50 protein-coding genes, 5 tRNA genes and 1 pseudogene (1 of these 56 running past the window's edge) are annotated in these 57,671 nt (G+C 32.5%); 26 read left to right on the top strand and 30 right to left on the bottom strand.

Features of this window, described 5'->3' with window-relative positions; translation table 11 throughout:
- Nucleotides 1–87, bottom strand: the 5' end (the start) of a protein-coding gene (locus B2217_RS09635; RefSeq protein ID WP_180905717.1) for a DUF3109 family protein. Its footprint begins 492 nt before the window's first position; the window shows 87 of its 579 coding nt (coding positions 1–87); it begins with the start codon at nt 85–87; its stop codon lies off the left edge, out of view.
- Nucleotides 88–158: 71 nt separating this feature from the next.
- Here B2217_RS09635 and B2217_RS09630 point away from each other — a divergent pair, with 71 nt between their 5' ends.
- The 3 genes from B2217_RS09630 to rsmI all read left to right on the top strand — a co-directional run bounded on the left by B2217_RS09630 (nt 159) and on the right by rsmI (nt 3,201).
- Complete coding sequence (locus tag B2217_RS09630; RefSeq protein WP_180905716.1) at nt 159–1,910, top strand: 1-deoxy-D-xylulose-5-phosphate synthase; 1,752 nt, start codon at nt 159–161, stop codon at nt 1,908–1,910.
- A gap of 61 nt (nt 1,911–1,971) precedes the next feature.
- Nucleotides 1,972–2,466, top strand: coding sequence for a DUF4252 domain-containing protein (locus B2217_RS09625; protein ID WP_180905715.1), 495 nt, complete (start codon nt 1,972–1,974; stop codon nt 2,464–2,466).
- Nucleotides 2,467–2,526: 60 nt separating this feature from the next.
- Entirely contained in the window at nt 2,527–3,201 is a 675-nt protein-coding gene (gene rsmI / locus B2217_RS09620) for a 16S rRNA (cytidine(1402)-2'-O)-methyltransferase (RefSeq protein ID WP_180905714.1), read from the top strand.
- On the opposite strand, the gene recJ is transcribed toward rsmI, so the two are convergent.
- Genes recJ through B2217_RS09605 form a run of 3 tightly spaced genes read right to left on the bottom strand, consistent with a single transcriptional unit; the run spans nt 3,198 to nt 6,380 of the window.
- The gene (gene recJ, locus B2217_RS09615) at nt 3,198–4,898 is read right to left on the bottom strand and encodes a single-stranded-DNA-specific exonuclease RecJ (RefSeq protein ID WP_180905713.1); all 1,701 of its coding nucleotides are present in this window, start codon (nt 4,896–4,898) and stop codon (nt 3,198–3,200) included. The genes rsmI and recJ overlap by 4 nt on opposite strands.
- Nucleotides 4,899–4,948: 50 nt before the next feature.
- On the bottom strand, nt 4,949–5,698 hold the full coding sequence (locus tag B2217_RS09610; protein WP_019974792.1) for a uroporphyrinogen-III synthase: 750 nt from the start codon (nt 5,696–5,698) through the stop codon (nt 4,949–4,951).
- A 7-nt stretch (nt 5,699–5,705) separates the two neighbouring features.
- Nucleotides 5,706–6,380: a DUF4271 domain-containing protein gene (locus B2217_RS09605; RefSeq protein ID WP_180905712.1), complete on the bottom strand. Its 675-nt coding sequence runs from the start codon at nt 6,378–6,380 to the stop codon at nt 5,706–5,708.
- A gap of 66 nt (nt 6,381–6,446) precedes the next feature.
- Between B2217_RS09605 and B2217_RS09600 the strand changes: the two genes are divergently transcribed.
- The gene (locus B2217_RS09600; protein WP_180905711.1) at nt 6,447–7,169 is read left to right on the top strand and encodes a polyprenol monophosphomannose synthase; all 723 of its coding nucleotides are present in this window, start codon (nt 6,447–6,449) and stop codon (nt 7,167–7,169) included.
- Nucleotides 7,166–7,564 (top strand): DUF4296 domain-containing protein, encoded by a 399-nt coding sequence (locus B2217_RS09595; RefSeq protein WP_180905710.1) that lies wholly within the window; start codon nt 7,166–7,168, stop codon nt 7,562–7,564. The genes B2217_RS09600 and B2217_RS09595 overlap by 4 nt, the downstream gene beginning before the upstream one ends.
- Nucleotides 7,565–7,985: 421 nt before the next feature.
- On the opposite strand, the gene B2217_RS09590 is transcribed toward B2217_RS09595, so the two are convergent.
- The 11 genes from B2217_RS09590 to B2217_RS09540 all read right to left on the bottom strand — a co-directional run bounded on the left by B2217_RS09590 (nt 7,986) and on the right by B2217_RS09540 (nt 19,389).
- Entirely contained in the window at nt 7,986–9,215 is a 1,230-nt protein-coding gene (locus tag B2217_RS09590) for a 3-phosphoshikimate 1-carboxyvinyltransferase (RefSeq protein ID WP_291122425.1), read from the bottom strand.
- Between the two features lie 2 nt (nt 9,216–9,217).
- On the bottom strand, nt 9,218–9,544 hold the full coding sequence (locus B2217_RS09585; protein WP_038333238.1) for a nucleotide pyrophosphohydrolase: 327 nt from the start codon (nt 9,542–9,544) through the stop codon (nt 9,218–9,220).
- Nucleotides 9,545–9,632: 88 nt separating this feature from the next.
- Nucleotides 9,633–11,651: a DUF3857 domain-containing protein gene (locus B2217_RS09580; protein ID WP_291075529.1), complete on the bottom strand. Its 2,019-nt coding sequence runs from the start codon at nt 11,649–11,651 to the stop codon at nt 9,633–9,635.
- A 7-nt stretch (nt 11,652–11,658) separates the two neighbouring features.
- Complete coding sequence (locus B2217_RS09575) at nt 11,659–13,551, bottom strand: DUF3857 domain-containing protein (protein ID WP_291075531.1); 1,893 nt, start codon at nt 13,549–13,551, stop codon at nt 11,659–11,661.
- 19 nt (nt 13,552–13,570) lie between these two features.
- Nucleotides 13,571–14,020 (bottom strand): D-aminoacyl-tRNA deacylase, encoded by a 450-nt coding sequence (dtd, locus tag B2217_RS09570; protein ID WP_115002146.1) that lies wholly within the window; start codon nt 14,018–14,020, stop codon nt 13,571–13,573.
- Nucleotides 14,021–14,154: 134 nt separating this feature from the next.
- Nucleotides 14,155–14,427, bottom strand: a complete 273-nt coding sequence (locus B2217_RS09565; RefSeq protein ID WP_221854400.1) for a hypothetical protein — start codon at nt 14,425–14,427, stop codon at nt 14,155–14,157.
- A gap of 103 nt (nt 14,428–14,530) precedes the next feature.
- The gene (rsgA, locus tag B2217_RS09560) at nt 14,531–15,451 is read right to left on the bottom strand and encodes a ribosome small subunit-dependent GTPase A (RefSeq protein WP_291075533.1); all 921 of its coding nucleotides are present in this window, start codon (nt 15,449–15,451) and stop codon (nt 14,531–14,533) included.
- 6 nt (nt 15,452–15,457) lie between these two features.
- The gene (locus B2217_RS09555) at nt 15,458–16,537 is read right to left on the bottom strand and encodes a bifunctional 3-deoxy-7-phosphoheptulonate synthase/chorismate mutase type II (protein ID WP_291067863.1); all 1,080 of its coding nucleotides are present in this window, start codon (nt 16,535–16,537) and stop codon (nt 15,458–15,460) included.
- 46 nt (nt 16,538–16,583) lie between these two features.
- Nucleotides 16,584–17,432, bottom strand: a complete 849-nt coding sequence (locus B2217_RS09550; RefSeq protein WP_280061853.1) for a prephenate dehydrogenase — start codon at nt 17,430–17,432, stop codon at nt 16,584–16,586.
- A complete protein-coding gene (locus tag B2217_RS09545; protein WP_291075536.1) occupies nt 17,429–18,571 on the bottom strand; it encodes a pyridoxal phosphate-dependent aminotransferase in 1,143 nt (380 codons plus the stop codon). Before B2217_RS09545 ends, B2217_RS09550 begins: the two co-directional genes overlap by 4 nt.
- Entirely contained in the window at nt 18,568–19,389 is an 822-nt protein-coding gene (locus B2217_RS09540) for a prephenate dehydratase (RefSeq protein WP_219034020.1), read from the bottom strand. Before B2217_RS09540 ends, B2217_RS09545 begins: the two co-directional genes overlap by 4 nt.
- A 243-nt stretch (nt 19,390–19,632) precedes the next feature.
- Between B2217_RS09540 and B2217_RS09535 the strand changes: the two genes are divergently transcribed.
- A complete protein-coding gene (locus B2217_RS09535; RefSeq protein WP_291075537.1) occupies nt 19,633–20,328 on the top strand; it encodes an ABC transporter ATP-binding protein in 696 nt (231 codons plus the stop codon).
- Between the two features lie 34 nt (nt 20,329–20,362).
- On the opposite strand, the gene B2217_RS09530 is transcribed toward B2217_RS09535, so the two are convergent.
- Nucleotides 20,363–20,875 carry a thioredoxin family protein gene (locus B2217_RS09530; protein WP_291122424.1) on the bottom strand — a complete coding sequence of 171 codons (513 nt, stop codon included), beginning with the start codon at nt 20,873–20,875 and terminating at the stop codon, nt 20,363–20,365.
- A gap of 62 nt (nt 20,876–20,937) precedes the next feature.
- Between B2217_RS09530 and B2217_RS09525 the strand changes: the two genes are divergently transcribed.
- Together B2217_RS09525 and ychF are read left to right on the top strand one after the other, a co-directional pair.
- Nucleotides 20,938–21,339, top strand: coding sequence for a hypothetical protein (locus tag B2217_RS09525; protein ID WP_280050663.1), 402 nt, complete (start codon nt 20,938–20,940; stop codon nt 21,337–21,339).
- Between the two features lie 82 nt (nt 21,340–21,421).
- Nucleotides 21,422–22,513, top strand: a complete 1,092-nt coding sequence (gene ychF / locus B2217_RS09520; RefSeq protein ID WP_125348936.1) for a redox-regulated ATPase YchF — start codon at nt 21,422–21,424, stop codon at nt 22,511–22,513.
- A 55-nt stretch (nt 22,514–22,568) separates the two neighbouring features.
- On the opposite strand, the gene B2217_RS09515 is transcribed toward ychF, so the two are convergent.
- Complete coding sequence (locus B2217_RS09515; RefSeq protein WP_114998290.1) at nt 22,569–23,708, bottom strand: methionine aminotransferase; 1,140 nt, start codon at nt 23,706–23,708, stop codon at nt 22,569–22,571.
- A gap of 107 nt (nt 23,709–23,815) precedes the next feature.
- Between B2217_RS09515 and B2217_RS09510 the strand changes: the two genes are divergently transcribed.
- The 4 genes from B2217_RS09510 to B2217_RS09495 all read left to right on the top strand — a co-directional run bounded on the left by B2217_RS09510 (nt 23,816) and on the right by B2217_RS09495 (nt 29,506).
- Nucleotides 23,816–25,666, top strand: coding sequence for a DNA topoisomerase IV subunit B (locus tag B2217_RS09510; RefSeq protein ID WP_125348938.1), 1,851 nt, complete (start codon nt 23,816–23,818; stop codon nt 25,664–25,666).
- 93 nt (nt 25,667–25,759) lie between these two features.
- Entirely contained in the window at nt 25,760–26,227 is a 468-nt protein-coding gene (locus tag B2217_RS09505) for a hypothetical protein (RefSeq protein ID WP_221854409.1), read from the top strand.
- A gap of 4 nt (nt 26,228–26,231) precedes the next feature.
- On the top strand, nt 26,232–28,799 hold the full coding sequence (locus B2217_RS09500; protein ID WP_219034066.1) for a DNA gyrase/topoisomerase IV subunit A: 2,568 nt from the start codon (nt 26,232–26,234) through the stop codon (nt 28,797–28,799).
- Complete coding sequence (locus tag B2217_RS09495) at nt 28,799–29,506, top strand: rhomboid family intramembrane serine protease (protein ID WP_114998285.1); 708 nt, start codon at nt 28,799–28,801, stop codon at nt 29,504–29,506. Before B2217_RS09500 ends, B2217_RS09495 begins: the two co-directional genes overlap by 1 nt.
- A gap of 69 nt (nt 29,507–29,575) precedes the next feature.
- On the opposite strand, the gene B2217_RS09490 is transcribed toward B2217_RS09495, so the two are convergent.
- Complete coding sequence (locus tag B2217_RS09490; protein WP_038334971.1) at nt 29,576–30,208, bottom strand: C40 family peptidase; 633 nt, start codon at nt 30,206–30,208, stop codon at nt 29,576–29,578.
- Nucleotides 30,209–30,426: 218 nt separating this feature from the next.
- On the opposite strand from B2217_RS09490, the gene B2217_RS09485 reads away from it, so the two are divergent.
- The 5 genes from B2217_RS09485 to B2217_RS09465 all read left to right on the top strand — a co-directional run bounded on the left by B2217_RS09485 (nt 30,427) and on the right by B2217_RS09465 (nt 31,459).
- Nucleotides 30,427–30,498, top strand: a tRNA-Glu gene (locus B2217_RS09485).
- A gap of 94 nt (nt 30,499–30,592) precedes the next feature.
- A complete protein-coding gene (gene rpsT, locus B2217_RS09480) occupies nt 30,593–30,847 on the top strand; it encodes a 30S ribosomal protein S20 (protein ID WP_038334974.1) in 255 nt (84 codons plus the stop codon).
- 12 nt (nt 30,848–30,859) lie between these two features.
- A tRNA-Glu gene (locus B2217_RS09475) sits at nt 30,860–30,931 on the top strand.
- 286 nt (nt 30,932–31,217) lie between these two features.
- Nucleotides 31,218–31,289, top strand: a tRNA-Glu gene (locus B2217_RS09470).
- A gap of 98 nt (nt 31,290–31,387) precedes the next feature.
- A tRNA-Glu gene (locus tag B2217_RS09465) sits at nt 31,388–31,459 on the top strand.
- A 131-nt stretch (nt 31,460–31,590) separates the two neighbouring features.
- On the opposite strand, the gene B2217_RS09460 is transcribed toward B2217_RS09465, so the two are convergent.
- Nucleotides 31,591–33,327: an ABC transporter ATP-binding protein gene (locus B2217_RS09460; RefSeq protein ID WP_291122503.1), complete on the bottom strand. Its 1,737-nt coding sequence runs from the start codon at nt 33,325–33,327 to the stop codon at nt 31,591–31,593.
- A gap of 177 nt (nt 33,328–33,504) precedes the next feature.
- On the opposite strand from B2217_RS09460, the gene B2217_RS09455 reads away from it, so the two are divergent.
- A complete protein-coding gene (locus B2217_RS09455; protein ID WP_180905690.1) occupies nt 33,505–34,926 on the top strand; it encodes a hemolysin family protein in 1,422 nt (473 codons plus the stop codon).
- Nucleotides 34,927–34,976: 50 nt separating this feature from the next.
- Here B2217_RS09455 and B2217_RS09450 read toward each other — a convergent pair.
- Together B2217_RS09450 and B2217_RS09445 are read right to left on the bottom strand one after the other, a co-directional pair.
- Nucleotides 34,977–35,684 (bottom strand): annotated as a pseudogene (locus B2217_RS09450) (3'-5' exonuclease).
- Nucleotides 35,659–36,864, bottom strand: a complete 1,206-nt coding sequence (locus B2217_RS09445; RefSeq protein WP_180905688.1) for a serine hydrolase domain-containing protein — start codon at nt 36,862–36,864, stop codon at nt 35,659–35,661. The pseudogene B2217_RS09450 and the gene B2217_RS09445 overlap by 26 nt, the downstream one beginning before the upstream one ends.
- Before the next feature lie 135 nt (nt 36,865–36,999).
- On the opposite strand from B2217_RS09445, the gene B2217_RS09440 reads away from it, so the two are divergent.
- The 3 genes from B2217_RS09440 (at nt 37,000) to B2217_RS09430 (ending at nt 38,152) form a co-directional block, all read left to right on the top strand.
- Nucleotides 37,000–37,602, top strand: a complete 603-nt coding sequence (locus tag B2217_RS09440) for a superoxide dismutase (RefSeq protein ID WP_038334988.1) — start codon at nt 37,000–37,002, stop codon at nt 37,600–37,602.
- Between the two features lie 70 nt (nt 37,603–37,672).
- Nucleotides 37,673–38,029, top strand: coding sequence for a dihydroneopterin aldolase (folB, locus tag B2217_RS09435; protein WP_180905687.1), 357 nt, complete (start codon nt 37,673–37,675; stop codon nt 38,027–38,029).
- Between the two features lie 52 nt (nt 38,030–38,081).
- Nucleotides 38,082–38,152: transfer RNA gene (locus B2217_RS09430), tRNA-Cys, on the top strand.
- A 118-nt stretch (nt 38,153–38,270) separates the two neighbouring features.
- Here B2217_RS09430 and B2217_RS09425 read toward each other — a convergent pair.
- Both B2217_RS09425 and B2217_RS09420 read right to left on the bottom strand, forming a co-directional pair.
- On the bottom strand, nt 38,271–40,535 hold the full coding sequence (locus tag B2217_RS09425; RefSeq protein WP_280045419.1) for an aconitate hydratase: 2,265 nt from the start codon (nt 40,533–40,535) through the stop codon (nt 38,271–38,273).
- Between the two features lie 203 nt (nt 40,536–40,738).
- The gene (locus B2217_RS09420; RefSeq protein ID WP_180905685.1) at nt 40,739–43,501 is read right to left on the bottom strand and encodes a bifunctional aconitate hydratase 2/2-methylisocitrate dehydratase; all 2,763 of its coding nucleotides are present in this window, start codon (nt 43,499–43,501) and stop codon (nt 40,739–40,741) included.
- A gap of 718 nt (nt 43,502–44,219) precedes the next feature.
- On the opposite strand from B2217_RS09420, the gene argH reads away from it, so the two are divergent.
- Together argH and B2217_RS09410 are read left to right on the top strand one after the other, a co-directional pair.
- Nucleotides 44,220–45,521: an argininosuccinate lyase gene (gene argH, locus B2217_RS09415; RefSeq protein ID WP_180905684.1), complete on the top strand. Its 1,302-nt coding sequence runs from the start codon at nt 44,220–44,222 to the stop codon at nt 45,519–45,521.
- Between the two features lie 236 nt (nt 45,522–45,757).
- Nucleotides 45,758–45,976 (top strand): hypothetical protein, encoded by a 219-nt coding sequence (locus tag B2217_RS09410; RefSeq protein WP_180905683.1) that lies wholly within the window; start codon nt 45,758–45,760, stop codon nt 45,974–45,976.
- A gap of 75 nt (nt 45,977–46,051) precedes the next feature.
- On the opposite strand, the gene B2217_RS09405 is transcribed toward B2217_RS09410, so the two are convergent.
- Nucleotides 46,052–47,917, bottom strand: a complete 1,866-nt coding sequence (locus B2217_RS09405; protein ID WP_180905682.1) for a GNAT family N-acyltransferase — start codon at nt 47,915–47,917, stop codon at nt 46,052–46,054.
- Nucleotides 47,918–49,159: an aspartate kinase gene (locus tag B2217_RS09400; protein WP_180905681.1), complete on the bottom strand. Its 1,242-nt coding sequence runs from the start codon at nt 49,157–49,159 to the stop codon at nt 47,918–47,920. It abuts the gene before it with no gap.
- A 193-nt stretch (nt 49,160–49,352) separates the two neighbouring features.
- Here B2217_RS09400 and fbp point away from each other — a divergent pair, with 193 nt between their 5' ends.
- Nucleotides 49,353–50,369, top strand: a complete 1,017-nt coding sequence (fbp, locus tag B2217_RS09395; protein ID WP_125349922.1) for a class 1 fructose-bisphosphatase — start codon at nt 49,353–49,355, stop codon at nt 50,367–50,369.
- A gap of 72 nt (nt 50,370–50,441) precedes the next feature.
- On the opposite strand, the gene B2217_RS09390 is transcribed toward fbp, so the two are convergent.
- The 5 genes from B2217_RS09390 to B2217_RS09370 all read right to left on the bottom strand — a co-directional run bounded on the left by B2217_RS09390 (nt 50,442) and on the right by B2217_RS09370 (nt 56,361).
- Nucleotides 50,442–51,932, bottom strand: a complete 1,491-nt coding sequence (locus B2217_RS09390; RefSeq protein WP_180905680.1) for an SGNH/GDSL hydrolase family protein — start codon at nt 51,930–51,932, stop codon at nt 50,442–50,444.
- A 7-nt stretch (nt 51,933–51,939) separates the two neighbouring features.
- Entirely contained in the window at nt 51,940–53,172 is a 1,233-nt protein-coding gene (locus B2217_RS09385) for an OmpP1/FadL family transporter (protein WP_180905679.1), read from the bottom strand.
- Nucleotides 53,173–53,310: 138 nt separating this feature from the next.
- Entirely contained in the window at nt 53,311–54,522 is a 1,212-nt protein-coding gene (locus B2217_RS09380) for an NAD(P)/FAD-dependent oxidoreductase (protein ID WP_180905678.1), read from the bottom strand.
- 69 nt (nt 54,523–54,591) lie between these two features.
- Nucleotides 54,592–55,428 (bottom strand): universal stress protein, encoded by an 837-nt coding sequence (locus B2217_RS09375; protein WP_180905677.1) that lies wholly within the window; start codon nt 55,426–55,428, stop codon nt 54,592–54,594.
- A gap of 105 nt (nt 55,429–55,533) precedes the next feature.
- A complete protein-coding gene (locus tag B2217_RS09370; RefSeq protein ID WP_180905676.1) occupies nt 55,534–56,361 on the bottom strand; it encodes a universal stress protein in 828 nt (275 codons plus the stop codon).
- 165 nt (nt 56,362–56,526) lie between these two features.
- Here B2217_RS09370 and B2217_RS09365 point away from each other — a divergent pair, with 165 nt between their 5' ends.
- Together B2217_RS09365 and B2217_RS09360 are read left to right on the top strand one after the other, a co-directional pair.
- Nucleotides 56,527–57,033 (top strand): acyl-CoA thioesterase, encoded by a 507-nt coding sequence (locus tag B2217_RS09365; RefSeq protein ID WP_180905675.1) that lies wholly within the window; start codon nt 56,527–56,529, stop codon nt 57,031–57,033.
- A 4-nt stretch (nt 57,034–57,037) separates the two neighbouring features.
- Nucleotides 57,038–57,671: thiamine-phosphate kinase (locus B2217_RS09360; protein WP_291122417.1), on the top strand; the 634-nt coding region annotated here is incomplete at its 3' end.

Below are 57,671 nucleotides of genomic sequence, written 5' to 3'. Positions count from 1 at the left end.
ACAAATCCCTTTACATTTGTTCAGATTACAAACAAAATCTTTATTTAGTAGTTCTTCAGATACAAGGGTTTTTCCTATTTGGAACATGTTACATTAAATTTTGTAACATGCAAAGGTACGGAAAATTCCTCAGAAAAATGTAATTTTGTAAAAGAATAATGGATAATCTACTTTCAAAAATCAATCATCCTAAGGAACTTAGGACTTTTGAAGCGTCTCAATTAACTGCTTTAGCTCACGAGATGCGCGAGTTTATTTTGGATACTTTGAGTGTAAAACCAGGACATTTAGGTGCTAGTTTGGGTGTGATTGAATTAACGATTGCATTACATTATCACTACAATACACCTAAGGATTTGTTAATTTGGGATGTAGGTCATCAATGTTATCCACATAAAATTTTGACAGGTCGTCAAAAAATTTTCGATTCACTTCGTCAAAAAGATGGTATTTCCGGTTTTCCTACACGTATAGAAAGTGAGTTTGATACATTTGGAACGGGACATTCTTCTACCTCTATTTCAGCAATTGTTGGGATGGCAACTGCGGATAAAATTAATCAAATCAATAGAAAACACATTGCAATTATTGGTGATGCATCGATTACTTCTGGAATGAGTTTAGAAGCATTAAATCATCTTGGATCGACAGATTTGGATGTTTTAGTGATTTTGAATGATAATGATATCGGAATTGATCCTTCGGTTGGTGGTTTGAAAAAACATTTTAAATCATTAGAAAATCAATCCGAAAATATCTTTACCAATTTCGGTTTAAATTTTATTGGAACAATTGATGGACACAATTTTGATGAATTATTGAATGCTTTCAATAAAACTGATTCAATCAAAGGTCCGAAAGTTTTACACATCAAAACAATAAAAGGAAAAGGTTACGAACAAGCCGAAATCGATCAAGTAAAATGGCATGCTCCAGGTTTGTTTGATAAAGAAACGGGCGAAATAAAATCGAAGAAAAAAGAAAAATCGTATCAAGATGTTTTTGGTGAAACCATGCATCAATTACTTGAAGAAAATTCACAAATCGTTGCAATAACACCTGCGATGTTAACAGGAAGTAATTTGGTAAAATGTCATCAAGATTTTCCTGAACGTGTTTTTGATGTCGGAATTGCTGAGCAACATGCGGTGACGTTTGCAGCTGGTTTGGCGACGCAAAATACCATTCCGTATTGTGTGATTTATTCGACATTTTTACAACGTGCGTACGACCAAGTCATTCACGATGTAGCGTTACAGAATCTGCCTGTTGTATTTTGTATTGATCGTGCAGGATTCGTTGGTACAGATGGCGCAACGCATCATGGTTATTTTGATATTGCGTATTTGCGCGAAATTCCGAATATGATTGTGTCTTCGCCTCGAAACGAAAAAGATTTCAAAAATTTATTGTACACAGCGCAGTTTACAACTCAACCTTTTGCGATTCGTTATCCAAAAAATAATATCCAAATAAGTGATTCTAAAGTCGAAAAAATAGAAATCGGTCAATCTGAAATTATTTTTGAAGGAAATAAATTAGCGATTCTTTCAACTGGATTAATTAGTTCTCGAATTGAGGAAATTATCATCCAAAATAATCTTCAAGAAAAAGTTGCTTTGATTGATTTTCCATTCATCAAACCTTTGGATGAATCTCGCTTAAAAGCTATTTCACTAAAATATTCTACCATTCTAACTTTTGAAGATGGAATAAAAAAAGGAGGTTTTGGAAGTGGAATTTTAGAATTTTTAAATTCTATTCATTACAAAGGGAATATCACAATTAATGGATATCCAGACGAATTTATCGAACATGCTTCGATTTCTGAATTAGAACAAATGATTGGTTTAGATGATTCTTCAATATTGGAAATAATTTTTTCTTACCTAAAAATTCAACAATCCTAAAAATTAATAATTTTCGGTACGAGAGTTGTTATTCTTTCTCTAATTTATAAACACAACAACAATGAAAAAAATAATCGGTTTATCTTTTATAGCAGTATTGTTAACATTGCAATCTTGCGGTACAACAAAAAATATGCAAGAATTCTACACAAAATATCACAATCAATCTACTGTAATTCCTTTACCTTCTTTTGCGTTGAAATTAGCTGGAAAAGCTGGCGGAACAGATTTATTTAATTATTTAAAATCGGCTAAAGTTTTTGTTGTTTCAGATGCTGGACAAGGAAAACAAAAAAGAATCATGAACGATTTGCAATCGTCTATGCGTGGTGAAAAATACGAAAACTTAGTAAAATTCAAAGCGAAAGATAGCCGTTTGAACATTTCATTACAAGAAGATGGCGGACGAGTTAAGAAAATGATTTTTGGAATTAACGGTTTGCGAAATGTATTGGTTATCGATTCTAAATTAGATATTCCAAGAACAGATTTAGACAAAATTTTAGACAAAGTTTCGGCTGAAGATATTGCAGATTTAGCAGATATTTTGAAATAATATATGAAGCCAGCTAATTTGCTGGCTTTTTCTTTTGAAATTACTTTGTAACTTTGTCGCATGAGTGGAAAATTATATTTGGTTCCGACGCCAATCGGAAATTTGGGAGATATGACATTTAGAGCGGTTGATGTGCTAAAAGAATCAGATGTTATTTTGGCAGAAGACACGCGAAATAGTGGTATTTTACTGAAACATTTCGAAATTTCTACTCCAATGCGTAGCTATCATATGCACAATGAGCATCAAGCAACTGAGGATATTATTCGTCAGTTAAAAGATGGACAAATCATTTCAATTATTACAGATGCCGGAACTCCAGGTATTTCTGACCCAGGTTATTTGTTAGCCAAAGAATGTGTGGCAAATAATATTGTAATCGAATGTTTACCAGGCGCAACCGCTTTTGTTCCTGCATTAGTTGTTTCTGGATTACCAAATAACGAATTCACTTTTGTTGGATTTTTACCTGTAAAAAAAGGAAGAAAATCTAAATTAGATTCATTGTTAGAAGAAAAGAAAACGATGATTTTCTACGAATCTCCACATAAAATTGGACGTACTTTAAAAGATTTAGCCGAAGCTTTTGGAACTGAACGCAAAGCAAGTTTATCACGTGAAATCTCGAAAAAATTCGAAGAAACTTTACGCGGAACATTAACTGAATTAGCCGAAATAGCCGAAAAAAGAAATTTGAAAGGTGAAATGGTTTTGATTGTAGAAGGAAATCATTAATCGTTGAAACGAATATCTTTTATATTCAATTGCCAAGTTCCTTTTCCTTGCCAATAATTCATTCCGATTGTGTACACCATATCAAATGATTGTCCTTTCTCTAATTTTGGTCCAAATTTTCCTAATTTGAAGCCAATTGCAGGAAACGTAATACGTGTATCGCGCTGATGTACGTATAAACGCGCATGTTCTTTACCAACTAATCGGAAATCTGTTGCTAATAAATCCTTCGAAATAAAAACAGGATTCATATTATCTGGTCCAAAAGGCGCCATTCGCATCACCGATTCCAAGAAAGAACGCGTCATATCATTAAAAGAAATTTCTTTATCGATCAAAATTGATGGCGTAAAATGTTTTCCATTCGACATTTCTTTCACTGTTTGATCGAATCTAATCTTGAATTCTTCAAAATTTTCTTCTTTCATTGCTAAACCAGCAGCAGCCATATGTCCACCAAACTGTGTTAACAAATCTTTGTTTTTTTCGATTGCCGAATGTATATCGAACTCTTGAATAGAGCGAGCCGAACCTACAATTTCACCTTCATTATTCTTCGTACAAACAATAGTTGGTTTATAATACAAATCGACCAAACGAGAAGCTACAATTCCGATTACACCTTTATTCCAAGACGCATCGTAAACAATGGTCGAATATTTTTCTTTGGTATTGATTTGATCCAATTGAAAAAGTGCATCATGCGTCATATCAAGATCCAAGGTTTTGCGCTCGTTATTTAATGAATTAATATCATTCAAATATTTACGACAATCCTCTTCATCAGTACTCAACATAAAACGAACCGCTTCCGAACCATGTTTTATACGACCTGCAGCATTAATTTTTGGTGCAATAGAAAAAACAACATTCGAAATATTGACATTATTTTTAATATTAGTCGGAATTAATTGCTGAAAAGCCAAACGAGGATCTGAATTTAATCGTTTCAAGCCAGCATAAGCCAGCACACGATTTTCTCCTGTAATCGGAACAATATCAGCCGCAATACTTACTGCAACTAAATCTAAAAGTGGTAAAAGATTTTCTTTTGGAAGATTGAATTTCTCTGTATAAGCTTGCACCAATTTAAACCCAACGCCACAACCGCTCAAATCTTTGTAAGGATAACGACAACCTTTTTGTTTTGGATCTAAAACAGCGTACGCTTTAGGCACAGAACGATCTGGTAAATGGTGATCACAAATAATATAATCGATGCCTTTTGATTGGGCATATTTTATTTCTTCGTGCGCTTTAATTCCACAATCTAAAGCAATTACAAGTGAAATATTATTTTGTACAGCGAATTCTATACTTTGTTGAGAAATTCCATAACCTTCGTTATTTCGGTCAGGAATATAAAAAAAGACTTTCGAGTAGATAGAAGTCAGAAATTCGTAAAACAAAGTTACGGCTGTTGTTCCATCTACATCGTAGTCTCCAAATATTAAGATATTTTCTTCGTCATCAATTGCATTTTTGATACGTGAAACCGCATCACACATTCCTTTCATCAAAAAAGGATCATGCAATTCGTCTAAGGATGGATTAAAATACGATTTGGCTTGCGCAAAATTCGTAATTCCACGTTGGGCTAATAAAATAGCAAGCACCTCAGAAATGTTAAGCGATTCTCTTAAATCCTTAACAACTTCAGTATTGGGCTGTTCTTTTATTTCCCATCTTTTTTCCATCTCTTTAATTTACATAAATTTTTTAATTAGAGAGAAGGGTAAAGCGAATATTATTTTGATTTATTTGCTTCTTTCACGTATTTATCTAACGCCATTGTCATTGAAGGCGTTTGTGGTGTTGGCACCTCAATGTCTACACGTAATCCCATCTCTTTTGCTTGATCTACTGTCGATTTTCCGAAAACGGCAATTCTTGTATTTTCTTGCACGAAATCTGGGAAATTTTCGAATAATGATTTGATTCCTGAAGGTGTAAAAAATACTAAAATATCGTATTTTACATCAGACAAATCAGATAAATCACTCGAAACAGTTCTAAACAAAGTTGCTTTTTGCCAAGTTAATCCTAAACTATCTAGTAAAGTAGGAACATTTGGTTTTAAAACATCAGATGCTGGTAATAAAAAGTTTTCGTCTTTGTGCTTTTTAAATAAAGGCACCATATCCGCAAAAACTTTTTCTCCAATATAAATTTTACGTTTTCTGTAAACAATGTATTTCTGTAAATAGAATGCAATTGCTTCTGATTCGCAAAAATATTTCATAGAGTCAGGAACAGTAAAGCGCATTTCTTCTGCTAAACGGAAAAAATGATCAATAGCGTTTCTACTTGTAAAAATTACAGCAGTCACTTTGCTAAAGTCAATTTTTTGTTGTCTTACTTCTTTAGCGTCTATTCCGACAACTTGGATAAATGGTCTAAAATCAATTTTGATTTTATTTCTTTTTTCAATCTCGTAGTATGGCGAGTTTTCTGCCTGAGGCTTAGGTTGAGATACTAATATTGATTTAACTTTCATAGTAATTTTAGATTACTTTACCTACAATTAATAGTTTTGCTAATACCATTATAGGTAAAATTTCTAGGGTGCAAAGGTACAAAATATTATAATACCAAACTGATTTATTGTCACTTATTTGTTTTGCGTATATATGATAAATTTCGAATATTCTATTCAAAAACAACAAAATAAAGCCAATCACCATCAAGTAATCTTTGTTAATTTGTGTGTAAAAAAACAAAAAACAAATAATAAGTAAGAGTAAAACATTTTTTGCATTGACAAAACTCGAACTTTTCATAAAATATGAAACAGAACTAGATTCGTAGAAAACACGATAAAAAATTACCTCAATCATCAACCTAAAAAGCATTATCAAACTAATTACACCAAAGGTAATTCCGACACGTGAAAGATAATAAAACTTAAAATTTGGAATATGATTATATGTAATATCAAAATACGAAACCAACAACAAACTTATCAGCAAAACCGTCACACCATTAACAATAAAACTAAATAACGTCGTATTATCATCCGTAAAACTCATGTATTCGGTTTTATTATCTAGCGTTTTGAAATTTTTCGCAAACAAGTATTTTGCTGCACAAACCAATAACAAACACACCGTCAAAGCAATAAGAACAGTGTCATTGCCAAGTGTATTTTTTCCTATCGAGATTAAATCGTTTGTTTTCATAATTTTTTCAAAAATACAAAAGACTAACAATCTTATAACTATCTTTATGCCCACAAAATAATATTTATGTCGGACAAATTAGTTATTATCCCGACCTACAACGAAAAAGAAAACATAGAAGCCATTATTCGTGCAGCTTTGGCTGTTGACGGAGCATTTGATGTGCTTATTGTTGACGACAGTTCTCCAGATGGAACGAATGATATTGTAAAACGTTTGATTCCTGAATTTAATGGACGTTTGCATTTAGAAATTCGTACCACAAAAGATGGTTTAGGACGCGCTTATGTACATGGATTTAAATGGGCTTTGGCAAATAATTACGAATATATTTTCGAAATGGATGCCGATTTTTCACACAATCCAAATGATTTACCTCGCTTATACCAAGCCTTAGCAGATGGTGCCGATTTAGCAATTGGCTCACGCTATTCTAACGGTGTAAATGTTGTGAATTGGCCAATGAACAGAGTTTTATTGTCATATTTTGCGTCGAAATATGTGAGCATCATCACGCGATTACCTGTACATGACGCTACAGCAGGTTTTGTTGGTTATAAAGCAAACGTGTTGAAATCTTTGGATTTGGATAAAATACAATTCAAAGGTTATGGTTTTCAGATTGAAATGAAGTATAAAACGTGGATTAAGAAATTTAAGCTAAAAGAAGTTCCTATTATTTTTACAGACAGAACTTTAGGCGAATCAAAAATTAGTTCTGATATTATTGGAGAAGCCGTTTTTGGTGTAATTTCGTTACGATTAAGAAAAATATTTGGTAAATTATGAAAAACATAATCTTTTTATCACTGATTTTTTTGAGTATTTTTAGTTGCGCACCAAAAAATTACGACAAACCAAAAGATCTCATCAATCAATCTGAAATGATTGATATTCTTACAGATTTATACATTAGTCAACAAGGTCTACAGATGTTTCCTACTCAAAACCAAGATCAAAGTATAGATTTAGCAAAAGATGCCGTAGATATTATGAAAAGTTATGATATCACGTTTCATCAATTTTCTGAGAGCTACAAATATTATATGATGCAGCCCGAAAAATTCAAAGATATGCTGAATGATGTGAAAAAGAATCTTGAAGATAAATTATCTGACGAAGAAAAAGAGCGTCAAAAAAATCAAAAGAATAGCTTAAATAATACTATAGAAGCAGAAAAATAAACAAAAAACCTCAAGTGAATCACTTGAGGTTTTTTGTTTGTCATAATTTACCTTATAATTATATTGTAATTTTTACAATTATTTAATTATAAACTTCTTAATCAATTAAATTTATAATCTATATTTGTATCAACTAAAAAATCCTTCTGATGCAATCTAAAAAGATAAGTAAATCAAAGAAAGTTGGATTTGGATCGAAAACAATCAATTATAAAGACGTCGTTATCGTTTCTATTTTAATTATAATAGCTGCTTTAACCATCTTAATATTTTTGAATTCTTAACGAACAAATCCCTGTATTTATCTTAAAGGAAATCATCTTAGTTTCGCAATATTGCATAAGGTAATAACTACTCACAGGTAGTTAATAGTTGATAGATTTAAAAGCCTTTCAATAACTATTGTGAGGCTTTTTAATTGTTATACAGATTTAATTTCAAAACCTAATTGTTTCCAGTCTTCCCAAAATGTTGGATAAGATTTTTCTACGACCATTTCATTCTCAATTCGAATTGGGTAAATTTGCGACAAAGGCGCCATACACATTGCCATTCTGTGGTCGTTATATGTTGCTAAAGTAGGCGTTTTTTCAAAATTATTATAACCTTCTATCGTTAATGAATCGTTTGTAATTGTTATAATTGCTCCAAATTTTTCCAACTCATTTTTAAGTGCGATTAAACGGTCGGTTTCCTTGATTTTTAGTGTTTCTAAACCAGTTAAATGACATTTTGTTTTCAATCCCACACAAGTTGCAGCAATTGTCTGTGCAATATCTGGAGTATTGATTAAATTTAATTCGATGATAGATTTTGGTATGAAATTATCTTCATTTTTCAATGTTAAAACTCCATTTTCAAAAGTTGAAATTACACCAAAATTTTCTGCATAAATATGTTGCAAAGCTGAATCTCCTTGTAAAGAATCTTCGAAATAAGTTGAGATTTTAATTTCAGAATTCTGCGATAAAGCAATCAAACTATAATAATATGAAGCTGAACTCCAATCAGATTCTACTTGTAAAGTTTTAGCTTTGATGTTTTCAGTAAAAGGAATTTTGATTGTATTTCCTTCGAAAATTGCATTAATTCCAACTTTATTCAATAATTGAATTGTCATTTGAATATAAGGAATAGAAATAATTTTTCCATCCAAATTAATCGTTAATCCATTTTCTAATTTCGTTCCAATCAAACATAAAGCAGAGATATATTGAGAACTAATGTTAGAAGGGATTGTAATAGAATCTTTCGTTATTTTTTTTCCAACAATCGATAAAGGTGGATAACCTTCGTTTTCTTGATACGAAATTTCTGCACCCAGCTCATTCAAGGCATCAACCAAAACTTTTATTGGACGTTGTTTCATTCTTTCAGAACCTGTCAACGTTATTTTTCGTCCATCTTGAATAGAAAAATAAGCCGTTAAAAATCGCATGGCAGTTCCCGCGTGGTGAATATCAACTAAATCACTTTTGTTCGCTAACGCTTTTTGCATTAATTGAGAATCTTCTGAATTTGAAACATTTTCTAATGTCAAAACATTCTCAAATAATTGACTTAATAACAACAAACGATTGCTTTCGCTTTTAGAACCTGTGATGGCTAATTGATTGTTTATCGGAGATTTTAGAGCAGAAATTTCAATCATATTTATTTTAATTTATCATTATTTTGATGACGATCGTGGTCACGTTTTGTTTTATAATCTAATTTTTTGTAAAAAGCTGATTCTAAATCAACACCTGTTTGATTTGCCAAACAAAGCGCTACAAAAATAACATCTGCCAATTCTTCGCCAAGATCTTTGTTTTTATCAGATTCTTTCTCCGATTGTTCACCGTAACGACGCGCAATAATACGTGCAACTTCTCCTACCTCTTCAGTTAATTGTGCCATATTTGTTAATTCGTTAAAATAACGAACACCATGTTCTTTTATCCAATTATCAACGTCTGTTTGTGCTTGTTTAAGGCTCATCTTATTTTAAATTTTAAAAGTTAAAGGTACAAAAATAAAAAGCCAACTCGTATTTGGAGTTGGCTTTATTCGATGTTTAGAATATTTTTTATTGTTTTACCAAAATCACTTGCTGACTTTCTGCATTAATAATATTTGTTAAAAATTCTTTCAATGGTTTATAGTATTGTGCAGGTAAAATACTGTATGGAATAACTTTTTGGGCTTGAGCGATAATAAAACCATCTTTTTCAATTACTTTATATGCATATCCACCAGCTTGATCGGGCATTGTAAATTGCTTTTCAGTTGGTAAAGATTCGACTTTGTAACCTTCTGGAATTTTAATTTTAACTGTATTTGTATTCGTAGTTGGTGCACCAAACTCAATATTGTAATTACGTTGATCTAGATTTAAATTATGTTTTGTATTCGCAACAAATAAAAATGGATTGAATAATATTTTATTTCCAGCCACATCTACTTTTACATCATCAAATTTGAATTGATGACGAATTACATTTTGTTTGTTATCTTGTGTTTTAAATTCTGAAATTTCAAAATTATAATCTTCTACAAATTCTTTTTCGAACGCTTTTGGATCATCTGCGATTTCACTTTTATCAAACATATAAAAATAATTATCGCGAACATTCGAAAAAATTCCAGTTAATGTTCCGTCTGCTTTTAAATCTGCCGTAATTGATATTTTATCATTGGTCATAACCGAATTACGAAGAGGAACTTCTTTTATTCCTTTGTCATTTACCATAAATCCACGATCGTTAATTGCTCGAATTGGTAATAAATTAATTTGAGCATTTTTATCAGTTGCATCCATTAAATAAAATTCATTATCTATTGTTGCTCCAACAATTACATAATTCAATTTGCTACGTGAAGGAAACGAATAATTGATTAAACCATTTTGCAACGTACTCAAAACAATTGGATTTGCGTCTAATCCGGCTTTACGCAACATAGCTGTTAACATAAGATTGATATCCGCTGAATTTCCAGATTTTTCGTTAAATGCTTTTCGGATTCCTTTATCTGTATATTGACCTAAATAATCATTCCAAGCCATGTTGTTTTTTACATAATTGTAAATTGCTTGAGCTTTTTCAATATTTGTAGATTTTCCAACAATTGTAGCGTTTACAGTTTCATCTAAAAAATTATTCCCATTTAATTGTCGACCAAACTCTTCATGATCCATCAAATCTTTACCAATACGTTCCCATGTTGTAGAAAAATTTTCTGAAGTTCTACCAGGAGCAACAAAAGAAGCCAACTCAAACTGAATACTTGCTAGCATATTTCTTGGATTAAGCACATAAGCTTCGCGAGAATAAGAAGGTAAATTAGTTAATGAATAGGTTTGCGTGTCAATTTTTAATTTGTGGTTACTTGATGTCGCGCCTTGATTTCCCATATTTCCCCCAAAAGATGAAACACCTCTGTTTCCAAAAGAAGTAGTTGAAAAAGTATCATCTTTAGAATTTTTTGTTAATTTTGGAGCAAATGCACCTCTCAAATCTTGTTGATAATTAAAATGTTCTTGATTTTGCATCGTCAAATTACTCGCAACTACAGGAATTGATTGTTGAAAATACCAGGTATCCGTACTTCCATAAAATGGAGAAATAATTTCGTACGTATATTCTAAGATTGATCCATTTTTTACATTTGGAAAAGTAAACGTTTGTTTATCCATAAAACGATGAACTTTATCTAAAAAAATATCTTTTTTCTCGACTTTTTGTTCAACAATTTTTCCGTTTTCAAGGTTATAAGTAACCGCTTTTAAAGTAATCAATTTATCTTGATCTGATCCTGAGCTTTTGTAAAGAGGAATTTCTATTTTTAAAACATCATCAGGTGTTTTATCCTTATCAAAAACAATTACTCTATAAAAAACTTTTTTTGTTTGCTCAACACCGCCTTGATTGGTATTAAAACTAACTTTATAATTTCCGTCAGCATATAAAACTTCTGCTGGAGCATCAGCTTGAATTGTACTTTTTGTTTTCTCGAAATCTTGTTTAGATAGTTTTCCAAATTTTACATCTTGTGCAAAACTCGAAACAGTTGCAACTGTCGCAACAATCGTAAATATTGTTTTCATATTAGTGTTATAATTTTTCTAAAAGTAGTTTTGTGTTGTCGTAACCCGAAATTTGTCTTCTAAATTCTACATATTCGTTGTATTTTTCTTTCGAAAAAGTTCCAGAAAATTGTTTGTAAATACGTTTTATTTCGAATGCATTATTTTCTTTCGGATTGATTTCTAATTGATATTCTCCAAAAGCAGATTTCACGGTTATAGCATCAAATTTTTGTGGTAATTTATAACCAGAAGGAAGTGTCAATGTATACGAAACTTCGTCAACATATCCTGTCTCGATGTTGAAATCAAACTTTCTATCTTTCATTTTTTTGACAGAAGTCTCTTCTTTATTCACTGGAATAATATTCAGAATGATGTTATTTCCTTGAATTTTAGCATAATTTGGTGCTGAAAACTCGAAATTTGAAGTAAAAACAGCATTTTTCCAATCATTATTAAATTCTTTCTTTTTGAATGATATTCCTTGTAAGTAAGAAAATCGATTTTTTAAACGAACATCAAGATCTTTTTCGCTTAATTGATTAAATCTTGCAAAATTCTCATAAATCAAACCTTTGGAAGTTTCAGAAAAATCAAAATTTAATGTTCCATCTGCTAAAAGTGTTGCATTTCCATTGACGAATAATTGATTATCTTCTGTTTTGAATTGTTGCGAAGGAATAATTTTTCCGCCTTTTTCATCAACAATTAATACTTTTCTATTTCCTGCAAAATCACCTAAATAATTATAAGGAGCTGTTTGACTTGTTGCTTCTAACCAAATATCTTTTCCATTTAGAGGTATATAAACAATCATGTGATTTCCTTGTTGATACATCATTTGTTCATCAATATCAATTGGATTTCCAGCAAATAATATGGTGTGATACGATTTGATATTCACTGCATCTAACATTCCAATCATATAATTAGATAAGGCTTTGCAATCGCCATAACTTTTGCTCTCAACATAAGAATTTGGAAAAGGCGAAAGTCCTCCAATTCCCAGTTGTACGCCAATATATCGAACTTTATTTTGCAAATATTTGTACAAAATCTGAACTTTTTCTTCATCCGACTTTGCTTCTTTTACCATATTTTGAAAAACAGATTTTTGAGCTGGAGTAAAATCTAATTTTGTACGAATTAAATTATCAAAAGTCCATTTTCCGTAATCATTCCAATTGTCAAAATTTCCTTTAACACCATCGATATTGATTTGATTTGAAGCTAAAATAGCGCGAGGAAATATTTTTTGACTTCCAACCATTTGATCTTCTTCATTAAATGCCAAAACATTGTTTAATGAATAGCTCAAATTATTGTTATCTCCTGTTTTTGCAATGTCAAAACCTTTAAAATTATCTTCTTTCAATCGAATAGTTGAAGATGTTTTATTTACAAATTGATAAGACGATTTTTCGATTGATAAATTCGCTGCTCGTATAGGTGACCAACGCGGAATCCAAAGTGTATTTTTGTTCGTTGTAACAATTTTATAATGTATCGTGTAAGGATAATTTGTTGGTGTGTAATTCAAATATTTTATACGATCATCCGTGTACATTTGTCCACCTGTTACATAACTTTGGTCACCAAAATCTTTGGTCTTGAATTTTTTAATTTCTTTTCCATTTGCATCATACAAAGTTGCCTCGAATAAGTCAATTTTTGTATTTGCATCATAATTCGCTTGCGCACCAACATAATTATCGCCCGCTTTACTCAAAACCGTTACGACAACGTCTTCCGTATATTTTAATTCATCAACTTTTAGAAGTTCTATTTTTTCTTCATTTTTTCGTACAACAGCATAAGCATCTTTTATCAAATCGGCTGGAATTTGATCGACTGCATAGTTTTGCGCAAAAGAAAATGAACTAATAAAAAAAGTTGAAAAAAGTAGAGTTTGTTTCATTCAATATCTGTTAATCAAGTTATTCTTTATTTTTTGAATCGATAAAAATAGTTACAGGACCATCATTCAATAATTCGACTTTCATATCTGCACCAAAAATTCCTCTTTGTACAGGCTTGAAATTTGATTCTAAAACGTTCAAAAATGTTTCATATTGTACGTTTGCTATGTCCGGTTTTGACGCTTTGATATATGACGGACGATTTCCTTTTTTCGTAGACGCATGCAACGTAAATTGAGACACAACCAAAATATCTCCATTTGTTTGCTGTACATCCAAATTCATCACATCATTTTCATCATTGAAAATTCGGAGTTTAATTATTTTTTTCGAAATCCATTCAAAATCTTCCTTCGTATCATCAGGTTCAAAACCAACCAAGGCCAAAATTCCGCTTTCAATTTTTCCTGTTATTTCTCCATCTACCATTACAGAAGCATGTTGCACACGCTGTAAAATCACTCGCATAATTCTTGTTTTATTGATTTAAAATCGATTTGAATTTAAGAAATTATTAACAAATAAAAAAACGTTACAACTCATCTTTTAAATGTGTTATAACGTTTGTTGTAATTTAAGTTTAGAAAGCAATCGCTATAGGTTTAAGTTAGTTGGTTAAAATAGATTTCCTCATCTGCAATTATCGCATAATATAACTCATAGAGCTTTGACATTTTTTTTGCATTGATGATTTCTTGTTCTATATTTTTTATTCTGTTTTCTTTATTTTCAGAATTATCAAATTCAGCAATCCACAATTTATTTGGATTTAATGGTTTCCAATTTAAATCTTCTAAATGCAATAAAAATCTTTCTTTTTGTTCCTTTGTACATTCCTCAAAATCTAAAGCGATTTTTACGGATAAATTGCTCATTCAATTAATTTTAACAAAAATAAAATGAGAAATTGAATTATTTTTACGTGAAACCGTAATTTGAGAAAATAAAAAAGCCATTTCATAAGAAACGGCTTTTTTATTATTTTTCGGTATAAATATCTTCTTCTAAAAAAGTGAGATAATTTTCGTAGCGAGAAACTGCGATTTCACCAATTTCTACTGCATAACGTACAGCACATTTTGGCTCGTTAACGTGAATACAATTATCAAATTTACAATTGTGTTTCAGTTCTAAAATTTCAGGAAAATAACCTTGTAATTCGGTTTTGTCGATATGAACCAAACCAAATTCTTTAATTCCAGGCGTATCGATAATAAAACCTCCAAAAGGCCATTCGTACATCTGTGCAAAAGTTGTGGTATGTTGTCCTTTGCTATTAAAATCAGAAACTTCGTGCGTTTTTAAGTTTAAATCAGGATTTAAAGTATTCAACAACGTTGATTTTCCAACGCCAGAATGTCCCGAAACCAAACTTACTTTATCTTTCATTCGATCTTTTACAAGATCTAAATTTAGACCAGTTTCAGCCGAAATATCTAGACTTTCGTAACCGATAGAATTGTAAATTGATTTATAAATTTCTAACTCAGCCATTTCATTTTCTGTGTACGAATCCATTTTGTTGAATAAAATTACAACAGGAATATGATAAGCTTCGGCAGTAATCAAAAAACGGTCAATAAAACCAAACGAAGTTTTGGGATTAGAAAGCGTTACAACCAAAAAAGCAACGTCAATGTTAGATGCAATAATGTGCGTTTTTTTGGATAGATTAACAGATTTTCGAATGATGTAATTTTTGCGATCATGAATTTTTGTAATGACAGCAATATCATCTTTGTCAATCTCAAACTCAACCTCATCTCCAACAGCAATTGGATTGGTATGTTTGATATTGGCTATTCTAAATTTTCCCCTAATTCTTGCCTGATAGGTTATACCATCTTCGGTTAAAAGATGATACCAACTACCAGTAGATTTTATGACAATTCCTTTCAATATTGTTTAAATTTTTTCTTCTTTTTTTACCATAATTTGGTTTTGTTGCGCAACAGATTCTTGGTGAATTGCTTGCAATAATTTGTCAACAAAATCTTCAGATAAACCTAAAGAAACTCCTGCTTTTACAGAATTATCTTTGATTTGTTTCCAACGATCTGGCTGAAAAACTGCCACATTATGTTCTTTTTTCAATTCTCCGATAGAGTTTGCAACTTTCATACGTTGAGCAATTGCATCTAAAATAGAGTTATCTAATTCATCAATTTGATGACGTAAATTTTGAATTCCAGTTTTGTAAATTGCATCTGGATCATCAGAAACACGAATTTCTAAATCTTTTAAGATTTCTAATAAACGAGCTGGTGTTACTTGTTGCGCTGCATCAGACCAAGCTTCATCAGGATTGTTATGCGTTTCGATCATCAATCCATTGTATTCGAAGTTGAAGGCTTGTTGCGCAACATCGAACAATCCTGTTCTGTTTCCGCAAATATGTGATGGATCACAAATAATTGGCACATTTGGCAATTTATTTTTGAAATCTAATGCAATTTGCCATTGTGGGTCGTTACGGTATTTCGTCTTTTTGTACGTTGAGAAACCACGGTGAATAGCACCTAAGTTTTTGATTCCTTGACCTTCTAAACGCTCCAAAGCACCAATCCATAAATCTAAATCTGGATTTACAGGATTTTTAACCAAAACAGTTTTATCTGTATCACGTAAAGCTTCTGCAATTTCTTGTACAGTAAAAGGGTTTACTGTAGAACGAGCTCCAATCCATAAAACGTCAACATCATATTCTAACGCTAATTTTGCGTGATTTGCATTGGCGATTTCAGTTGCGATTTTCATTCCGAATTCGTCTTTTACTTTTTTCAACCAGTTTAACCCGATTGCTCCAACTCCTTCAAAACAGTTTGGTTTAGTACGAGGTTTCCAAATTCCCGCACGGAAAACTTGCACATAATCTTTGTCCAAATCTTCGGCGATTGTCATCATTTGTTTTTCACTTTCTGCACTACAAGGTCCAGCGATGATCATTGGTTTGTCGTATTCTTTTATCCAGTTATTGTTTTCCATAACATTTACAAATTTAAGGTTTAATATTTATTTTATTTGAGAGTAATTATTTATTTAATATTCGACGTATGTCGTTTGTGTTTTTTAAATATTGATGAATATCTTCTGCATCTTTTTCTTCGATCATTTTTCTGATTTTAGAAATTTGTGTTTGATAAGCATCAATAGCATTGAGTAAATTTTCTCGATTCTGAATCAAAATTGGCGTCCACATATCTGGTGAACTTTTTGCCAAACGAACTGTAGATTCGAAACCAGATCCAGCCATATCAAAAATTGCATCTTCATTCTTTTCTTCTTCCAAAACTGTTTGTCCTAAAGCGAAAGATGTAATATGTGAAAGATGAGAAACGTACGCAATGTGCGCATCATGCGCATCCGAAGTCATTGTTTTGACATTCATCCAAAGCGATTGATAAATTTTTCTCACTTTTTTTACTGCTTCTTTTTCGCTTTGTTCAACATCACACAAAATCGCAACTTTGTTTAAAAACAATTCAGGAAAAGCTGCTTTTGGCCCAGAATTTTCCGTTCCTGCGATTGGATGTGTAGCAACAAATTGTTTTCTTTTGAGGTGATTTGCTACTTTTTTACAAATTCCAGCTTTTGTCGATCCCATGTCCATTACAATTGTTTTATCATTAATTTGATCTAAAATTTCTGGTAAAACATTTTGAATTGAATTAATTGGAACTGCAATTACCACTAAATCTGATTGAGAAAGCGCTTCATTCAAAGGAGCAATTTCATCTACAATTCCTAATTCTAAAGCTTGTATTTGATGTTCAATATTTTGATCAACACCGATTATTTTTTCGGCAACACCAACTTTTTTTAACGCTAAAGCAAAAGAACCTCCGATTAATCCTAAACCGATTACTGAAATTGTTTTCATGCTTCTAATCTTTTCTTTACTTCAATCAACTTCTCGACGGGTGCGCAAAGTGAGAATCGAATAAATCCTTCACCATTACTTCCGAAAATACTTCCTGGCGTGATAAATACTTTTTTATCGTATAAAATTTCATCAATAAATTCTTTATCATCTTTTCCTTCTGGAAGCTTCGCCCAAATAAACATTCCTGCTGCATTGGGATTATATTTTACATTTAAGAGATCAGCGATTTCCCAAATAATTTTTCGTCTTTCTGCGTAAACTTTTGTCAACTCATCGTACCAAGAATCATCAACTAAAAGAGCTTTTGTAGCGGCTTTTTGTATAGCAAAATTCATTCCCGAATCCATATTTGACTTTACTTTTAGAATAGAATTAATAAAACTTTCTTTTCCAATCACCATTCCTACTCGCCAACCTGCAATGTTAAAGGTTTTGCTTAATGAATTCAGTTCGATACAAACATCTTTTGCACCTTCAATTCCTAAGATGCTTGTCGGTTCATCGTTCAAAATAAAACTATACGGATTATCATTTACGATTAAGATATTGTGACGAGTTGCAAACTCTACTAATTTTCTAAGAACGTCTTTTGGGGCTTTGGCTCCGGTTGGCATATGTGGATAATTGAGCCACATAATTTTTGGTTTTTGCTCGGCTAATTTTTCTAACTGATCAAAATCTGGAAGCCAATCATTTTCATTTTTCAAATCGTAGAATAAAGGTTCTGCTTGCACTAATTCTGTAACAGATGAATAAGTTGGATATCCAGGATTTGGAATTAAAACTTTATCACCTTCATTCAAAAATGCCATCGAAATGTGCATAATTCCTTCTTTAGAGCCCATAAGTGGCAAAATTTCTGTTGAAGGATTGGCGTCTACATCAAATTTGTTTTTGTAAAAACTTGCCATTGCTTCGCGCATTTCTGGAATTCCGCGATAACTTTGATAGCCATTGATTCCGTTTCGTGAACTTTTGATTAATTCCTCGATCACATCTGGATGAGGTTGTAAATCTGGACTTCCAATTCCTAATGAAATGATTGGAATGTCGGTTTTCATGTTCGCTATTTCTTGTAATTTTTTCGAGAAATAATATTCTTGAACACTTTGTAATCGTTGGGCTTCTGCTATCATTTTTTCCCCAGTTTATATTCGCCTAATATTTCTAAATCCGTTAACTTTCTTGCAATTTTTCCAAGCAATTCATAATATTGTTCTTTTTGCTCGAACGTAATGTCAATATGGAAAGAGTATTCCCAAGGTTTTTCAATAATCGGAACAGATTGTATTTTGTCCATATTTATTCCACATTCTGCAATTTGATTTAATACATCTACTAAAGCACCAGCTTTATGTGGAACAGAAAAACGCATCGAAACTTTATTGAAATCTTCGTAATCGTTGTGCTCGCGTTGCAATACAAAAAAGCGAGTAAAATTATCTTGAAACGTCTGAATACTTGAAGCTAAAATGTCTAATCCATATACTTCTGCCGCTTTTCTTGAGGCAATTGCAGCAACATCATTCAAATCTTGCTCAATAATATCTTTGGCTGTTAATGCAGTGTCGATATCATTTACAACGCGCCATGTTGGATGTTTTTCAAGGAACTTATCACATTGTAACAATGCCATTTGGTGCGAACGAACTTCTTTTATATCATCTAAAGTTTGTCCTTTTTTTACCATCAATTGATGTTGAATTGATAAATAAATTTCTCCAACAACTTTCAAATTATATTTCGTTAGCAATGCATAGTTTGGTAAAATTGCCCCAGCAATTGTGTTTTCAATTGCCATGATTGCTTTTTCAACTTTTCCCTTTGCAAGCGACTTTGCTAAAGTTTTGAATGTGTCGCATTCTACAATTTCGATGTCATTTCCTAAATAATTATTGGCAGCTTCGTGATGATATGAACCAATGTAACCTTGTATTGCAACTCTTTCTTTCATTTTTTTCCACAAAAAAAGTCCCACAAATTGCGGGACTTTATATTATCTTATTATGAATGTTAACAATCAATTTTGACAACGCAGTCCCTGCTCTCCTGGATAATATCCAAAAAAGTAAAAAAAGAATGCGTTAAAATAATTGAATGTTGCCATTTCGTTTTTCTAATTGTTCTACAAATCTAAAAAATAATTTTTCAGTTATCCAAATCTTTTTTGCTAATTTTATCGAAAATTTTTCATCAAATGGGAATAATCATTACAGATTTAGTAAAAAAATACGGTGAACAGATGGCTTTAGACAAAGTTTCGTTTTCTATCAATAATGGCGAAGTTGTTGGCTTACTTGGACCAAATGGAGCAGGAAAATCGACATTGATGAAAAGCATTACCAATGCAATAAATGCAGATTCTGGTGAAATTTCTGTGAATGATTTTAATGTTTCGACGCAGCCAATTGAATCGAAAAAGTTGATTGGATTTTTGCAAGAAAATAATCCATTGTACATGGATATGTATGTAAAAGAGTATTTGGAATTTGTCACAAATATTCGAAATGTGCCTAAATCAAAAATTGATGAAGTCATCGAAAAAGTAGGTTTATTACCAGAAAAACATAAGAAAATTCATCAATTATCAAAAGGATATAAACAACGTGTTGGATTGGCGCAAGCGATTATCTCGAGCCCAGAAATTTTGATTTTAGATGAACCTACAAATGGTTTGGATCCAAATCAAATTATTGAAATTAGAGAAGTAATTAAAGAGATTGGAAAGGAAAAAACAGTGATTCTTTCTACACATATTATGCAAGAAGTAGAAGCGCTTTGTTCGCGTGTAATCCTATTGAATAAAGGAAAAATTGTGGCAGATCAACCGATAGAAGAGTTTAAAGGACAATATAAAAACTTGGAAGAAGCTTTTCATGTTTTAACGCAATAAAAAAATCCGCTCATTGAGCGGATTTTTTTATGAATTATTTCTTTTTCAAGATAAAAACTTCTTTGATTTTTTCCAGATCAACTTTGTCGTTTTTCGATGTTTTTTCAAGTTTTGAAATCAAATGATTTACTTCTTCTTCAGAAGCTGGACCACCAAGATTTTCTCCATTTACGCGAGAATCTTCTAGAACTTTTCCGTTCGAATCTAGAATTACCCAAAAAGGTAAACCTTGATTTTTTCCACCTAATTTCTCATTGACAGCATCTCCGCCTGGCGTTTCTAAATTTTTCTTTTCTGCACGTTCTTGCACGGTAATAAATGTTTTGACATAATTCGCATCAAAATATGGTTTCACAGCTGGATCGTCCATATTTTTTTCCATCTTTTTACACCATCCGCACCAAGAAGCATGAAAAATTAAAAAGACATTTTTATTTTCAACCTTCGCTTGGTTTTGAGCTTTTGTTAATATTTCTGTTGCTGTTTGCGCGTTTACGATTCCTGCGAAAGCAATCATAAAACTTACGATTAAGGCTTTTAATTTCATTGTAATAAGTATTTAAGTAAATGTAAATAAATAATTGTATTTTCAATAAAAAATTAACACTTATGAAACATTTTTTAGGATTTATCTTTTTGCTATTTCTTGTGAGTTGCGCATCCAATAATATAAAAACAATTGAAGGAAAATGGAAACAAGATTTTTTGGATTATAAATCGAAAGTGGTAGAAGTTCCTTTGTCGAAAAGTGATGCGATTATGGATGTTTCAAGAAATAAATCAAAATTAAAAATAGAATTTGATTTTCATGACGATTATGAAAAAGATGTGACAGATTCTGTTGTGTTTAATTTTCCTCAACTCAAATTCAGAAAAATAAATCTTGATAAAACTTCTAATTATTATGATTTAACTTATAATGCGACTTGCGATTGTTTTTATGGTGAAATGAAATCATATTCTGGAAATGTATTAAATATAAAATTGAACAGAGTTTCTTCGGTTAAATAAATTTAATGGAAATCATTATCTTTGCACAAAATTATTAGAACATCGTTCTAATATTCAATCATTAAAAAAAGAGACAACATATATGAAATGTGGAATTGTTGGATTGCCTAATGTTGGTAAATCTACTTTATTTAACTGTTTGTCGAATGCAAAAGCGCAATCGGCGAATTATCCTTTCTGTACAATTGAACCAAATGTAGGAACAGTTTCTGTACCAGATACTCGTCTAAATCAGTTAGAAGCAATTGTAAATCCAGAGCGCGTTGTGCCTGCGGTTGTAGAAATTGTAGATATTGCTGGTTTAGTAAAAGGAGCAAGTAAGGGAGAAGGTTTAGGAAATCAATTTTTAGGAAATATCCGCGAGTGTAATGCAATTATTCACGTTTTACGTTGTTTCGAAAACGAAAATATTACACATGTTGATGGTTCTATTAATCCATTGCGTGATAAAGAAACAATTGATATTGAGTTGCAATTGAAAGATTTGGATACAGTTACAAAACGTATCGATAAATCTAAAAAAGCAGCAAAAGCAGGAAATAAAGACGAACAAAAAGTTGTAGAAGTTTTAACAGCTGTAATCGCTCATTTAGAAGAGTTGAAAAATGTTCGTGAAATGGATTTGGACGAAAAAGAGCAAGAAATTGTAGATTCGTTACAATTGATTACTTCTAAACCAGTTTTGTACTTATGTAATGTAGACGAGTCTGCTGCAAAAGACGGAAACGAATGGGTAGAAAAAGTGAAAGAAGCTGTAAAAGATGAACACGCAGAAGTGTTAATTTTAGCGGCACAAATAGAAGCTGATATCAACGAGTTAGAAACGTTTGATGAGCGTCAAATTTTCTTGGAAGAATTAGGATTAGAAGAGCCAGGAGTTAATCGTTTGATTCGTTCTGCTTATACATTGTTAGATTTAGAGACATATTTCACAGCAGGTGTAAAAGAAGTTCGTGCTTGGACAATCAAAAAAGGTTCTACAGGACCACAAGCGGCTGGAGTTATTCATACCGATTTCGAGAAAGGATTTATTCGTGCAGAGGTAATCAAATTTGAGGATTTTATTACATACGGATCAGAATCTAAATGTCGTGAAGCAGGAAAATTAAACGTAGAAGGAAAAGCGTACATCGTACAAGATGGTGATATTATGCATTTCTTGTTTAATGTTTAAGATTTAAATTATATCTATATAAAAAGCTCAATCGAAAGATTGAGCTTTTATTTTTCTACAAACTTTTCAAATTTTCTAAAGCCATTAAAAGTGTTTCATCCTTTTTAGCAAAACAAAATCGGATTACTTTGTTATCTGTTTTATCATGGTAAAATGCTGAAATTGGTATTGTCGCAACTTTATTTTTGATGGTTAACTGTTTTGCAAACTCATCATCAGATAAATCACTTATTTTAGCATAATTTGCACTTACAAAATAAGTTCCTTCGCAAGGCAAAACTTCAAAATTTGTTGAAGCTAAACCTTTAACAAATAAATCTCTTTTTTGTTGAAAAAAATCATTCAAATGCAAGTAATGATCAGGTTTTTCTAAATAATCTGCAATTGCATATTGTGATGGTGTATGCGTAGAAAAAGTATTGAATTGGTGACATTTTCTAAACTCTTTCATCAATTCTTTTTCGGCTAAAATATAACCGATTTTCCAACCAGTTATGTGAAATAATTTTCCGAAAGAACCTACGATGAAAATCTTGTCTTTTACTGATTTTAATTTTGCAAAACTTTGATGCGATTTTCCATCAAATGTAATGTGCTCATAAACTTCATCTGCAAGCAAATAACAATTTGAATCTTTTAGGATTTGTTCAAATTGTTTTAAATCATTTTCGGATAAAATTTTTCCAGTTGGATTATTCGGATTATTAACGATAATCAATTTCGTTTTATCATTAATTTTTTTCTTCAATTCTTCAAAATCGATAGAATATTCAGGATATTTTAGCTGAATTGGAACAATTTTTCCTCCAAATAATTCAACCGTTGGTTGATATAAATCGTAAGCAGGTTCAAAAATAATTACTTCATCATTTGGATGAATTAATGTAGAAACAACATTAAAAATCGCTTGACTTGCACCACTCGTAATGTTAATTTCATTCTGAAAATCGTAATCAGATTGATAAAGATTAGAATATTTTTCTGAAAGTAATACACGCAATTTTTCGACGCCAGTCATTGGCGCGTACTGATTGTAATTTTGTGTTGAATAATAATTTAAACGACTAATTAATTCAGAATCTGCATTAAAGTCAGGAAAACCTTGCGCTAAATTAATCGCTTGATGTTCATTTGCCAATTGACTCATTACCGAAAAAATGGTTGTCGAAACATTGGGTAGTTTAGATTTTATCATATTGGTAAATTAGGTCGTTTTTGCTCAAAATCAAAACAATGAACCTTAATATTTTTAGGAAATTTTTTCTTATTTTTGTAAAACTCGTTTAACACTCAACAACTCAAATGTCAGAATTAGATCAACAAGTAAATTATACGGAAGACAATATCAAAACCCTTGATTGGCGCGAACATATTCGCATGCGACCTGGGATGTATATTGGGAAGCTGGGAGATGGTTCGTCTCAAGATGATGGAATTTATATTTTGTTGAAGGAGATTGTAGATAACTGTATCGATGAATTTGTGATGGGTGCAGGAAAAACAATCGAAATTAATCTGCGCGAAGATGAGGTAACGGTTCGTGATTATGGACGTGGAATTCCGCTTGGAAAAATGGTTGACGCCGTTTCTAAGATGAATACAGGTGGTAAATATGATTCACAAGCTTTCAAAAAATCGGTTGGTTTAAATGGTGTTGGTACAAAAGCTGTAAATGCGTTGTCAACATCGTTTCGAGTGCAATCTATTCGAGATGGAAAAACACGTATTGCAGAGTTTGAGCAAGGGATTTTAGCAAATCAAGAAGATGAAAAAGAAACATCTTTACGAAAAGGAACTAAAATTACATTTATCCCAGATAAATCGATTTTCTTGAATTTTAAATTCAGAAAAGAATATGTAGACAAAATGTTGAAAAACTATGTTTACTTAAATCCAGGATTGAAAATTATTTTCAATGGAGAAGAATTCTTTTCGAAAGACGGATTGAAAGATTTATTGAATGATAATATCGAGGAAGAAACAATTTATGATATCATCCATTTGAAAGGAGAAGATATCGAAATTGCGATGACGCACAGCTCGAAATCATATTCGGAAACGTATTATTCTTTTGTGAATGGTCAAAATACAACGCAAGGAGGAACACATTTAACAGCTTTTAAAGAGGCTGTTGTGAAAACTGTTCGCGAATTTTATAATAAAAATTATGATCCTGCGGATATTAGAAAATCAATTATTGGAGCAATTTCGATCAAAGTAATTGAGCCAGTTTTTGAATCGCAAACAAAAACTAAACTTGGTTCGAATGAAATTGGACCAGGAATGACAACGGTTCGCACGTTTGTAAATGATTTTATCAAAACGAATCTTGACAACTTTTTACATAAAAATACAGAAGTTGCGCAAGCATTAGAACGCAAGATTAAACAATCAGAAACGGAACGAAAAGAGCTTTCTGGAATTCGAAAATTAGCGCGTGATCGCGCCAAAAAAGTTAGTTTACATAACAAGAAATTGCGCGATTGTCGTCAACATTATAATGATCCGAAAGCTGAATTACGTTTAGATACAACTATTTTTATTACCGAGGGAGATTCGGCAAGTGGATCGATTACCAAAAGTAGAAGTGTAGAAACGCAAGCGGTTTTTAGTTTGAGAGGAAAACCGTTGAATTCATACGGTTTGACAAAGAAAATTGTTTATGAAAACGAAGAATTTAATCTTTTACAAGCGGCATTAAACATCGAAGAAGGATTAGAAGATTTACGTTACAATAATGTTGTAATTGCAACTGATGCTGACGTCGATGGAATGCACATTCGTTTGTTGATTATTACATTTTTCTTACAATTTTTCCCAGAATTGATCAAAGAGGGACATTTGTATATTTTGCAAACACCACTTTTTCGTGTGAGAAACAAGAAGGAAACACGTTATTGTTATTCTGAACCAGAACGTATAAAAGCGTTGGAAGAAGTTAAAAATCCAGAGATTACACGATTCAAAGGATTAGGTGAAATTTCGCCAGATGAGTTCAAACATTTTATCGGAAAAGATATTCGTTTAGAACCAGTAATGATTGGAAAAGATCAAACCATCGAAAGTCTTTTAGAATTTTACATGGGAAAAAATACACCAACAAGACAAGAATTTATTATTAACAATTTGGCTGTAGAAGCTATTAAAAATTAGAATATTATATAAAAAACTTACTTTCTATCTAACCTAAACACCTATTTTATAAATATGAAGAAGAATAATAAAAATGTGATACAGCTCTTTAAAATGCTAAATTTCACCATCGTTATTTTAATCATTCTAAACCTTATTATGTATGCTGGTATTTTACCTTACAAGTATCACATAATACCACCTTATGTTGTTGCAATTTTTATAGCGTTGTTTATTTATGTAAGCTATAAAAGTGGAAATCAATTTTTTGCGATAGACACAAAAGGTGAAACCATAACTTTTGAAACGAAGAATGTTGGATTTTTATCCTTCTTAGATTCAAAAACGAACAAAATCGATTTACCGAAGTATAAATTGATCAAATACGATTTTCAGAAAGGAATTCTTTCAAAAAACGTTGTCTTTTATATTAACAGTAAAAAGAATCCTACCAATTTAACAAAAGTCAAATTTCGTTTAGCATTCATTTCTAACCGAAATATTAATATTATTTTGACTGAATTAGACAAAATTGTGGAGTCTAATTGTATGGTCAAAAACAATGTAGAAGTAGCTATTTAACATGATGCAAGACAATCAAGAGAGCATCAAGAAGGTTTCTGGTATGTACCAAGAATGGTTTCTTGACTATGCCTCTTATGTAATTTTAGAACGAGCAATTCCATCTATTTATGATGGGTTGAAACCAGTTCAGCGTAGAATTTTACATTCAATGCGCGAGTTGGAAGACGGACGATATAACAAAGTTGCGAACATTGTAGGAAATACGATGAAATATCACCCGCATGGTGATATGGCGATTTCTGATGCAATGGTTCAAATTGGTCAAAAAGAATTGTTGATCGATATGCAAGGAAACTGGGGAAATATTTACACTGGTGACCGAGCAGCTGCGTCGCGTTATATCGAAGCTCGATTAACTAAATTTGCGTTAGAAGTTGTCTATAATCCAAAAACTACAAAATGGCAACCATCTTATGATGGTCGAAATAAAGAACCAATTGATCTTCCAATCAAATTTCCTTTGCTTTTGGCACAAGGAGTAGAAGGAATTGCAGTTGGTTTGTCAACAAAGATTTTGCCACACAATTTCAATGAGTTAATTGATGCGTCAATTTTACATCTGAAAGGAAAGAAATTTCAAATTTTCCCAGATTTTTTAACTTCTGGATTGGTTGATGTTTCCGATTATAATGATGGATTGCGTGGTGGTAAAGTGCGTATTCGTGCAAAGATTTTGCAAGAAGATAAAACAACGTTAAAAATTACGGAAATTCCTTACGGCACAACGACAGGATCTTTGATTGATTCAGTTTTAAAAGCCAATGATAAAGGTAAAATCAAGATCAAAAAGATTGAAGATAATACAGCGGCTGAAGTTGAGATTTTAATTCATCTTGTTCCAGGAAGTAGTCCAGACAAAACAATTGATGCATTGTATGCATTCACGGATTGCGAGATTTCTATTTCGCCAAATGCGTGTGTGATTAATGAACAAACACCAGAATTTTTAACAGTTTCTGAAATTTTAATTCACAATACAAACAATACAGTTGAATTGTTGAAAAAAGAGTTAGAAATTGAGTTAGATGAACTGCAAGAACAATGGCATTTTTCTTCGTTGGAACGAATTTTTATCGAGAATAGAATTTATCACGATATCGAAGAAGAAGAAACATGGGAAGGTGTAATTTCTGCGATTGATAAAGGGCTGAAGCCACATATTGCGCATTTAATTCGTCCAGTTACGGAAGAAGATATTACGCGTTTAACAGAAATTCGAATCAAACGTATTTCAAAATTTGATTTAGATAAAGCACAACAATTTATTGAATCATTAGAAGATAAAATCGAGAATGTAAAACATCATTTAGCAAATTTGATTGATTATGCGATCGATTATTTCAAAAACCTAAAGACAAAATACGGAAAAGGAAAAGAACGTAAAACAGAAATTAGAACATTTGATACGATTGATGCGACAAAAGTTGCCGTTGCAAATACACGTTTTTATGTGGATAGAAACGAAGGTTTTATCGGAACTTCATTGAAAAAAGACGAGTATTTATTCGAGTGTTCTGATATTGATGATATTGTGGTTTTCAAACATGATGGTTCGATGATTGTGACAAAAGTTGATGCAAAAACTTTTGTTGGAAAAGGAATTATTCATGTTGGAATTTGGCATAAAAATGATAAACGTACCATTTATAACTTGATTTATCGCGATGGTAAAAATGGTCCGGCTTATCAAAAACGTTTTGCTGTAACGGGAATTACTCGCGATAAAGAATATGATTTAACGGCTGGTAATAAAGGTTCGGAAGTGTTGTATTTTTCAGCAAATCCAAATGGAGAAGCCGAAGTTGTATCAATTATTTTAAAAACTCATCAACGAATCAAAAAATTAAAATTTGATATTAATTTTGCTGATTTAGCGATTAAAGGTCGTGCATCAAAAGGAAATTTAGTAACAAAATATCCAATCAAAAAAGTAGAATTGAAAGAGGAAGGAGTTTCGACTTTAGCACCTCGTCAAATTTGGTTTGATACGGATACAAAACGCCTAAATGCAGATGGATTGGGGATTTTATTAGGTTCTTTTAAGGGTGATGATAAAATTTTAACGATTAATAAAAAAGGTGAAGCAAAATTGGTTTCGTTTGATTTGAGTAATCGTTTTGACGAAGATTTAGAAATTATCGAGAAATGGAAACCTTCAAAACCGATTTCTTGCGTGTATTATGATGCAGAAAAAGATCGTTATTTTGTGAAACGTTTCCTTTTAGAAGATACATTTTCTCCACAAACTTTTTATACGTTAGAAGATGGTAAATCATCAATAAAAGTTGTTTCGACAGATTATTTACCAGTTATTGAGTTGATTTTCCCGAAAGTAAAAGGTTTAGAAAAAGAACCAGAAGTGATAAATTTAGAAGAATTTATTACAGTTAAAGGAATTAAAGCGCAAGGAAATCAATTGACGACATATAAATTAAAACAGATTAATGTGTTAGAACCGCTTCCATTCGAAGAACCAGAAGAAGAGGAGGAGTCAGAAGAAGAGCCGCAGCCGACGCTATTTGATGCGATTGAGGAGGATAATAATGAAGAAGAAAATATAGAAGAATAATGGGAGACATCTCTATTGTGGCATTAGTCGTTATTGGATTGAATGTTTTGGTAAGTTGGAAAGGTTTTAACGATTTAGCTTTTTTTGAAAAATATAAATTCCAAGTAGGGTCGATATTATATAATAAGGAATACTATAGAATTTTAAGTTCAGGATTTTTACATGTTGATTTCACTCATTTGTTATTCAATATGTTAACGCTTTACTTTTTTGCAAATCCTGTTATCGGATTTTTTGCGAGTCCAGAAGGATTTTTGTTAGGCGACTTCTCGAATGCAAAACTAAATGTAGGTTACGGAATGTTTCTTTTAGTTTTTTTAGCAGCGGTTATTGGCGGAAATCTATTGTCGTTGTTAATTCATAAGAAAGAAACTTTTTATTCGGCAGTAGGAGCTTCAGGCGGAGTAACAGGAATTTTGTTTGCTGCAATTGCAGCTTTTCCTGAAATGGAATTAAGATTATTTTTTGCTTTACCAATTCCAGCCTGGATTTTCGGAATATTATATTTAGGATATTCAGTTTATGGAATGAAAACTAATTTAGGAAACATCGGACATTCAGCGCATTTAGGTGGAGCGATTGTGGGATTATTATCTGCAATATTATTTTATCCAACAATTTTACAAATCAATATGTATTATATTTTAGGAATGATTGTTCCATTAATTGTATTATTTGTGATGATTTTACGAGAACATCGAAAATAAAAAATAAGACAAAAAAAGCATCAAGATTACTTGATGCTTTTTTTATATGATAATGAAATTATACTATTATTATAATATTCTTTTTACGTATAAGAATTTTGGTCCCCAATATCTATCATTTAAAGAAGATACCATAACGCCTTGAGAAGTAGATGAATGAATGAATTCTAAAACTCCATCTTTATTTCTTCCATGAACAATTCCTACGTGCGAAACTCTACCGCGACCTCTTGTTGCAAAGAAAACTAAATCTCCTTCTTTTGCTTCGTCTGTACTAACTGTAAAACCTTCTCTTGCCTGATCTGCAGATACACGAGGTAAATTTTTATTGAAAGTCTCGAAAACGTTTCTAACAAAGGCAGAACAATCAATACCACTTCTTGTTGTGCCTCCGTATCGGTAAGGTGTACCAATATACGTTTCTGCTTCTTTTAATAAAAATCCTGCAAACAATTCATTCGTTTCTTCTAAAACGCTGTTTAACACAACCATAGATTTCGCTTCATCGTTAATTTCTATTGGTGTAACATCTAAATTGGCATGTTTATTGATTATTTTAGCTTGAGCTTCAATAGCTCTTGGTTTCGGTACGAAACTTCTCGAAGAATATTCTGTAGCTTCACTAACTGGGGTTAAAGATGAACATGATGTTATAAACATCGTGCAAACCACTGCAGCTACACCTAATATCGATGCTTTCATATATTGAGTATTCGTTTGTATAAATTTTAATAGCACCGCTAAAGTAATTGTTAAAAATATAACTCATTATATATAAGAGATGTTTTGACAAAATATTAACTTCCTTAACATTTTTTAACAAAAATCTATTCAAAAAAACTTTTAAATAAATTTGGAAGTTCAAAAAATAGTTCTACATTTGCACTCGCTTTTCACAACAAGTGGTTAAGCCGTCATGCGGCCCATTCGTCTAGTGGTTAGGACATCAGGTTTTCATCCTGGAAACAGGAGTTCGATTCTCCTATGGGCTACATAAAAGTGTTTTAGAAAATTATTAAATTAATTTGGCGAGATAAAATATTTGTTTATATCTTTGCCGAACTAAAATAGAAAGAGATTTAAGTTATGGCAAATCATAAGTCAGCATTAAAAAGAATTAGACAATCAGCGGTAAGACGCGATCGTAATAAATATTATCACAAATCAGCTCGTACAGCTATTAAAGCTTTAAGATCTGAATCTGATAAAAATGAAGCAGAAACAGTTTTTCCAAAAGTTTCTTCAATGATTGATAAGTTAGCAAAAAGAAACATTATTCACAAGAATAAAGCTTCAAACTTAAAATCAAAGTTAGCGAAACATATTGCGGGATTAGCTTAATAAAATAAAAGTGGTCCCTTCGTCTATCGGTTAGGACACTAGATTTTCATTCTAGAAAGAGGGGTTCGATTCCCCTAGGGACTACAAATTAATAGATGGATTGCATTATTGCAATCTTTTTTTTCCTTGTTCATAGTTGTTGATTTTTTAAACAACCAGTAGAATACTGTGTAAAGGAAATTGTTTTTTGTGTTTTGTTTGTAAAGGTTAATCATAATGTTTAGATGATTAATCGGGAATGAAAATGTCGCTGTATAATTCAACTTGGTTCAAATTATTAGAATTATACATCGACTTTTCTACAACTCCCAACACAAAATGACGTTCATTCAAAATAAAGAATATTCGAATTAATTAATTCATATTAAGTGGTCCCTTCGTCTATCGGTTAGGACACTAGATTTTCATTCTAGAAAGAGGGGTTCGATTCCCCTAGGGACTACAATTTGACTTGATTAAAAAAAATAGTATAAAATTTTCGAAAATTGTTTGGTAATAAAAAATAAACGTTTATTTTTGCACCACAATAATACGAAAGGAGGTCCCTTCGTCTATCGGTTAGGACACTAGATTTTCATTCTAGAAAGAGGGGTTCGATTCCCCTAGGGACTACAAAAAAGCATTCAGATTTGGATGCTTTTTTTATTTTGAAATAGTTTAGTTTATATTGATTTATTGCGATCAATAAAAAAGCGTTTGAGGAAATAAACTTCAAACGCTTTTTGCTTTTATACAGATTCCTTTTATAGCTTTGGAATCGCTTCTATCAATTCTTTGGTATAGTTTGTTGTCGGATGCGCATAAACCTTGTCTGCATCGTCCAATTCTTTCATTTCTCCATGTTGCATCACCAATAATTGATCACTCATATATTTTACAACAGCCAAATCGTGCGAGATAAATATATAGGTAAAACCAAATTCGGTTTTCAAATCATTTAATAAATTCAAAACTTGTGCCTGAACAGAAACATCCAACGCAGAAACAGATTCATCACAAATGATAAATTTAGGATTTAAAGCCAAAGCACGAGCAATCCCGATACGTTGACGTTGCCCACCAGAAAATTCGTGCGGATATTTGTTCAAATCTTGATCTGATAAACCTACTTTTTGTAAAAGAGATGAAGCCGTTTGTAATCGTTCAGATTTATTCTGACCAATTTTATGTACTTGCATTGGCTCCGTAATAATTTGCGCAACGGTTTGTCGAGGATTCAAACTTGAATATGGATCTTGGAAAATAATCTGAATTTCTCTTCTTAATTTACGAATTTCCTCTTTTTTCAGTTTCGTAATATCTATACCATTATAATATATTTCGCCAGCAGTTGGTTTTTCTAATAACAAAACCGTTCTACTCAAGGTTGTTTTTCCAGAACCCGACTCGCCAACTAAACCCATTGTTTCACCCGGATAAACTTTGAACGAAATATCATCTACAGCTTTTACATTCGGGATTGTTGCATTTCCAAATAAAGTCGAAGGATAGAAGTATTTCTTCAAATTCTTAACCTCTAAAATTGGAGGATTTGCATAAATTTTTTCGTGAAAAGTTTCGCGTTCTTCTTCTGTATAGATCTCAGTTTCGAAATTTGGATTTTCTAAGAAAACGTTTACCGTAGGTAAACGTTTTGCACGTTCATCCAATCGAGGTCGACAAGCAATTAATCCTTTTGTATAATTTTCTTTCGGATGATTAAAAATTGTTTCTACATTTCCTTGTTCCACAACATCACCACGAAACATCACCAAAACTTCTTCACAAACATTAGCAATCACGCCCAAATCGTGAGAAATAAACAACATACTCATGTTATTTTTTTCTTGTAATTCTTTCAATAAATCTAACGTCGCTTTTTGTACTGTAACGTCCAAAGCAGTTGTAGGTTCATCGGCAATCAATAATTTCGGCTCGCAAGAAATCGCCATTGCAATCATTACACGTTGCTTTTGTCCACCAGATAATTCGTGCGGATAAGCTTTATAAATACGTTCGGGATTTGGTAATTTAACTTGTTCAAAAAGATGAAGAACTTTCTTTTTAGCTTCTTCTTTCGATAAATTTTGATGTAAACGAATCGCTTCCTCCACTTGTTCTCCGCAACGCAAACTTGGATTTAGAGAAGTCATCGGTTCTTGAAAAATCATTCCGATTTCATTTCCTCTTATTTCTTCCAGTTCTTTAGGAGAAAGTTTAAGCAAATCTATCATTTTATCATCTTGACGAAAAAGAATTTCACTTTCGGGATGAATTGTCGCATTAGGAGACAATAAACCCATAATCGCCAAAGAAGTTAACGACTTTCCAGAGCCAGATTCTCCAACAATTCCTAATGTATCACCTTGTTCTACTTTGAAATTGATGTTATTCAGAACTTGTTTATCTCCAAAAGAAATTGATAAATTTTTGACTTCGATAATATAATGTAAATCTTGCTTTTGCATGGCAAATTGTTGCTTGGTAAATGAAGTGGAAATTTAGTGATTTTTTAGTCATTTTCTCGAATCAATAATTTCTAAGATTTTGTATTTATAAATTTTGTAATTTTGCTACGAATCAAAACGTTGTGATTTTTAATTTTTTTTATTAATTTAGATGTATTGATTTACTGACTTATAAAAACTTATAACAAGTCAGTCTTTTAAATTCGAAGAATGGATACATACTCCCAGATTTCGACATTGTTTTTAGTCGCTAATCACAATGTCGCCGATGAAATTTCTGTAGCAAAACTTTTGCTTACAATTTTCCTTGTTTTATTAAATGGTTTTTTCGTTGCAGCCGAGTTTGCAATTGTAAAAGTACGTTCGTCACAAATTGAAGTTAATCAAGATATTAACGAAAGAACTTCAAATGCTGCAAAACGAATCGTTAATCATTTAGATTCTTATCTTGCCGCAACACAGTTAGGTATTACATTAGCTTCGCTTGGTCTTGGTTGGGTTGGAGAAAGCTCTTTAACGCCTGTAATCGTAAAACTTTTTGAAGTAGTTGGTTTAACTTCTCCTTCATGGACAGCGATTGCGCATAATGTTGCGTTTCCAGCAGCTTTCGTTATCATTACTATTTTGCACATTGTTTTTGGTGAATTAGCACCGAAATCTATCGCAATTCAGTATCCAACGAAAACTACATTTACAGTAGCTTGGCCACTTCGTGCATTTTATTTTGTTTTCAAACCGCTTATTGTGTTAATGAATGGTTTGGCAAATGTAATTCTTCGTGCGATTGGAATTCATCCTATTCATGGAGGTGAAATTCACACAGAAGAAGAGTTGAAAATGATTATTACAGAGAGTTCTGAAGGTGGAGCAATTGAGGAATCTGAGCGTAATTTAATTCAAAATGTGTTTGAGTTTGATGATCGTCGTGTGATGAATATTCAAACTTTACGAAAAAATGTTTCTGCAATTAATATTAATACTTCTGTAAAAGATGCATTAGATTATGCGATTAACGAAGGTTATTCGCGTTATCCAGTTTACGAAGAAGAATTTGATAATATAAAAGGTGTCATTTACGCAAAAGATTTAATCAAGCAATTGTTAGAAAATCCAAATCAAACTGAAATTGAAGGATTGTTGCGTGAGCCAATTTTTATTTCAGAAAATGCGTTGATTAAAAATGTAATGAAACAATTTCAGAAAAAACATATGCAAATTGCAATTGTAACAAATGAAGTTGGTGAAGTTGCAGGGATTGTTTCGATGGAAGATATCTTGGAGGAATTGGTTGGAGAAATTCAAGACGAATATGATAACGAAGATCCTATTGTTTCTCGTGTTTCTGAAGGTGTTTATAATATAAATGCACACAATGCGATAAGCGATATTAATCGTTTAGTGCCGTTTAGATTCGAAGAAAGCGAACATTATGATACGTTGGCTGGATTGATTTCTGAATGTTATCCTGATAAGGAATTAACGGAAGGAGATTTGATTGATTTGGAAGAATATACAGGAACAATTATCAAAATGTACCGAAACTCTGTTGAACAAGTACAATTGAAAGTGAAAGATGAATTGATTGAAAACTTCCGCGATGAACCAGATTCTGCAGAAGATGATGAAAATTAATCATTAAATATAAAAACAAAAAAATCCGCTTTATAGCGGATTTTTTGTTTTTATAAATCTTCTTTTCGTTGTAAAGGTTGATCGTAGCGCATTTTCCTGAAAACATTAATCAAGGTTACAACATCTTTTTCACAATAATCTTTGATGCGTTCTACATTGTTTTCATCGTAATATACACGCGCAACTTGCGAACCATCGATATCATCTTTCGGAGTAGGAATTTCGAAAACATTTGCCAATAAATCTAATGATGTAAAGTTCTTGTAATCACCAAATTACCATAACTCCATTGTGTCCAAATGCTGAACTTCCCATGGTTTTTTACCAAATAATTGCAAAATAGCTGGAATTTCAATTTGATTAATCATCATTCGGCGAGCGATGTACGGAAAATCGAATTCTTTTCCGTTGTGCGCACATAAAATATGATCAGGCTTAAAAAAGTTTTCAATCAACATTGAATTGAAATCTTCTAACAATTTTTTCTCATCATGTCCATAAAAACTTTTGATGTGAATAAAAGAATCTTTGACAACAATTCCGACCGAAATACAGACTATTTTCCCGAATTCTGCCATAATTCCAGCGCGTTCGTGGTAAAATTCTTCAGGAGAAATCTCGTTATTATTGCGTTGATAAGCTGTTTTCTTTTCCCAAAGAGCTTGTGTTCTTTCAGTCAAAAGATTCCAATCATCAGTTTGTGGAACCGTTTCTATATCTAAAAATAATATTTTACTGTAAGGAATTCGTTGGATCATTTTCTTTCACTTTTTGATTAATTCGTATCGCTTCGTCTACCAATCGATAAACATCACCATCTGCAATTGGACGATTATTTGGCTGATCATTGTGTGTTTTTCCAGTTCGAACAACAACTAATTTTTCTGAAGGAATTACAATGATACGTTGTCCCAAATGTCCTAACATCGCATAAAAAGACGTTTTGTAATTGTAATCCATCCAAACTGAATAACCATAAATTTTTGGTTCATTTGGTCCGAACGCTTTTTTGTTTGGTAAAACCATTTTCTGAACAAATGTTGAATCCAAAATTTGTTTTCCGTACCAATTTCCATCATTCAATAATAATTGTCCAAGTTTTGCAAAATCTCGCGCTGTCGCATTGAAGCAACAATAGGTTTTCTCCATTCCTTTCGGATTATCTTTCGACCATTGCGCATCTAATTCCATGCCCATTGGTTGCCAAAATTCTTCTTGAAAATATTGTGATAACGATTTATTTTTCACTGCGCGTTCAATCACAATTCCTAATAATTGCGTGTCACTCGATTGATATTTGAAATGTCCGCCAGGTTGAGAAACAAATTTTCGATCTAACATTTGTTTAACGATATCATCGCCATAATACGCTTTTGCAGTAGGATTGAGCGGAAAATAATAATCTTCGTCCCAATCATAACCAGATGTCATCGCAGATAAATCGCCAACTGTACATTCAGCTCCATATTTATCATCTTTAAATTCTGGAATGAAATCTGTTATTTTTTGATCTAAACTTTTGATATAACCTTGCTCAATCGCTTTTCCTAACATCATTGTTGTGAATGTTTTCGCCATCGAAAAAGAATTGGTAATATCATTTTGCGCATATCCATTAAAATAATATTCGCTCAAAATTTGATTATCTTTTATAATAACCAATCCAGCAGTTCCGAAATCGTTCATCTCTTTTTCGAAGTTAGCTGACAACGGAAATTGATTATAATCTAAATGTTGATGCCAAACTCGCGGTGCACCTGCCAAAATTACATTGTTATCAAAATCTTTGTAATCGTTGATATTTGCAGTGCTTTCACCTTTCATATAGGTTAATTTTACGCCACGAAAAATGTAGTCATTCCCTGTTGCATAAAGAATTAGGATTAATACACAAATGATTATGATGAACCATTTTATTATTTTCCAAAGTATTTTCATTTCAAAAATTTAGAATCTTTTACTAAAATAAGCTTTTACTATTAAATAATGTTAAAATTCTATCATTTCGGAATCATATTTGTTGAGTTATTGTGTATCTTTATACAAGAAAATTAAATCTAAAAAATAAATATTATGGCTTTTGAATTAGCAAAATTACCTTATGCATTTGATGCATTAGAACCTCATATTGACGCAAAAACAATGGAAATTCACCATGACAAACACCATGCTGCGTATACAAATAACTTGAATGCTGCTATTGAAGGAACTGATTTAGCAAACGCTACAATCGAAGAAATTTTAGCAAAAGGAACTGACAAACCAGCTGTTCGTAACAATGGTGGTGGTTTTTACAATCACAATTTATTCTGGGAAATTTTAACTCCAGGTGGTGCTAATCAACCAACTGCAGAAGTTGCTGATGCAATTAACGCTGCTTTTGGATCTTTTGAAGCTTTCAAAGATGAGTTTTCTAAAGCTGCTGCAACACGCTTTGGCTCTGGATGGGCTTGGTTAATCGTAAAAGATGGAAAATTAGTTGTAACATCAACTCCAAATCAAGATTCTACTTTGATGCCTGTTGCTGATGTACAAGGATTTCCTGTTTTAGGATTAGATGTTTGGGAACATGCTTATTACTTAAATTACCAAAACCGTCGTCCTGATTATATCGAGGCTTTCTTCTCTGTAATTAACTGGGATAAAGTTGCGGAAAGATTTGCATCTGCAAAATAATAAGGTTTAAAAAAATTAAACAATACAAGACTTGTGTAGAAATACGCAAGTCTTTTTTTATCTTTGAACTATGGGAGTAATTATTTTAGAAAATATAAAAATATATTCGAATCACGGATGTTTAGATGAAGAAGCGCGCATTGGTTCTGATTATTTGGTTGATTTGGAAGCGCATGCAGATTTTACGAAAGCAACAGAATCGGATGAATTGGTTGATGCTTTGGATTATGTTTCGTTAAATAAAATTGTGAAGGAAGAAGTAGGTATTCGTTCAAAACTTTTGGAACATGTTTGTAAAAGAGTGTTAGATCGTATAGGTCAAGAACTTACGAATGTTACATATGCAAGAGTAAAATTATCAAAGCTGAATCCTCCTATTGGTGGGCATGTAGAAAAAGTGAGTGTTATTTTAGAAAAATCGTATTAAACTTTTTTTTTCTGAAATTATTGCTATATTTGCAGTCCAAAAGAACGGGAATGGTTCCTTGACCGAGAGGCTAGGTAGCGGTCTGCAAAACCGTCCACAGCGGTTCGAATCCGCTAGGAACCTCAAAAGCTCTAATCAATTTGATTAGAGCTTCTTTTTATAAAAGAATTATTTACAGAATTCAATAAAAAAAGCCGATGTAGAAATACATCGGCTTTTACTTTTTATGTTGAAATAATTGTTACGCTTGTTGCGCTTTAATTAAATTTAATGCTGATCCAGCTTTGAACCATTCAATTTGTTGTGCATTGTATGTATGATTTGCTACAACTAAATCTTTAGATCCATCTGCATGAACAAACTCGATTGTCAAAGGTTTTCCTGGTGCAAATTCTGTTAAGTCTATAAAGTTGATTGTATCATCTTCTTGTACTTTATCATAATCTGCTTTATCCGCAAATGTCAACGCTAACATTCCTTGCTTTTTAAGATTTGTTTCGTGGATACGTGCAAAAGAACGTACTAATACTGCTACAGCACCTAAATGACGTGGTTGCATTGCCGCATGCTCACGAGAAGAACCTTCTCCGTAGTTTTCGTCACCAACAATTACAGAAGGTACACCTGCCGCTTTATATGCACGTGCAGTGTCTGGAACTGGTCCGTATTCTCCTGTTAATTGATTTTTAACTGAATTTGTTTCTTGATTGAATGCATTTACAGCACCAATCAAAGTATTATTCGAAATATTATCTAAGTGTCCACGGAAACGTAACCAAGGTCCAGCCATAGAAATATGGTCAGTTGTACATTTACCAAATGCTTTTATTAATAATTTAGCACCCATAATGTTTTCACCATTCCAAGGTTTGAAACCTTCTAATAATTGTAAACGCTCAGAATTTGGATTTACGATCACTTCTACACGAGAACCGTCTTCAACTGGTGCTTGATATCCATTATCTTCGTAAGCATAACCTTTTGTTGGTAATTCCTCTCCTTTTGGAGCATCTAACATTACTTCTTCACCAAATTTATTGATTAATTTATCTGTTAATGGATTAAAATCTAAACGTCCAGAAATTGCAATCGCTGCAACCATTTCAGGAGATGTTACGAAAGCATATGTATTTGGATTTCCGTCCGCACGTTTTTTGAAGTTACGGTTGAATGAGTGAACGATTGTATTTTTTTCTTCTTTATCCGCTCCTTCACGATCCCATTGACCAATACAAGGTCCACAAGCATTTGTAAAGATAACTGCATCTAAATCCTCGAAAGTTTTTAATAAACCATCACGATCGGCTGTATAACGAACTACCTCAGAACCTGGGTTAATTCCGAAAGATGATTTTGCTTCTAAACCTTTGTCTAAAGCTTGTTGCGCAATCGAAGCAGCACGCGTCAAATCTTCGTAAGAAGAGTTTGTACAAGAACCGATTAATCCCCATTCAACATCTAAAGGCCAACCATTAGCTGCTGCAGTTTCTTTCATTTTAGAAACTGGTGTCATTAAATCTGGCGTAAAAGGACCATTCAAACGAGGCTCTAATTCAGATAAGTTGATTTCAATTAATTGATCATAGAAGTTTTCAGGATTTGCATAAACTTCATCATCAGAACGTAAATAAGATTTGTGAGCATTTGCAGCATCTGCTACATCATTACGATCAGTCGCTCTTAAATATCTTTCTGAAGCATCATCATAAGCGAAGATTGAAGTTGTTGCTCCAATTTCTGCACCCATGTTACAAATTGTTCCTTTACCTGTTGCAGATAAAGACTCAGCTCCTTCTCCAAAATACTCTACAATTGCTCCTGTTCCACCTTTTACAGTTAAACGTCCAGCAACTTCTAAAATAACGTCTTTGGGAGCAGCCCAACCAGATAATTTACCTGTTAATTTAACTCCGATTAATTTTGGCATTTTTAATTCCCAAGCCATTCCAGACATTACGTCAACAGCATCGGCACCACCAACACCAATTGCTACCATTCCTAATCCACCTGCATTTGGCGTATGAGAATCGGTACCAATCATCATTCCTCCTGGAAATGCATAGTTTTCTAATACTACTTGGTGAATAATTCCTGCACCTGGTTTCCAGAATCCAATTCCATATTTATTAGAAACTGATTCTAAGAAATTAAATACTTCTGATGATTTATTGATTGCTTCTTGTAAATCGGTTTTTGCTCCAACTTTAGCTTGAATCAAGTGATCACAGTGAACCGTAGAAGGAACAGCCGTTTTTGTTTTTCCTGCTTGCATAAATTGCAACAAAGCCATTTGAGCAGTTGCATCTTGCATTGCTACACGATCTGGCGCAAAATCTACATAAGATTCTCCTCTTGTATACGCTTGCGTTGGTTTTCCGTCAAACAAGTGAGCATATAAAATTTTTTCTGAGTACGTTAAAGGTCGACCTACGATAGTTTTCGCAGCATCTACACGTTCTTGCATTTTGGCATAAACGCCTTTAATCATATTTATATCAAATGCCATAATAATTGATTTATTTAATTGGTTTTAATTTATCAAAAAACATACCCCAATATACTGAATTATTTAATATTTAACGTGTATAAATGGTTAATAACCTTATTTAAATCAATTCTAACTTATTTATTTGCAAGATTATATATTTATAACAAAAAAAAGGCTAACACCGAAATGTTAGCCTTTAATATATCATTTTCTACGAACGATTAGTTCATTGAAATTGGTTTAAACTTTGTTAAGTTGATACCTTCTACAGCAGCTTTATATTCTTCAATATTAGGAATACGTCCTAAAATCGCTGATAAAACAACTACTGGAGTTGATGCTAATAAAGATTCTCCTTTTTTACCATCTCTATCCTCAACCACACGACCTTGGAATAAACGTGTAGATGTCGCCATTACTGTATCTCCTTTTTCCGCTTTCTCTTGGTTACCCATACATAAGTTACAACCAGGACGCTCTAAGTACATAATGTTTTCGTATTCTGTACGCGCAGTAGATTTTGGCAATAAGTCACTAAACTCAAATCCTGAGTATTTTTGTAACATTTCCCAATCACCTTCTGCTTTCAATTCGTCGATGATGTTGTAAGTAGGCGCCGCAACAACTAAAGGAGCTTTGAACTCAACTTTACCATTCGCTTTTTCTACATTACGTAACATTTGAGAAACGATTTTTAAATCGTCTTTGTGAACCATACAAGATCCTACGAAACCTAAATCTACGTGTTTATCTCCACCATAGTAAGTTAAATCGCGGATTGTATCGTGTGTATAACGTTTAGAAACATCAGCATTGTTTACGTCTGGATCGGCAATCATTGGCTCTTCGATAATATCTAAGTCGATTACTACTTCAGCGTAATATTTAGCATTTGCATCTGGAGTTAAAGCAGGTTTAGCACCCGATTTAATTTCTTCGATACGTTTGTTTGCTTTGTCGATTAATCCTTGTAACACTTGGTTTTTGTTGTCCATTCCTTTCTCGATCATGATTTGGATACGAGATTTCGCAATTTCTAACGATTGGATTAATGTATCATCTTGAGAAATACAGATAGATGCTTTCGCTTTCATTTCTGCAGTCCAGTCTGTAAATGTAAACGCTTGATCCGCTAATAATGTACCGATGTGTACCTCGATGATACGACCTTGGAATACATTCTCACCGTCAAATTGTTTCAACATTTGAGCTTGAGTAGCGTGAACCACATCACGGAAATCCATGTGTTGTTTCATCTCTCCTTTGAATGTTACTTTTACAGATTCTGGAATTGGCATAGAAGCTTCACCAGTTGCTAAAGCTAATGCTACAGTTCCTGAATCGGCACCGAAAGCAACACCTTTAGACATACGTGTGTGCGAGTCACCACCAATGATAATCGCCCATTCGTCGATTGTAATATCATTCAATACTTTGTGGATAACGTCAGTCATTGCATGATACTCACCTTTAGGGTCACGCGCTGTAATTACACCGAAATCATTCATAAATTTCATCAATTTAGGAATATTAGCTTGTGCTTTTTTATCCCAAACTGAAGCTGTGTGACATCCTGATTGATAAGCACCATCTACTGTTGGAGCGATCACTGTAGCAGCCATTGCTTCTAACTCTTGCGATGTCATCAAACCAGTTGTATCTTGAGAACCAACAATGTTTACTTTAACACGAACGTCAGAACCAGCATGTAAAACTTTTCCTGGAGTAGATCCTACTGCATTATTATTGAAGATTTTTTCAACTGCAGTTAAACCTTGACCATCATTTGAAATCTCTTTTGAAGGAGCGAAAACTGCTGGAGCTTCGATACCTAAAGTTTGAGCAGCAAATGTTTGGATTTTTTTACCAAAAACGATTGCGTAAGAACCACCCGCTTTGATAAATTCCATTTTTTGAGGAGTCAATGATCTTGAAATATCAATTAACTCTTGGTCTCCATTGTATAATTTTTGAGTTTTTGTATTGATTGTTAAAACAGTACCTGTAGCAACTGAATAAACTTCTTCTAAAACAGGATCGCCCGCTTCGTTACGAACTACATCACCGTTTGCATCAACTTGTTTTTTCCAGTTTTTCAAATCGATTCCGATACCTCCTGTTACATCAACAGTTGTTAAGAAAATTGGAGAAATTCCGTTTGTACCTGCAACAATTGGCGCAATATTTACGAAAGGAACGTAAGGCGATGCTTGTTTTCCTGTCCATAAAGCCACGTTGTTAACACCTGACATACGAGAAGAACCAACTCCCATTGTACCTTTTTCAGCAATTAACATCACAGAAGCATCAGGATGTTGCGCTTGTAATGCTTTAATTTCCGCTTGAGCAGCTGGCGTAATCATACATTGGCCGTGCAATTCTCTATCAGAACGAGAGTGCGCTTGGTTACCTGGAGATAATAAATCCGTAGAAATATCACCTTCAGCAGCAATGTAAGTAACTACTTTAATTTCTTCTGCAACTGCTGGTAATTCAGTAAAGAACTCTGCTTTTGCATAACTTTCTAAAATATCTTTTGCGATTGCATTTCCTGCTTTAAAAGCATCAGCTAAACGCGCTGTATCTGCATCGTATAAGAAAACTTGTGTTTTAAGAACTTCAGCAGCTTGTTTTGCAATTGCTTCGTCGTTTCCTAAAGCTAAGTCTAAAAGAACCTCGATAGATGGTCCTCCTTTCATGTGAGATAACAATTCGAAAGCATAAGCTGGTGTAATTTCAGCAACTGTAGCTTCTCCTAAAATAATCTCTTTTAAAAATTTTGCTTTTACACCTGCAGCAGAAGTTGTTCCTGGCAATGTGTTATAGATAAAGAATTTAACAGAATCCTCGCGGTATTCGTTGTTAACATCTTTAATTTGATTAATGATTTCACTTAGTAATTCTGCACCATCAATTGGTTTTGGATGTAAACCTTGACCTTTTCTTTCTTCAATCTCGTTAAGATACTCTTGGTAAAGACTCATAATTATCTATCTTTTCTTTTTAATATTAAAGATTGTTTAAAACCAAGCTACTTACACCTGATTTCATCCAATCAAAATGAATTATATAATAACACTTCGCTGTATCGTCACATCTTATGCAAAAATTATTTTCAACAAAAATCATTTTTGGCATAGGCAACCACTGTTATCAGAATACAAACTAAGTATGTAATTTTTTCGGAGGGTAATTTTTAATAATTTAACTCACACAAACTCAACATACATAAGCATTTGAGTCTGAGTTTTATTCTAAAACTTACATTAACAATCATCTAAACAAATACGCGTTTAGCTATAAATTGGTACACAAAATTACGTTTATAGTAAAGATTTTTCATCAAAGAATGATATATTTTAGTTATATTTCAATAATTTAGAATTATTATAAAAAAGGTCTAAATTTCACTTTAACAATGTTTTAAACGTAAATAAATAGAAGTTAAAAATTAAAAGGTTCTTAAAATATCAACTCCATAATTTTTGGGTCATTTTTTTACGAAATTGAATTATTTCGAAATATTAATAAACATTCAATAATCAATCTTTCGAAATGCTATCAATCGTCTAAACATTCTCAAAAAACAATCAAAAATATTCAATATGAATAAATATTTATGATTATTAATAATTATACAACTTTAATGAGATATTATACAACTTTTTACTAACTTTGCGCCCTTAATTCATTATTATAGATATGAAACTTTGGGACAAAGGTTTTACCATTAATGATAAAATCGAAAAATTTACTGTTGGAAAAGACAGAGAATTGGATGCTCATCTTGCAAAATACGATGCTTTAGCGTCGAAAGCTCAGGCAAATATGCTAGCAAAAACAGGTTTGATTACCAATGAAGAAAATGATGATTTGCAAATTGCTTTGGATGAAGTTTTGGTTCTGATTGCGGAAAATAATTTCGAAGTCGACGAAAATTACGAAGATATACATTCAAAAATTGAGGCTTTTTTAATTGAGAAAACTGGCGATGCCGGGAAAAAAATTCACGTTGCGCGTTCTCGAAATGATCAAGTTTTGGTTGCAATTCAACTTTTTGAGAAAGAGTACTTAAAACATACAACAGAGAAAATTGTCAACTTAATTGAGATTTTCCTACAAAAAGCAGACGAATTCAAGAATCATCAATTACCTGGATATACGCATTTTCAGGCGGCAATGCCAAGTAGTTTTGGAATGTGGTTTTCTGCTTATGCAGAAAGTTTGTTGACAGATTTATACTTTTTTGAGGCTGCATATAAAATTTCTGATCAAAATCCTTTGGGCTCAGGTGCAGGTTTCGGAACAAGTTTCCCAATTGACCGTTTACAAACAACGCAAGAATTAGGTTTTTCAGAAATCTTAGTTTCTTCTGTTGGTGCGCAAATGCTTCGTGGAAAAACAGAAAAATCTGTTGCAACAGCTTTGGCAATGATTTGTGGAACATTGTCTAAAATGTCGTATGATTTGGTTCTATATAATTCACAAGATTTAGCTTTTGTGAAGTTGCCAAACGAAATGACAACAGGTTCGTCGATTATGCCGCACAAGAAAAATCCAGATGTTTTTGAGTTAACTCGTGCGCATTGCAATAGAATTCAGGCATTGCCAAATGATATTATGATGACGATTAATAATCTTCCAAGTGGATATCACCGCGATTATCAAATTTTGAAAGAAATATTATTCGAACCAATGATGCAGTTTGATAATATTATTGACATCTTAACATTTGCAATTCCTCAACTTCAGATTAAAGATAACTATATGAATCAGGAAAAATATGATCCGATTTATACAGTTGAAAATATTAATGAAGCGATCAAAAATGGAACACCTTTCCGTGATGCTTACAGAGAAGTTGGTTTATCTGTAGAAAATGGAACATATGTACCACACAAAGAATTTCAGACTTCGCATATCGGAAGTATTCATAATTTGAGGTTGGATTTAATTTCAAATAAAATCGAAAAATTCAAATTAGAAGCACAAGTTTTAAAATAATCATTTAAAATACATCAAAAAATCATCCTCGAATTATAGAATTTGAGGATTTTTTTGTTTTATAAATTTTATAATTTCGGAAAATTTCAACGTTTAAATAATTGTAATTCTATATTTTGTAAAATAAAAAGTGTTTTACAAAATAATTACAATGATTTTTTATTATATCAGGTCAAAATCATTCTAACTTTGACTCATCAAATAACAAACGTTTAATCGATTAAAATTTTAAAAAGATGAAAAAATTTTTCGCAGTAGTTGCAGTAGCAGCTTTATCATTAGGAGCAGTATCTTGTGGAGAGAAAACTGAAGAAGCACCAGTAGAAGAAGCTCCAGCTACAGATTCAGCTACAGCAGTAGTTGATTCAGCAGTAGTTGACTCTGCAGCAGCTCCAGTAGCTGATTCAGCAGCAGTAGCAGCTCCAGCAGCAGATTCTACAGCAGTTGCTCAATAATTAAAGCGAAGCTAAAATATAAATGCGCTCAACTAGGTTGAGCGCATTTTTTTATGTTTTATAATTTGATAAAAACTAAATAATTGTTCCGTCAAATTTTCCTGATTGTATTTTTTTATCAAGTTCTGCTTGAATATCCTCTAAAACAGGACGAACAGTAGATTCTGGAATATCCGAAACTCGAATATACATTAAACCATCAATCGCATCATTAAACTTTGGATCCACATTAAAAGCAATCACTTTTGCATTTTGTTTGATGTATTTTTTAATCAAAACTGGCAAACGCAACATATTTGGTTCAAGCTCATCGATTAATTTATCAAACTTATTCAAATCAGCTTCAGATTCATCAAAAATAAATTCTTTATCTTCCTCTTTCAGCTTAACTTTAAACTCATTTTTTGCTCTCACATACTGCGCTACAGTAGAATCATAATAATGAGATTTCATAAATTCGATCATCAAAGATTTTGAGAAATCAGAAAACTGATTACTAATACTTACTCCTCCAATAATAAATTTCTGATTTGGATTTCTCAACGTTACATGCACAATTCCTCTCCATAATAAGAACAATGGCATCGGCTTTTGTTGATACTCAGCTGAAACGAATGCACGTCCCATTTCAATACATTTCTTGAAGAAAGGATGAATTTCTGGATCAAAATTGAATAATTCATGAACATAAAATCCATTAATTCCATATTTTTCGTATACCTCAGAACCAATTGCCATACGATATGCTCCAACAATTTTATTCGTATCCTTATCCCACAAAAATAAATGGTGATAATGATTATCGAAGCGATCAAGGTCAATTTCATCATTTGTACCTTCACCAATCGCACGGAAAGTTATCTCTCGCAAACGACCAATTTCTCTTAATATATTTGGAATTTGTTGAGCTGTTGAAAAGAAACATTCGTAATTATTATTAGTAAATAATAATGCTTGTTCATCTTTTCGTAAAGTTTCAATATCTTGAATTAATAAGTCTAAAGCAGTTTCCGAAATAATCGGCTTAACCTTTTTGTTAGAAGAAGATAAGCTTGGTAAATTCGGAATTTTCAACTCAATATTCGAAGGGTTTTTCAATACTTGAGTTAAACTTCTTTTTTGTTTGTAATATGACGAAAGCATGTACGTTTTCTTTCTCAAAAACTCAGAATAATCTTCTATAGACACATGCTCGTCTTGTTGTTTTTGTAAAATTGGTTTTCCAATACGAATTTGAATTGGACGTGTTCTTTTCTTCATCATTTCAGCTGGCAACATTGCCGTTTGAAAATCTGGATGAATCTTCGCTACACGGTAAAAAATATTACTATTTCGCGCTCTAAAAAACATTGGAACAACAGGAACTTTTGCTTTTTTGATCAACTTCATCGCTGATTCTTGCCATTCTCTGTCGATAATTTTACTATCTTCATCACGATAAGAAACTTCTCCCGCAGGAAAAATCCCTAAACAACCTCCAGCTCTCAACAACTTTAACGCATCGCGCATTCCTGAAAGGCTACTGTATGCATCTTTACGTGTTTCGAAAGGATTAACTGGAATAATCATCGGTTCTAATGGTTTAATTTTTTGCAATAAAAAATTACCCATCACCTTGAAATCAGGACGAATTTTTGACATAAAATGCATCAAAATAATTCCGTCCAAAGCTCCAAGCGGATGATTAGAAATAATAATAAAAGGTCCTTCTTTTGGAATACGTTTCAAATCTTCTTCATGGATTTCGTAATCCATTCCCAAATCATCAATCAAATAATCCAAAAAAGGTTCGCATTTCAAATGCTTTCCACGATTGTACAAATCGTTTAACTGATCTATACTGAAAACTTTTTTCAATGCCCAAGCTACAGGCTTTCCTAAAACACCAATTTTAGAAAGACCCGAAGCTGAATAGATATCTTGTGTCGTGATTAAACTCATTTAAGCTTTAACAACTATTTGTAATGTTTCGCGCACTGTTTGTCGCAATAATTCTTTTTCTTTTGAAACAACTTTGTCAGAATCTGCATCAAAATGGCGAATTGTGTACAATAAAACATTGTTTTCTTCTTGCACTTTATACTCTTCGTTCATATCTGCAACAAACTTTTCTAAGTTGTCATATTTATCCTCCAAACATAAAGATAGTGAAATTGCTGAATTTTGCATCAAATTTACTTTGATTTGATAATCATATAGTTTATTGAAAATTCCGCTCAATTTATCTTCTGTAATAAAAGAGAAATCTTTACTTGATAAACGAATCAAATGTTGCTCTCTTTTTAGGATAAAACAAGGTACTTTTGGATCTAATGGTTGACCTTTCGCTACCTCTGTTCCTGCTTCTGTAGGATTAATAAATGATTTTACGAAGAAAGGAATTTCTTTTTGTTGAAGCGGCTGTAACGTTTTCGGGTGAATAACAGATGCACCATAATACGCCAACTCTATTGCTTCTTCATAAGAAATATGATTTAACAACTCAGCATTATCAAAATAACGTGGATCAGCATTCAAAACTCCAGGAACATCTTTCCAAATCGTCATGCTATCCGCATTTAAACAATAAGCAAAAATCGCCGCAGAATAATCTGAACCTTCACGCCCTAAAGTTGTTGTGAAAAAGTTTGGATCAGAACCTAAGAAACCTTGGGTAATAAACAAACCTGTGTTTGGTAAACGTTTAATGCTTTCTTCTGTTAATGCCCAATTTACTTTTCCTTCACGATATGTATTATCTGTTTTGATATAATCGCGAACATCTAACCATTCGTTATTAATTTGTATCGAATTAAGATACATACTGATGATTTTTGTCGAGATTAACTCTCCACAACAAACCACTTGATCATACACATAGCTATAATTTGGTGATTTGTTACGTCTTAAAAACGAAACAATATCATCAAAAAATTGCGAAATTTCGTTCGAAACCTCAGCTGGATTATCAAATAATTCTGTCGCTAAAGCAATGTGTTGTTCTTTTACTTCGTTAATTGTTTTTTCGAAATCTTGTTCTTCAAAATAGCGTTTGACTACCTCTTCCAATGCATTTGTTGTCTTGCCCATAGCAGAAACAATGATACATGTATTTTCGTAACCAACAGATTGCAATAAACTCGCAACATTTCTAACGCCGGCTGCATCTTTCACCGAAGCACCACCGAATTTGAAAACTTTCATTTCTATAAAAATTTTTTTTTGTAAATATTTAACTTGCAAATATAACCAAACTACACTTTATATGTTGACCGAATTTAATTAAAATAAAAAATAAATTTGAATGATGATTTTCACGTATTTAGATTAATTTCAAACGTTTGAAATGATATAAAATTGAGTTATTATTCCGATATTTGACCAGCAAAACATAATTATGAATACTAATTCTCATCAAACTCTTGGAGAGTTTATCATAGAAAATCAAGCAGATTTTATTTACTCATCCGGAGAACTATCTAGATTGCTGAGTTCTATTAAGTTAGCGACAAAAGTTGTTAATTATAAAGTAAACAAAGCAGGACTTGTAAATATCTTAGGCGAATTCGGAAATGAAAATGTCCAAGGAGAAAAACAACAAAAATTAGATGTTTTCGCAAACGATACGTTTATCGAAACGTTGTCGCAACGCGAAGTTGTTTGTGGTATTGCTTCGGAAGAAAACGAAGATTTTATCGCGATTCAACCTTCAAAAAATTCAAAAAACAGTAAATATGTTGTATTGATTGATCCACTTGACGGCTCATCAAACATCGACGTAAATGTTTCTGTTGGAACAATTTTCTCTATCTACCACCGTGTTTCTGAACCTGGAACACCTGTTACAAAAGAAGATTTCTTACAACCAGGTAACAAGCAAGTTGCTGCGGGATATGTGATTTACGGTACATCGACAATGTTGGTTTACACAACAGGAAATGGTGTAAATGGATTTACATTAAACCCAGGAATTGGAACGTTTTATTTATCTCATCCAAATATGTGTATTCCAGAAGATGGACATATTTATTCAGTTAACGAAGGTAATTACGTGAAATTCCCTCAAGGAGTTAAAAATTACATCAAATATTGTCAGGCAGATGAAGAAGATCGTCCGTACACTTCTCGTTACATCGGTTCTTTATGTTCAGATTTTCACCGAAACATGTTGAAAGGAGGAATTTATATTTATCCTTCTGGAACAAATAATCCGAACGGAAAATTACGTTTATTATACGAATGTAATCCAATGGCATTTATCGCTGAACAAGCTGGAGGAAAAGCTTCTGACGGTTTCCAACGCATTATGGATATTGAACCTACAGAATTACACCAACGCATTCCTTTCTTTTGCGGATCGAAAAATATGGTCGAAAAAGCAGAAGAATTTTTACGAAATGAAGAATTGAAATAATCATTTCTAAAAAAATATAAATAACGAAAAAATCCGCTCGATGAGCGGATTTTTCGTTATCTAAACATTCAATTAAGGAATTGCAATACCTGGATAATTTCCTGGGTAAACGTGTCTTAAAGTTGAATGATATTTTTGATTAATTGCATCAGCAAACATATTTGCTACAATTGCATATCCAGTCCCTGTTAAGTGAACTCCGTCTAAAGAAAATGCTCCACCAGAAATAAATGCTGTTGTATATGTTTGTCCATAATACTTAATCCCTGAAGCTGAACTTAATTTTTTCATTTCAGAATATGCATCAACTAAAGCCAAATTATATTTTGTAGCTAAGCCAGCAATTGCAGCATTATATTTTGTTACAGCTGCTTCTGCTTTCGCAGTTTCTTTTTCTGTCAAAATAAATTGATCAGGCATTTGAACTTGCGTTCCATATCCTTGTTTGATATACGCTAAAGCTGTAAGTGTAACTAAATCTTTTGGCGTAGCTTGTCTAAAGTTTTTTAGTGCAGCGAATTGTGCTCCGAATTTAGTTAAATCAGTCAAATCTTTATCTACAATCACCAATGCATTTTGAGTAGCTCCCGCCGTAAATGGTTTAATTAAACGTTGATTATACTCAGATTCTGATATTAATCCAGCTTTAAAAACCAATCCTAATCCTCCATTATATTGTGCATATGCAGAATTAAGAGCTGTCACTTGCTGTTCAGTCAATCCAGTAACTGCATTGTAAGGTATTGTAGTGAAATACGGAATAGATGTTACAGAAGGAATATTTGCAATAACTCCTTTTGGTGTTTTTTCAGAACTTGTCATGTCAACAATGATCTTTTCCAATGAACCAGCTACTACTGCGACATTAGAAATATCATTCGTTTTATAATCTGCAGCAGCTAAACTACCAGTTTCATTATGATCTGTACCAACTCCTCCACTAGTTGCATATCCTAATACATCATTATTACCAATCCATAATGAGAAAAATGTAGGTTTTTGTGCAATTGCATCTTTTACAACTGAAGTAGTTGGACTACTTGCAAAACGCACAAAATAAGGATTTGCTTTTCCTAAAGACAATCCTGCTGCATTACCGTAACCTTCTGCTGATAAATGATAAGATTTTGCCCCAGGAACTCCCATATTTTGATAAGGTCCTGCTGTAGAAATATTATCCAATGGCCCTCCTGGAGCTGTTGGCACAGGAGATAAGCCATCTTTTAAAATGTATTTACCATAATATAAGATGTTACCATCATTATCTTTTAAATCTGTAAATCCACCTGTATCATTTGGCATATAAGGAATTTTAAATTCTCCTCCTCCAGCAGCTTTCATCAATCCAGCTAACATGTTTGGGTAAGAATTTTCTTGTCCAGATTTGTACAATGCATTATCTCTATAACCAGAAGTTAACGAGTTACCTAATGCAATATATGTAGAAAAGTTTGCTTCACCTGCTGATACTTTAATATCTTCAATCGGATGTTCGAAATCTTCGCTACAGTTAAACATCGTAGCAGCTAATGCAACTAATACTATTTTATTTAAGTGTTTCATTTTTGTCTTATTTTAGGTTGTACGATACGCCTAAACCAAAGTTTATAGCACGCATTTTAACATCTCCAGAGAAGTTTTGTTGAATATTATCAATATGTCTTTCGTCTCCTTTTACATATGATCCAAATAAATCAATATGAAAACCTGACTCAAATCTAAATCCTAATCCAGCTGAAACTGAATTCAAGTTAGAACTTGGTGTTTCTGATGACCAATAAGCTGATGGAACTGGTGATTTATCATGATAATAACCAACACGTCCAACAATCATCTCGCTGAAAGTATACTCTGCTCCAAAACGGAATAATGTATTGTCTTTCCAGTTTTTCGTAGAAGATGATGTGTAAAAAGTATTAGAAGCATCATTATATAAATTGATATCTAAACTTTTGTAACGTGTCCAGTTTTGCCAAACTACATCTCCAAAAAGTTCTAATTGTGGTAAAACTTTGTACGACATTCCAAATGTAAACTCAGATGGTAACGGTAAAGTTGTATTCCATTTATCTGTATTGAAAGGGACATTAGATGCAATTCCAGAAGGAACATTAGACCATGTAACATCACCTTTATTTGCAGAAACATCTACATTAGAACGGTACGCAATTCCAACTCCAAATTTATCTGTTGGCTTGAACATTGCTCCAACATTAAATCCTAAACCATGAGCATCTTTATCCTCTAATTTAAGTTTAATATCATTTCCAGCAACTGTTTGCACTTTCTCCAATTTAGCTGTTCCGTGTGTATAAATGAAACCTACCCCCAAACTAAACCAATCAGAAAAACGATATGCAACCGTTGGCTGAATATTGAATGCTTTTAAGTCAATATGTGTAATATTTGCTTTGTTTTGCCAATCTTCTGGCCACGTAACCGAACTACCAAAAGGCGTCGTAACACTCAATCCAATTGCTAAATCATCTACAGGCTTGTAACTAACTGCCAAATACATTGGTGTTCCTAATTTACTATCTGTTTCTGCTTTTTGTAACGTCATTGGATCTTGCCATTTTACGTCAGTTTTTACACCAAAACCTCCGACAGCAATACTCAATTTACTATCAACAAAAGCTAAACCTGCAGGATTATAAAACGCAACACTCGCATCGTGAGTTTGTGTTGCAGAAGTCCCTCCCAATGCCGCTTGGCGAACTCCTTGTAAAGCAACTCGGTATCCACCTGCGAATGCAGAAGAAGATAAGCCGATTAATGCTAAGGTTAAGAAAATTTTCTTCATATTTTTTGTTCGTTTTTAATAATTCCTTTAAACAAAAATAACATAATTTTATAATAATGTTATGTTAACATAATAAATCTTGAAAAAATCTTTATTCTTAAGGCTTTCAGCCAGAATAATATTTGTGTAAAATATACACTATTGATAAATTTCTTTGATTTTTTCAGATATAATATATCCTTCAGACCAACACGCCTGAAAATTGAACCCACCTGTTATGGCATCAATATTTAAAACCTCACCGGCCATAAACAATTGTGGGATTTTTTTTGCTTGCATCGAATGAAAATCAATCTCTTTCAAATCGACACCGCCAGCCGTCACAAACTCATCTTTGAACGTACTTTTTCCATTAATTTGGTATTTTCCTTGCGTCAATTCTATTGCAATTGCTTCGATGTGTTTTTTCGATAAATCTGCATAAACCTTGTTTTCATCTATATTACAATAGCTCAGAATACTAAACCAAAAACGCTTCGGAAAATCGAATGGATTATTTTTATGCACATTTTTCTTAGCATCAACTTGTTTTTTATCATTCAAAAATGAAATGATTTCGTCTTTAGATTGATTTACAAAATTGATTTCAGTTTCGAATTTATAATTGCTTTCATTCAATTTTAAAGCACCCCAAGCCGATAATCTCAAAATCGCTGGTCCACTAAATCCCCAATGCGTAATTAGTAACGGACCTTCTTCTTCTAATTTTTGTTGATTGATTTTGACTTCAGCATTATCGAAAGAAATTCCCATCAATCCTTCAATTCGAGGATCTTTGCAATTAAACGTGAATAAAGAAGGAACTGGCTGAATGATTTTTAAACCTAAATTTTTCAAACTTTTCCAAAATTTAGGCGTACTTCCTGTTGTCACAATCACCGTTTCGAAAAAATGTTTTCCTGATTTTGTTGTCAATTCATAACCACCATCAACTTTATTAATTTCTTGCACACCATCTGAGAAATTAAGCTGAACTTTATTTTGATCAACCGCTTTTGTCAAAGCCTCTATAATCGAAAGTGAAGAATCGCTAACTGGAAAAATACGGTTATCGTCTTCTATTTTCAATTCTACTCCGCGCTCATCAAACCAAGCCATTGTATCACCTGGTTGAAACGTGTAAAAAACGCTTAATAATTCCTTTTTTCCGCGTGGATAAAACTCGACCAAATCAAGCGGATCAAAACATGCATGCGTCACATTACATCTTCCTCCACCCGAAATGCGTACTTTTTGAAGCGGTAGATTTGCTTGTTCAAACAATATAGTTTGTTGTCCTACAGTTTTTCCAAGGTTTGCGGCAACAAAATATCCTGCTGCACCACCTCCTACTATGGCTATTTTTTTCACGGGGCAAAGGTAAAGTTTTATTTTTAACAGAATTTTTGACAAAAAAAGGAAATGTTTTCACATTTCCTTTTAAGACTTTTGTTCATGAAAAACGAACAAAGGTGTAATATTTTTATTTGCAATTTTCTTTGTAAATCCTGGCGAAAAAATCTTATCAAAAAATCCTTTATTGCGACTCACAACCGTCAACAAATCAATTTGTTTTTCCTTGATAAAATCCAACACCGCGTTTACAGGATCTGCATCATGATAAATTTCAAAAACAATTGGATCTCCAGCAAACTGATCTTGCCAATCTTTCATTGCTTGTTGATTAAATTTTCCATCTTTCGAAACGTGCATACAATGAATTTTTGCCTGATGACGATTTGCAATTTCAATCAAATACTTTAACGCATCTTTATCTTTTTGATCAAAAACAGTCGTAAAACCAATATTTTTAAATCCTTTGAAAGACATTCCGTGCGGAACACTAAGAATCGGAACTTTCATCGATGTAATCGCATTTATCGTATTCGAACCGAAAAGCATTTTCTCAATTCCTGAATTTCCATCCGTTCCCATCACTACAAAATCAACGCTTTCTTCACCAATAATTTCGCGTAGAATGTATAAGAAATTTCCTTCTTCTAAAATAAATTTGATTGGAATTTCATTCAAACCATTATCATCAGCAATTTGTCTTAGTTGCGGAATATTATCTTTAAAGTTATCGAAACTTCCTAATTCTACCGTTTCATATACATTCTGAATCAATCCAGCACTCAAACTTCCAGTAATCATTGGCAATTCATAAACATGCAACACATAAACTTGTGCATCGATACTTTTTGCAAGATTTAGTGCATATAAGAAGGCGTTATTGGCAGTTTCTGAGAAATCTGTTGGGAACAATATTTTTTTCATCTTTTCGTGTTTTGTACTCAAAAGTTACGAATAATTTCATTTCAACACGAAAAAAGCTCAATCTATTTCTACAGATTGAGCTTTGTATATTCAGTATAAATTATCTTATTCGTGGAAAACAAACAAAGGCACGTTGTGTTGCGTCAAAATTTTCTTTGTAAAACTTGGTGAAAATAATTTCTCGAAGAAGCCTTTGTTACGGCTGACTACTGTCAACAAATCAATTTTTTCTTCTTTGATAAATTCCAAAACTGCATCAACAGATTCATCCGCAGTATAAATAGAAAAATCTACAGGTTCGTCTTTATAATATTCTTTCCAATGATTAAGCGTCGGAATATCATAATTTCCATCTTTCGAAACGTGTAAACAATGCACTTTTGCTTTGTAACGATAAGCGATTTCTGTTAAATAATCTAAGGCTTTGCGGTCTTTATCTTGGAAAATTGTCGTAAATCCGATGTTATTTATTCCTTTGAATTTATAACCATTTGGCACGCTCAATACCGGAATTTTAAGATGTTTGATTGCATTCATCGTATTCGAACCAAAAAGAACTTTATCAAATCCTGTATTTCCAGTCGTTCCCATTACCACAAAATCTACTTTTTCATCTTCGATAAATGTTGGCAACACAAACGAAAGCATTCCTTCTTTTACGAAAAATTTCAAATCAACATTTGCAAAACCATTGTCCTCAGCCATTTTTCTCAAGAACGGAATATGATCTTTTAAATTCTCGAAATTATTTAATTCAATTGTATTATAAACATCTTGCAAAATACCAGCATCGATTCCTCCACTTACCATTGGATACTGAAAAGCGTGCAAAACATACAATTCTGCATTCTGATTTTCGGCTAAATTTAACGCATACAAAAACGCATTATTTGCTGTTTCTGAAAAATCTGTTGGAAATAATATTTTTTTCATAATCTGTCTGTTTAATAGCTTTTTAAAGATACAAAATATTAAATATCTATATTTTAATTTGATGTTAAATCTTATTGTTTTTTATTATTTACGATGATTAAAAATATTATCATTTTCGTGTAAATAGTAATCCGTAACTTTGTACCTTAAATAATTTTTCAATTCATGAATAATAAATATTTTCAAAAAACCATTGTTCGATGGTCAGATTTGGATGCTAATCGCCATTTAGCGAACGCTTCGTATATGAATTTTACAAGTTTTTCACGTATTGCTTTTTTGAGAGATTATGGCATTTCGATGAAAAATTTGGCTGAATATGGAATTGGACCAGCTATTTTGCACGAACAATTTTCCTTTTTTAAGGAAGCAATGGAAGGTGAAGAAATTTATATTTCGGTAGAAATTGGTGGAATGTCGGAAGATGGAATGATTTATCAATTTATTCATAATTTATATAACCAAGATGGTGTACATCTTTGTCATTCTGAATTGACAGGTGTTTGGTTTTCGATGTCGAAAAGAAAAATGCAAGCACCACCAACAGAAATGTTAGAAAATATTAAAAAATCATTTGAAGGACAAACCGTGAAAACAATGTCGAAACAAGATATTATCAATTTACCTTTTCGTTCAGAAAATATAGATCCTTCAATCTTTACTCAAAAATAAAATCATGTTAGAAGATAAAAACGTTTCAAAAACAAGTTTAGCCGAAATTGGAGAATTTGGTTTAATTAATCAAATCAAAGAAGGTTTTCCGATCAAATTAGAAAGTTCTATTAAAGGAATTGGCGACGATGCAGCTGTTCTTGATTACAAAAAAGATAAAATTGTGGTTTCTACTGACATGTTGGTAGAAGGTGTAAATTTTAGCTGGTCGTACATGCCTTTGCGTCACTTGGGTTATAAAGCGGTTGTGACGGCAATTAGTGATATTTTGGCGATGAATGCTATTCCAAAACAATTGTTGGTTTCGATGGCAATTTCGAATCGTTTTACGATAGAAGCTGTGGACGAAATTTACAACGGAATGAAATACGCTTGCGACAAATACAATATTGATATTGTAGGCGGCGATACAACTTCTTCTGTTAGCGGACTTGTTTTGAGCATGACGGCGATTGGCTCTGCTCCAGAAAAAGATTTGGCTTATAGAAATGGTGCAAAAGAAAATGATTTGGTTGTACTTTCTGGTGATTTAGGTGCTTCTTTTCTTGGTTTGCAAGTATTAGAACGCGAAGCACAAGTATCAAAAGTAAACCCTAATAATCAACCAGATTTCGAAAACTATTCATATTTAATTGAAC

This window comes from Empedobacter sp. UBA7620 (genome assembly GCF_002484185.1).
In the GTDB taxonomy this organism is placed as follows: Bacteria; Bacteroidota; Bacteroidia; order Flavobacteriales; family Weeksellaceae; genus Empedobacter; species Empedobacter falsenii_C.
Note: the sequence above shows the minus strand (reverse complement) of the source record. Positions and strands in the feature narration are given on the sequence as shown.

What these genes read in the sequence shown, in the direction of transcription:
- B2217_RS09410 (WP_180905683.1), top strand. Translation starts at nt 45,758, where the DNA reads ATGAAAAAATTTTTCGCAGTAGTTGCAGTAGCAGCTTTATCATTAGGA.
- rsmI (WP_180905714.1), top strand. Translation starts at nt 2,527, where the DNA reads ATGAGTGGAAAATTATATTTGGTTCCGACGCCAATCGGAAATTTGGGA.
- ychF (WP_125348936.1), top strand. Translation starts at nt 21,422, where the DNA reads ATGAAATGTGGAATTGTTGGATTGCCTAATGTTGGTAAATCTACTTTA.
- B2217_RS09575 (WP_291075531.1), bottom strand. Translation starts at nt 13,551, where the DNA reads ATGAAACAAACTCTACTTTTTTCAACTTTTTTTATTAGTTCATTTTCT.
- B2217_RS09490 (WP_038334971.1), bottom strand. Translation starts at nt 30,208, where the DNA reads ATGAAAGCATCGATATTAGGTGTAGCTGCAGTGGTTTGCACGATGTTT.
- B2217_RS09565 (WP_221854400.1), bottom strand. Translation starts at nt 14,427, where the DNA reads ATGAGCAATTTATCCGTAAAAATCGCTTTAGATTTTGAGGAATGTACA.
- B2217_RS09400 (WP_180905681.1), bottom strand. Translation starts at nt 49,159, where the DNA reads ATGAAAGTTTTCAAATTCGGTGGTGCTTCGGTGAAAGATGCAGCCGGC.
- B2217_RS09605 (WP_180905712.1), bottom strand. Translation starts at nt 6,380, where the DNA reads ATGAAAACAAACGATTTAATCTCGATAGGAAAAAATACACTTGGCAAT.
- B2217_RS09365 (WP_180905675.1), top strand. Translation starts at nt 56,527, where the DNA reads ATGAATAATAAATATTTTCAAAAAACCATTGTTCGATGGTCAGATTTG.
- B2217_RS09595 (WP_180905710.1), top strand. Translation starts at nt 7,166, where the DNA reads ATGAAAAACATAATCTTTTTATCACTGATTTTTTTGAGTATTTTTAGT.
- B2217_RS09525 (WP_280050663.1), top strand. Translation starts at nt 20,938, where the DNA reads ATGAAACATTTTTTAGGATTTATCTTTTTGCTATTTCTTGTGAGTTGC.
- B2217_RS09495 (WP_114998285.1), top strand. Translation starts at nt 28,799, where the DNA reads ATGGGAGACATCTCTATTGTGGCATTAGTCGTTATTGGATTGAATGTT.
- B2217_RS09375 (WP_180905677.1), bottom strand. Translation starts at nt 55,428, where the DNA reads ATGAAAAAAATATTGTTCCCAACAGATTTCTCAGAAACTGCCAATAAC.
- B2217_RS09530 (WP_291122424.1), bottom strand. Translation starts at nt 20,875, where the DNA reads ATGAAATTAAAAGCCTTAATCGTAAGTTTTATGATTGCTTTCGCAGGA.
- B2217_RS09390 (WP_180905680.1), bottom strand. Translation starts at nt 51,932, where the DNA reads ATGAAACACTTAAATAAAATAGTATTAGTTGCATTAGCTGCTACGATG.
- recJ (WP_180905713.1), bottom strand. Translation starts at nt 4,898, where the DNA reads ATGGAAAAAAGATGGGAAATAAAAGAACAGCCCAATACTGAAGTTGTT.
- B2217_RS09625 (WP_180905715.1), top strand. Translation starts at nt 1,972, where the DNA reads ATGAAAAAAATAATCGGTTTATCTTTTATAGCAGTATTGTTAACATTG.
- B2217_RS09580 (WP_291075529.1), bottom strand. Translation starts at nt 11,651, where the DNA reads ATGAAAACAATATTTACGATTGTTGCGACAGTTGCAACTGTTTCGAGT.
- B2217_RS09510 (WP_125348938.1), top strand. Translation starts at nt 23,816, where the DNA reads ATGTCAGAATTAGATCAACAAGTAAATTATACGGAAGACAATATCAAA.
- B2217_RS09555 (WP_291067863.1), bottom strand. Translation starts at nt 16,537, where the DNA reads ATGGAAAACAATAACTGGATAAAAGAATACGACAAACCAATGATCATC.
- B2217_RS09505 (WP_221854409.1), top strand. Translation starts at nt 25,760, where the DNA reads ATGCTAAATTTCACCATCGTTATTTTAATCATTCTAAACCTTATTATG.
- B2217_RS09545 (WP_291075536.1), bottom strand. Translation starts at nt 18,571, where the DNA reads ATGATAGCAGAAGCCCAACGATTACAAAGTGTTCAAGAATATTATTTC.
- rpsT (WP_038334974.1), top strand. Translation starts at nt 30,593, where the DNA reads ATGGCAAATCATAAGTCAGCATTAAAAAGAATTAGACAATCAGCGGTA.
- B2217_RS09540 (WP_219034020.1), bottom strand. Translation starts at nt 19,389, where the DNA reads ATGAAAGAAAGAGTTGCAATACAAGGTTACATTGGTTCATATCATCAC.
- B2217_RS09550 (WP_280061853.1), bottom strand. Translation starts at nt 17,432, where the DNA reads ATGAAAACAATTTCAGTAATCGGTTTAGGATTAATCGGAGGTTCTTTT.
- B2217_RS09535 (WP_291075537.1), top strand. Translation starts at nt 19,633, where the DNA reads ATGGGAATAATCATTACAGATTTAGTAAAAAAATACGGTGAACAGATG.
- dtd (WP_115002146.1), bottom strand. Translation starts at nt 14,020, where the DNA reads ATGCGAGTGATTTTACAGCGTGTGCAACATGCTTCTGTAATGGTAGAT.
- B2217_RS09405 (WP_180905682.1), bottom strand. Translation starts at nt 47,917, where the DNA reads ATGAGTTTAATCACGACACAAGATATCTATTCAGCTTCGGGTCTTTCT.
- B2217_RS09600 (WP_180905711.1), top strand. Translation starts at nt 6,447, where the DNA reads ATGTCGGACAAATTAGTTATTATCCCGACCTACAACGAAAAAGAAAAC.
- B2217_RS09630 (WP_180905716.1), top strand. Translation starts at nt 159, where the DNA reads ATGGATAATCTACTTTCAAAAATCAATCATCCTAAGGAACTTAGGACT.
- B2217_RS09500 (WP_219034066.1), top strand. Translation starts at nt 26,232, where the DNA reads ATGCAAGACAATCAAGAGAGCATCAAGAAGGTTTCTGGTATGTACCAA.
- B2217_RS09445 (WP_180905688.1), bottom strand. Translation starts at nt 36,864, where the DNA reads ATGAAAATACTTTGGAAAATAATAAAATGGTTCATCATAATCATTTGT.
- B2217_RS09590 (WP_291122425.1), bottom strand. Translation starts at nt 9,215, where the DNA reads ATGATTGAAATTTCTGCTCTAAAATCTCCGATAAACAATCAATTAGCC.
- B2217_RS09385 (WP_180905679.1), bottom strand. Translation starts at nt 53,172, where the DNA reads ATGAAGAAAATTTTCTTAACCTTAGCATTAATCGGCTTATCTTCTTCT.
- argH (WP_180905684.1), top strand. Translation starts at nt 44,220, where the DNA reads ATGAAACTTTGGGACAAAGGTTTTACCATTAATGATAAAATCGAAAAA.
- B2217_RS09440 (WP_038334988.1), top strand. Translation starts at nt 37,000, where the DNA reads ATGGCTTTTGAATTAGCAAAATTACCTTATGCATTTGATGCATTAGAA.
- B2217_RS09585 (WP_038333238.1), bottom strand. Translation starts at nt 9,544, where the DNA reads ATGAGCCTTAAACAAGCACAAACAGACGTTGATAATTGGATAAAAGAA.
- B2217_RS09420 (WP_180905685.1), bottom strand. Translation starts at nt 43,501, where the DNA reads ATGAGTCTTTACCAAGAGTATCTTAACGAGATTGAAGAAAGAAAAGGT.
- B2217_RS09455 (WP_180905690.1), top strand. Translation starts at nt 33,505, where the DNA reads ATGGATACATACTCCCAGATTTCGACATTGTTTTTAGTCGCTAATCAC.
- B2217_RS09425 (WP_280045419.1), bottom strand. Translation starts at nt 40,535, where the DNA reads ATGGCATTTGATATAAATATGATTAAAGGCGTTTATGCCAAAATGCAA.
- B2217_RS09515 (WP_114998290.1), bottom strand. Translation starts at nt 23,708, where the DNA reads ATGATAAAATCTAAACTACCCAATGTTTCGACAACCATTTTTTCGGTA.
- fbp (WP_125349922.1), top strand. Translation starts at nt 49,353, where the DNA reads ATGAATACTAATTCTCATCAAACTCTTGGAGAGTTTATCATAGAAAAT.
- B2217_RS09610 (WP_019974792.1), bottom strand. Translation starts at nt 5,698, where the DNA reads ATGAAAGTTAAATCAATATTAGTATCTCAACCTAAGCCTCAGGCAGAA.
- B2217_RS09370 (WP_180905676.1), bottom strand. Translation starts at nt 56,361, where the DNA reads ATGAAAAAAATATTATTTCCAACAGATTTTTCAGAAACAGCAAATAAT.
- folB (WP_180905687.1), top strand. Translation starts at nt 37,673, where the DNA reads ATGGGAGTAATTATTTTAGAAAATATAAAAATATATTCGAATCACGGA.